Below are 57,671 nucleotides of genomic sequence, written 5' to 3'. Positions count from 1 at the left end.
CCAATATTGCACGTGTTTCAGCGCTTTCAGAGGAAGAACGTAAGAAGCTCTTCCCTTACCTATTTCGCTAAGACTCCCCAAGAGACAGAATTCTAACCAGTTAGAATGGGATCGCTTGGGCATTAAAGTTCGGTTTGATATGATTGCGACTTCAATCGATTCAATGGACATTAGAATGCAACTGTCAAAGCTAACCCAAGAGATTTTTGATCACCTATACCGTGACATCACCGAGTTCCGTAGCACTTTCGACCTACCAGTGGCGGATGTTGCAAGCCTAGACGCACAAGCAGATACACTACACACTTCTCTTGCGATCGAAGAGCTTACTGAACTAGCGGAAGCGGATTGCAAAACCGAGCAAGCAGACGCAATCATTGACAGCGTTTACGTTCTAATGGGTCGTCTAGTACACCTTGGTGACAGCAAAGTAGAAGATAACCTAGCTATCAGCTACCTGATCGATCTACTGCTTAACGTAGCGGTGAACCGTGGTATCGACTTTATCCCTTGCTGGGACGAAGTGCACTCAAGCAACATGAGCAAAGTGTGCCGTAACGAGCAAGAATATGCAGAAACAGAAGCGTTCTACGCTGAACAAGGCATCAAGCTGATGGCGGTTCAAAAAGGCGAAGACATCATTGCGAAATGCGCAGAAGATTTTGTATCTGAAGGCAAAACGGTACGTAGAGGTAAGGTTCTAAAATCGGTTTACTACCGTCCTGCAGACCTTAAGCCACTTACACAGTAAGTCGTTGATTAAGCACTACAGATAAAATTCAGCGCCCACAATACTCTATATTGTGGGCGCTTTTTATTCTGAGCGTTTTTGCTCAATCAACATTTGGCTCGGGTAAAATCGGTGGCGTACTATCCATGTAGGTTAAGAAATTTTGCCAAATTTCATGAGTTCTTTGTTGAGTTAATTGAGTTTTGCAGGAAATAGCCATAACACCGCGAATTGTCCCTTCACGCCACTTTGTATATACCGAATCACAATGCGACGTCATGTATGCTTGCCAATCTTTTTGTGCAACTTGAATCGCTTTAATCAGCTCAGGATCATAAGAATTATGTTCGAGACTCGTTTCCAAATATTTATTTAGTTGCTTTTGAGCAGTCTCTGATTCAATGGCTGCACACTGATTAATCTCGAGGGTGCTGACCGCGTTATTACAATCAATCGCTTCTTCTTGAGCAAATGCCATAGACGACAAGCTCGCTAGAGCCACAATCACGTATTTTTTCATTCCTTTCTCCAAATAGAATCGCTCTAATGAACGCCTTAATCAAAAATCAAATACGGCCTTTCTTCTACTACGACTTTTCGAACATGAGTTTGGAAAACCTCCGCCAAGCCCTCTTCCGTTAGTACTTCATCTGCATGACCTAAAGAATGCAATACGCCATTATTGAGCAGCAGTACTTTGTCAGCATGCCTTAACGTTCGATTTAAATCGTGGTTTGCGACCAACACCCCGATGCCTTGCGCAGCGACTGCATTAATGAGCTGATATAGCAGTTCCTCTTGGGCAATATCCAACGGCGCTGCGGGTTCATCCAAAATCAATAGCTGAGAGTAAGGGTTAATCGTGCGCCACACTTGCAAGCACACCCCGGCTAAACGAACACGTTGCCATTCACCCCCGGATAATGTCTGAATACTTCGATGAAGCTTGTCTTGCAATTGTACTAGCTCAATAACAATATTAACGGCATCTCGTACTTTCGCGTCGCTGATATTGGCACCAGTTGGCAATGAAAGTGCTAAATATTGAAAGACATCAACATTGAATGCAGGCCTTGACTGTTGACACAAATACCCACGGATATGCGCTTGTTCTGAAAGTGGCATTGTGAGTAGGTCGTTATTGTCGACAAGCACTTGACCACTCACGCCTTCACGCTGAGTTAAGGTGCCAGATATCGCTCCAAGTAATGTGCTTTTCCCGGAGCCGTTTGGGCCCACGACATGGACAACCTCACTCGGCTTACATGCAAAGGAGAGCGGTAGCAGTCGACTTCCCACTGCGATGTGCTTAACGTGCATCATGACTTTTCACCAGCATCCAAATGAAGATAGGTGCGCCGATAGAAGTGGTCATCACTCCAAGCGGCAACTCAGCAGAATCGAGCAACAAACGCGCGCCGATATCCGCAAGCACCAATAAGGCTGCGCCAGATATTGCCGACAGAGGCAACAAGTAACGGTTTTCTGTACCAAACGCTAATCGAAGCAGGTGTGGCACGACTAAGCCAACAAAGCTAATGATCCCACCTAACGCAACGGAACCACCAACAAGTACGGAGATTGCCAAAATGAGCTTCCAGCGCATCTGATGAACATCAATACCCAGTTGAGTGGCATGGATTTCCCCTAGCATCAACTTATCAAGCGGTTTGCCCTTGCAGCAGAGCCAAATTAGCACAGGTAGCATGACCAAAGTAACGGTGTGCTGATACCAACTTGCCCCACCAATGCTGCCCATTAGCCAATACATTAACTGACGCAGGCTCAAGTCATCGCTAAAGTAGAATGCCCACGTCACAATGGCGCTCGACAAAATACCCAAGGCGACGCCGACAAGCAGCAGCCTTGCGGTAGTAAGATGCATTGCCCTTGCGATACCAACCAATATGACGGTAAACAACATCGAACCAGCAATGGCAGCTAACATAAAGATCATAGGTGAAGGTAAAACCGGCAAGGCAAACATGACGAGCACCATTGCCAAACTCGCGCCACCGGAGATCCCGAGAACGCCGGGTTCGGCTAATGCGTTCCCAAGCAGAACTTGTAAGGTAGCACCAGAAACTGCCAGAGCAGCACCAATAATAGCGGCAGAAACCAAACGTGGCAGACGTAAATCCAACAAGAGTTTTTGTTCAAATGCAGAAAGAGACTGAAAAGGAGAAAGGAATACCTCTCCGACCATCAAGTGGATAGCAGAGAGCAGCACGAGAATCACTGACATAATCAAAAGATTGCGTTGCCAGCGTCGTTCCTTGTTCAGGATAAGTTGTTGAAAATCCATAGTAGCCGATAAATACAAACGAGGCTTAACCTTACAGTTAAGCCTCGGTAAATTGCAAATGTGTTCTTACGCTTTAGTCGCCGAAATTAAGGCGATATGGCATTAATCGTAGACTAACTCACCATCTTCGTAGCGCGTTTTCACTTCACACACCATTAATGCAGCGCGTTGACCAATCGCGACGTGACGATTTGGGAAAACAACGGCTTCGTTATCGTTCTTCGCCATCAATGGTTTGTCACCATCGTGACCAAACACTTCGCCGTGAACGAATGAGGTAAAGTTCTCGACGTTGTCATCAAACATGAAATCAAAATCTTCGTGCAAGCGCACAATCGTGCGACTAACACGATACTTGATACATGGTTTAGACAAGTGCTCCGCTTTCGCCTCTGCAATTAGGTTACGCAGTGACAAATCGAACGCAGTCAGTTTGTCTAAGTCGTTTTCACCAATGCGAGCCACTCGACCAAGCTCCATCGTCAAAGCTTGAGCGCCGTAGTTCTCTGCACTGAACCAACTGAATGTGCTGGTTGGTGAGTTAGACAGTAGCACGGCTTCAATATGTGCACTGTCGAGAAAATCAATCAAAGCTTTGCTACGAACAGGATGACGCGTTTTCGGACTCACCGCAAAGGTGTAGTGCTTTGAAGCACGGATCGCACAGTGCAAATCTAAGTGCCAGCGTGTTTCCGCTGACGTATCTTGATAGAAATCTCTGACTAACAATTTGAGAGTGTCAGCAATCGCAAGCTCTTTGGTTGGCTCGTGCTCTTTCTCATCAAACAGTCGATTAAGGTTTTCTTCTAAAAATCGCGTGTGAGCCAGAGTCGATTCTGGGTGAGCGATAATGAATAGGCATCGAGCCTCGACCTTTTGGAAGCCGGATTCGATGTCTTTGATAATTGAATCCACCAGCTCCATCGGTGCGGTTTCATCCCCGTGGACACCACAAGAGATGATGACGTTCTTTGTTTCCTGAGTGTATTCATCAGGAATCACTTCTAGCACACCACGCTGATAGAGTTTAAGTTTTACACCATTAGACAGCACCTGCTCCGCTGGCGCGACATCAATATGAACATCTAACGTGTCAGTTAAAAACGATTGGCGAAAGAGAGACTTCGTCATGCGTTACTCCTTAATAGCACGGCGGGTATGTTAATAAATTGTACAAAGGATTTTTGTTGTTGCGATCCCACTTATGAGTAGAAGCCACCAAATTTATTTAAAATCCCATACCTTTTCGCGCCATGCACTCAAATCAAGCATTGAGGCGTTTATTTTTTAAACAATTACAAGGTTTTAGGGCTGTGAACTTTACCACAGCCCTAAAGAAGATCATTATGATTTGATCAACTTTTAGCGTTTATTCACCACGTTGTGCGAGTAAACGTTCAAATTCGTCTACTTTGTCACGAACTAGCTCCACACTCTGCTGCCAGAATTCGGGTTGCGTCAGATCCATTGAAAGATGCTTGTCTACAACCTCTTCTGCCATCATGTTGCCAGTATCGCGCAATAGATCTACATAATCATCGTAGAAGCGCTCCCCTTTAGCATCACGTTGAGCGTAGATGCCTTTACTGAACAAGAAACCGAACAGGTATGGATAGTTGTAGAAGCTCACCCCAGAAATTGAGAAGTGCAGTTTGCTCGCCCAGAAATAAGGGTCAGCTTCGCTCATCACATCGCCATACCAATCTTTCCATGTTTCTGATATCAGTTCACAGAAGTCATCAGCGGTCAGTTCACCCTCCTGGCGACGCTCGTAGAAAGCTTTTTCGAACTCGTAACGAACTGGAATATTGATCATCAGAGCCAACGCTGAAGAGAGCTCTTCCCACAGCATTTCGAGCTTATCATCCACACTTTCTGCTTTTGAAATCAGATGATCACGAACGATGTTTTCAGCGAAAATAGAGGCGGTTTCTGCCAACGTCATTGGATAGTACGTTTGGCAAAGCGGTAAATCACGAATCACCCAGTTGTGGAAGGCATGACCAAGCTCGTGAGCTAGCGTCATCAGGTCTGAGCGGCTACCACTCCACGTCATAAACACAAGCGGCGTACGCGTCGCCGGCAGCTTAGTACAGTATGCGCCAAGGCGTTTATTGGCATTTGGTGCAGCATCAATCCAGCCGTTTTGTACCATCATGTGGACAAACTCAGACATATCTGGATTCACGGTTTCGAACGCTTCACAAATGACATCGATTGCTTCATCGAAAGGGTAAACTTTCGCTTCACCACTCAAAGCAGGCATCGCAGCAAGATGATTCCACGGTTTCATCTCATCCAAACCATGGACCTTCGCCATTAGCAAACCGGCCTTTTGACCAATCTCACGGCTGTCTTTAGCGACTTTCATCATGGCATCCAATGTTTCCGCTTTAATTCGGCTGCCATGTAAGCTTGGATCAAGGAAATGGACATCACGTTTGGTAGAACGCTTTTTATTCTCTGTTAAACGCCAACCTGAAAGCGCGTTAAGGATAGAAGCGAAAGATTCTTGATGTGTTGCCATCGCCTTTTGAACGCCACGCCACGCAGCTTCTTGGCGATCAAATTCAGAACCATAAAGAATGCTTGCTGCTTGCGAGAAGCCAAGCTCTTCACTTTCACCATCAGCGTAGTCAAGCTTCACTTTCAAAGAGCCCGTGAGGTTGTTGTATAACTTACCCCACGCAGATTTTCCATCCACGCTCATTGCCGCCAGTAGCTTTTCTTCTTCGGTGCTTAAACGTGTGTCAGCCAGTTTGCGAGAGTTCAGGATTGAAAACGCCTGACCACTGATGTCTGGATTTTCATGCTCCAAAACACGAGTAATGAACTCTTCATCAGCGTGAGTCAATTTAAGCTCAAAAGCACTGTAAGCTTGAGAAAGCTCAGAGAAAATACGCGTCATACGACCCAGCAGTGCTTTCGCCTCTGCATTTGTCGCATCCACAGACGCGTAACAGTTAGCGAAGTTCGCAATAGTGCCAGCCAAACGGCTTGCCGCCTCACTGGTTAAGATTGCGTTTTGCATCACTTCAACAGAGTTACAATCCGCAGACTGTTTATTGAGTAGGTCAATGCATTGCTCTACAAGGGCAATGTCATCTTGAATTCGTGGGTCAGCGAGATCGTTATAAACGATGGATAAATCCCAGCTAGGAGCGGTCATTTATGGTTCCTTTTGATGTAATCGAGCCAGCCCTTTTCTCTCTTAAACTCGGTAGAGATCTAAGCGTTGGCCACTTCCGTGACTAATTTTCAAATAGTGGTACGCCTATCGAACGAACTGAGGCGTAAATCTGATCATCGATGGTAATTGTTATATGTGTTACTGACGCATTTCCTATCGCTAATGTCGAATACCATCGCGGATTGCGCCAATCTACACCCAATACATGGGCAAGAATCATTCTAATTACGCCACCATGCGTGACAATTAGCAAGTTGTCATTGATATCGTTGATGATTTGAGACCAAGCACAAGTTACACGATGAGAGAAATCATCCAAGCTCTCAGCATTCGGTAAGGTGTGTTGTGCCGGTGCTTTCCAAAATGCATCGAGCTTATTCCAGTGCTCAGAAAGCATGTCAAATGGGATGCCGTCAAAATCACCAAAATCCAATTCTTGAAGTTGTGGCTCCACACTTAAAGGCAAAAGTCGCTGCTCCGCAAGTATCTCAGCAAGGTCGTGACAACGTGACAACGGAGAGCTGATGATCCCCTCTACTTCTCGACCCGTTTGTTGCCAGGCTTGAGCAATTTTGCGTTGCTCAGCTTCATCGACTTTCAAATCGGCTTGTCCGTGTAAACCTGGGGCTGCGCTCACTTTTCCGTGTCGCAGTAGATAGATATTCAGCGTTTTCATCTCTTCCCTTCCTGTGGTTTGAGCTCAAGCGGCAAGCCCGCAGCGACAAACGTGACTTGCTCACATATGGTCGCCAGTTTTTGATTCATCCGTCCCGCATTATCAACAAAGTAACGACTGACGGCGCCGAGCGGCACAATACCCATCCCGACTTCGTTAGAGACAAAAATCAGCGTCGCGTCAGATTGTGCTGCCGCATTCACCAACAACTCAATTTGCTCCCCTAACCGCTCATTACAGCATTCATCGCCGAGTTCAAAGATCCAGTTGTTGAGCCAAAGCGTAAGGCAATCAACTAACACGACATCTTGAGATGAAAACTCACAAATGAGCTCAGGCAAGTTAAGCGAACATTCATGTTCAATCCACCCAGCCCCTCGTTGCTGTTTATGGTGAGCAATGCGTTGCTTCATTTCTTCATCAAAAGGCAATGCCGTCGCCACATAGTGAAGCGTTCCGTTTTTATTTTGTGTCCATTGTTGCGCCCTGCTCTCTGCTAAGCTCGATTTTCCTGAGCGCGCACCACCTAGAATAAGTTGCTTCATAATGAATGACTAAATGCGATAAGAGTGAGATAAACAAGCAACTCTGCAAGCTGCTGCGCGGCACCAAGGCAATCGCCAGTAAATCCGCCGATACGTTTGGTCAGCCAACGTTTAAAGCCCACACGAAACAGAGCCAATACCAATACAATCACAACAGCCTGAGTCACACCCAGTAACAGCGCCACAACCCCACCAGTGAACAGTAATATCGCGACTTCGAAGCTCGATTGCTTATTCGCCAACGGTTTACTTTTCGATGTATCTGCATCACTAACATAGGGCATATCGTAAATGAGAGTGGCTGCCAGTGCTCGGCTCACGGTGTACGCCACAACGATCATCAGCCAAAACTGAGGCTCATGGGCTAACTCGCCCCAAAACACAAATTTCGCCAGCAGCGCCATCACTAGCGTTACCGCTCCATACGTCCCGATGCGGCTGTCTTTCATGATGGTTAAGCGGCGCTCTAACGTCATGCCACCGCCAATACCATCCGCCATATCCGTTAAACCGTCCTCATGGAACGCGCCGGTAAGGAGCAGGCTAAATGCCATAGTTAACACGATGGCAACTGAGTTTGGGAACAACAAACTTGCCAGTGAAAATACAGCTGCGCACAGTAGCCCAAGCACTACACCGACCAAAGCAAAGTATCGCCCTGCTTGGTTCATGCGCGTTTCACTGTAAGGTAAATCTGCGGGCACAGGGATACGGCTAAAAAAACTTACTGCGAGCAAGAAAAGCTCACTCTGATAGCGCAAAGAACGAGTCTCTGAATGTAGTGTATTATCAGAAGCAGACACTAAACCGTCACTCCCGCACTCTCAAAACTTGCCATGTTGTTGTAAAACTGAGCCGCCGCTTTTACCAGTGGCAAAGCAAGCGCTGCTCCGGTTCCTTCACCTAGACGCAAGCCAAGATCCAAAAGAGGCTCCGCTTGTAGGCATTCCAGCACAAACTTATGCCCATTCTCTTCTGAGTTATGAGCAAACAGCATGTAATCTCGCGTCTCTTCATCCAATAAGGTCGCGACATAAGCGGCTACAGAGACGATAAATCCGTCGACTAAAACAGGCGTTTTGTGGCGTTTCGCTTCTAAGAATGCGCCAACCATTTGCACGATTTCAAACCCACCGACTTGAGCCAGTGCTCCTTTGGCATCAAGGTCACGACAGCGATTCACACCTTGCGCGACTAGCTTGATTTTGCGGTTTAGTTGCTCTTGAGTGATGCCCGTACCATAACCAACGCAATGGTCGACTTCCAATGGACTCAACGCAGTTAACAATGCCGATGCAGAACTGGTATTGCCAATCCCCATCTCACCAAACATCAACAAGTTCGAGCCATCAAGAATCGCCTGTTGCGCGACTTGGGCACCATATTCCAAACCCAATGCAACTTGCTCTAACGATATCGCAGTCTGTTTAGCAAAGTTTGCCGTGCCATTTCCCAGACGTTTCTCAATCAAGTTGGGATGATTTTTAAAGTCAGGAACTAAGGTATCGATGGGTGACAACATGCCACAATCAATGACCTTAAAGTCAATTTGGTTGAGATCGCAGAAACAGTTAATAGCAGCGCCACCAGCGAGAAAATTCGCCACCATTTGTTGAGTCACGGCGCTTGGTGCAATGCTCACCCCTTCTTTCGCGATACCATGATCACCAGCGAATACCAACATGGTTGGTTTGCGAATTTCTATTGTTTCAACCAATTGAAGCTTGTCTTGGCTTTGAATTAACGCCAATTCTAGCGCCACTTTTTCGAGCAAACCAAGAGCGCCTAATGGTTTGGTTTTGTTATCAATGCGAGCTTGAATTTCTGAGGCAAAAGAGCGATCCATGATGATGATTCCTTATTCTTTATTTTGGACGAGCGACAGAAAAAGTTTTTTCTAACGTGGCGTATTCATTACCGCCTAACCGAGCTAATGGTTCTACAGCTAAGGCATCAACTTTTAAACGGCCATCCCCCATGGATATGGCCCGCTCATCGACATAAATGTGTTCAATCTCTGCAAAGATTAAACTTTGTGGCGTCTCACCCATCTCAATGACTTCATGTAACTTACAGCCAAATGCAATTGGCGCACCCTCTAAGCGTGGTAATTCGAAACCTTGGAAATCAACCGTCTCAAGTTGAGTCGTCTCCAGTTCAGATTCCCCATGTTCTAATGTGGCAGAAGATAGAGTGACTTTATCCGCGAGAGCGCTTGGTGCAATATGGATAACCAACTTACCAGTTTCTAATGCATTTCGCGTGGTGTCCTTGATATCCCCATTGGGCTTTTTTCCCACAGAAATCATCAATAAAGGTGGACGGCTAGAGACCGCAGTAAAGTAGGAAAATGGCGCTAAGTTGAAGTTTTGCTCACCTGAGTCTGTGAGCACCCAAGCGATTGGGCGAGGAATGACAGTTTGAGTCATCAAATGGTACACCTGCGTTGGTGTAAGTGTTCTGAGATCTATGTTCATACGACGTCCTTGGTCTTAGAAAACCGCGAGAGAAATGAGGCTCCCAACAAATTGAGAGAACAAGTGTACCCCTCTCCCAAGCAATTTCACTGATTTTCTCTTTTTGAGCGTGTCTTTTATCATTTTGACATTTATATTGACAGCAATGTCAGTTCAATCATCTTATTTAATTAGAAAATAAAGCTAACACTCGATATTTTGAGGAAGTTTTAATCGAACATAAAAAATCGTTCTACACAGACCTCGCACAGAAAACACCAATAAGAAATTGAATAAATTAAGGTTTTAAAGTCGCCATATATCTTGCTAACAGAGACTACTAGATAGATAAATCCGGATAATGTAACCCCTTCGATAAAGTTGGCATGTCTGATGCTTCTAATGAATTGTCCCCTACAACTAAAGCGAGAGACCATGTTTGCCAATCAAAGTCGTCGCCCCACGAAGAGAGGCAAACCAACACAAAAGCGCCTACCCCGGCGTTTCATACCCTTATCATTCTCCTAGTCCAAAAGACCCGTTTGTCCCGCGGGTCTTTTTATTTGTGTCGGAAAACACTAGAGCAAATACATCATTTATCAAACATTGATAGCATGCCTAATGCTTAGATAAGCTACAATAGCCTAAGCAACTGTTCTCTAAGAGGAAGAATACGATGAGTAACGATTCAAATGCATGTGTCATTATCGCAGGTGCGACTGGGTTGGTAGGAAAAGAAGTCATCCATCAACTGATCTCGCAGCCTAGTATCGAAACTCTGTACTGTCTTTCTCGACGAACCCTCACTGACATTGCCGATCCAAGTAATAAAATTATCCCACTGCTAGACGCAGAACTATCTATTCATGATTGGGACGAACAACAGCCTACCCCTCGCGTGGGTTTTATTTGTCTCGGTACTACGTTAAAGCAAGCAGGAAGCAAAGACGGTTTAAGGAAGATAGATGTCGAGTTGGTATGTAAAGTTGCCCAACAAATGAAGCTGATTGGCGTGAAGCGCCTTGCTGTCGTATCGAGTTTAGGTGCGAAAGTGTCTTCATCGTCCCATTACCTTGCCTGCAAAGGCCATATGGAAAAAAACATTGAAAAGATGGGCTTTGAAGAAGTGGTATTCGCAAGGCCGGGGCCTTTGGTCGGGCAACGAGAAAATCCTCGTACGGATGAGAAAATTGTTCAAACTCTTTCTAAAGTTATTCGTCCGCTTATGCTGGGAAAACTGGCTAATTTTGTACCCTTTCAGGCTCAAGATGTCGCCAAAGCGATGATTTATCAAGTTTTCAGCTACCAAGAAGACCCAGTCATCTATTTGCATAGAAGGGAAATGCTCGACCTCATTAAGCACTACGACTGAGCAAAATCGCATAAATCTCGTGCTAGCCTGCTATTTCACGAGATATGAGTCTCATTTTTATATTCATTTTCGATCTATCTAATGCCTGTTTTTCATTTTTAAAGTTATATCCTGAGCGTTATCTTACGCCCACAGTTTATAGCCAAATGTATAAAAACAGTCAGTATTTTGGGCTAATTGATAAGGTCAAATTATGAATTTCGCAGTGGTTGCCTCTCTGGCGGTGTTTATCGCCATATTATTCTTTCTTTTTAATCAGCAACAAAAACAGAACACCTTGTCTCGTCTTGTGTTGATTGGTTTAGTGACTGGTTCACTTTTCGGTCTTGCTCTACAACTGATTCATGGTGAAGGCAGTGATGTGATTGCTCAAACGCTTGAGTGGGTTGGCATCGTCGGCAGTGGTTACGTTGGCCTGTTGAAGATGGTCATCATGCCATTGGTACTGGTCTCCATGATTTCTGCTGTAGTAAAACTTGAGAAAGGCGGGTCACTAGGCAAAATTTCTGGCATCACAATTTCAGTTTTATTGGTCACGACAGCCATTGCTGCCATCATTGGTATCCTCGTAACAACGACATTTGGCCTTTCTGCTGAAGGTCTTACTGAAGGTGCGCGTGAAACGGCTCGTATTGCTGTATTAGAGAGTCGTGCAGGCTCAGTGAGTGATCTAACGATTCCTCAAATGTTGGTCAGCTTTATCCCAACCAATCCGTTTGCTGATTTAACTGGAGCTCGTTCGACCTCAATTATTGCTGTGGTTATTTTTGGTGTTTTGGTTGGTATCGCTGCACGTAAAGTGATGGCGGAAAAAGAAGAGCTAGAATCACCAATCCGCACTTTTGTCGAAGCGGCTCAATCTATCGTTATGCGTCTGGTTAAGATGATCATGGCATTGACGCCTTACGGCATTGCAGCCCTAATGGCGAAAGTTGTGGCGACCTCAAGCGCTGGCGACATTCTTAACCTGCTGGGTTTCATTGTTGCCTCCTACGTAGCGATTGCCCTGATGTTCCTTGTGCACGGTCTACTTGTGTCTTTCGTTGGTGTTAGCCCTGCTGAGTACTTTAAGAAGATTTGGCCAGTACTGACGTTTGCCTTCACATCACGCAGCTCAGCGGCAACCATCCCGCTTAATGTAGAAGCACAAATCACAAAGTTAAACGTACCACCAGCGATTGCGAACTTGTCAGCGTCTTTCGGTGCCACTATAGGCCAGAACGGCTGTGCAGGTATCTACCCAGCAATGCTTGCGGTAATGGTAGCGCCAACAATGGGTATCGATCCTCTAGACATCAACTTTATTCTGTCACTAATTGCTATCATCACGATTAGCTCATTTGGTATTGCCGGTGTGGGCGGCGGCGCAACCTTTGCAGCCCTGATTGTACTACCTGCGATGGGCTTGCCTGTGACAATTGCAGCACTGCTTATCTCTATCGAACCATTGATCGATATGGCGCGTACCGCATTGAATGTCTCTGGCGCTATGACAGCCGGCACCATTACCAGCCGCGTGTTAAAGTCGACCAATAGCGAAACTACGTTGGAAGAACAGAAAGCGTAATTACTTCCCAATAGTCAACTGCCTTACAAAGCCGATGTTTTACCATCGGCTTTTTTGTTTTTTTGAGCTCAGTTAAATGGGCCATCATTCAATTCGCACTCTTAACTTTCAAACACTTAGCAATCTTGTCGTGACTTGCACGACGAATCAGTGTGTTCAAATCAATTGTTATGATATAACATTCCAACAATTACAAATTGTATTCGAATAACACTGGAGGTTATGACATGACTTCAACTTTAACCGAACCCAACTTAATTGAAATCTTAGCCAATGGACAACAAATGCCGTGTTTCAGCTCAAGAAGAGAACCTACGGTATTAGCGGACATTTATCAGGAAGATATCAACATCGCTATCTGGCAACGACAATTCGATCAACCGCTTGTCGATGCCACGAATCAGTTCATCACCTCACACCCTAACTTCAATAAATCGCTGAATGTTTCTCCTGAAAGTGCTTATGAAACGTTGCAATACGCAACTGACGGAAATGCCCCAGAGTTACTACTTAGAAATATCGCGGAGTTGGTCGACATGTTTTGCTATTTATTCGAGTTAGAAGACGCAGGACTGCGCCTAGCGACACTCAATAGCGCGATGTGTCCTCGCTTTCACGTTGACCAAGTGCCTTGCCGATTGGTAACGACGTACCATGGAACCGCCACACAATGGTTAGCCAACAATGCTATAGACCGCTCAAAGCTTGGACGTGGTAGCAATGGGCTACCGGATGCGGAATCGGGGCTTTACAACGCAGAGAATGACATCCAACACCTTTCTGTCGGTGACGTCGCCCTACTAAAAGGTGAACGTTGGATTGGCAATGAAAATAAAGGCTTGGTACATCGCTCGCCTAACATCCAATCGAGTGAAACTCGTTTACTACTTACTCTCGATTTTGGCTAATAAAAATCAGCAATTGCCCAAACATTAATCAAACACAAAACATCAAGCCGAAGATTACCGTTCGGCTTTTTCATTTTCACAACGTCACCTTGCATCTTTCGTTGCGAGTCAAAGCGTTGAATGGTCTAATACCTCTATAGGTTCCGTAGACGGTAAGCAGAATGCACCAAGATAATCAGCCCACTTTTTTCTTTTTTGATTACGAGACTTGGGGAACAAGTCCAGCCAAAGATCGTCCAAGCCAATTCGCTGGCGTTCGTACTGATGAAAACTTCAATATCATTGGTGAACCTTTGGTCATGTACTGTCGTCCGCCCGCTGATTACCTTCCTTCACCAGACGCCGCTTTAATCACTGGTATTACGCCACAAAAAGCGATGCAAGAAGGCCTACCTGAACCTGAATTTATCGCTAAGATCCACGCAGAGCTTTCTAAGCCAAATACCACTAGTCTTGGCTACAACAGTATTCGCTTCGATGACGAAGTCACACGTTACACCTGTTACCGCAACTTTATCGATCCTTATGCGTGGAGCTGGCAAAACGGTAACTCACGCTGGGATTTACTCGATGTAATGCGTGCGTGTCATGCTCTTCGCCCAGAGGGCGTAGAATGGCCAGAAAATGATGAAGGCTTTACAAGTTTCAAACTTGAGCATTTATCCGTAGCAAATGGTATTGAACACAGCAATGCCCACGATGCGATGGCAGACGTGGTTGCAACGATTGAGATGGCGAAGAAAGTGAAGGCCGCTCAACCAAAACTGTTTGATTACTTTTTCTCGATGCGTAACAAACGCAAACTGAACGAGTTAGTCGATATTGTTAACATGACGCCGTTGATGCACGTGTCGGGCATGTTGGGACGCGAATGCCAATACACCAGTTGGATTGTGCCTGTGGCTTGGCACCCAACCAACAATAACGCTGTCATTACGATTGACTTGGCGAAGGATCCTCAGCCGATCTTAGAACTTTCAGCAGAAGAGTTGAAAGAACGTTTGTACACCAAGCGTGACGAATTGGGTGACCTGCTGCCTGTACCCGTTAAGCTCGTGCACCTGAACAAGTGCCCTATCCTCGCGCCTGCTAAGACCCTGACTGCGGAAAATGCGGAAGTTATTGGTATCGATCGTCAGAAATGTTTAAGCAATTTAGCTTTGTTACGCCAACACCCAGAAATCCGCGAAAAACTAATTAGTCTATTCTCTATTGAGCGTGAATTCGAAAAGAGCGACGACGTGGATACACAGCTTTATGACGGCTTCTTCTCACCAGCTGACCGCGCGGCGATGGACATCATTCGTGAAACGGATCCGAATAATCTGGCTGCGCTGGATATTGAGTTTGATGACAAACGTATCAAGCCGTTGTTATTCCGTTACCGTGCTCGTCACTATGCTGGCACCTTGGATGAACAAGAACAAAGACGCTGGGCACAACATTGTCGCGAAGTGTTCGAAAGCCAGATTGAAGAGTACATGCTGAACTTAGAAAACTTAGTTCACGAACATGAAAGTGACGAAAAGAAGATAGCAATACTAAAATCTGTCTATCGTTATGTAGAGAGCTTAGCCTCCTAATTTCTTACCTTGTTCAAGCGCACCTCCGGGTGTGCTTGTTGTTTTATATACTGTCAAAATGATAAAAGATCGATTACTACAGCTGGTCCATTTGCTCATTTCCCTCGCACTCATAATGGGAGCACTTGGCATCGGCAACACTATTCAAAACCTCACTGGCGTTTCTGTTCCTGGAAGTGTCATCGGTATGCTTGTGCTGTTTTTCTCAATGACTCTTGGCTTGGTAAAAGTCGAATGGGTTAAGCCTGGCGCAACACTTTTCATTCGCTACATGATCCTACTGTTCGTCCCAATCAGCGTTGGTTTGATGCAGCACTTTGATATGTTGTTGGCGAACGCGCTGCCTATTATTGCAAGTGCAGTCGGAGGGTCGCTGATTGTATTGATCAGCTTGGCTTGGTTCTTGGATTACTTACTCAAGGAGAAACATTGATATGTGGTTACTTGTCACTATTGTGGTTTTCCTTGCCGCGCGTCAAATCGCAATTAAGGTTAACAACCCAATCGCGAACCCGCTTTTAATCAGCATTGCTGTATTGATCCCTCTACTCACCTTTTTGAAAGTGCCGTTTGAAACCTACTACGCCGACAACGAGTACATTAGCTTCTTGCTTCAACCCGCAGTTGTTGCGCTAGCGTATCCGCTCTATGAGCAATTGCCACAAATAAAAGCCAATTGGCGCATTATCGCACTGGCTTGCTCTTTGGGCAGCGTGATGTCGATGCTAACGGCAACACTTATTGCTGTTGCGTTCAAAGCCGACATCAGCCTCGTTGCGAGCTTAGTGGGCAAATCAGTGACAACGCCTATTGCGATGGAAATCTCTAGCCACTTAGGTGGTGAAGCCGCAGTTGCCGCCATTCTAGTGCTTATTGTTGGTTTATTCGGGGCGATTTTGGCTTACCCAATCTTTAACCTTATCGGCATTAAACACCCTATCGCTCGTGGCCTGACAATGGGCACGGTTTCGCATGCACTCGGCACAGCAACCTGTGCTGAGAAACAACCGGGCGACGCCGCTTTCTCATCTCTTGCTTTGGTGCTTTGTGGCATCATCACTTCTATTCTTGCGCCAAGCTTCTTTGCTCTAGCCGTTTGGTTATACCAATAAAAAGTGACTGGCTTGCCCCCCTTAGTCTTAATCTAAAGTGAGCAAGCCAAAACCTCTTCCAGAAAATTCGCAATATGAATATCCATTGATATAGTTATTAGTGGGACAGAGATAACGTTAAATCGTCGTGAAATCGAATACATGTGTGAGCTCACTCTAATTATGTAACGTAAATCATCATTACACACATTAACGTGATCAAAAGCACAGAATATTTCCATCTTTCACATAGAATAACTGTCCATGCAATAACAAGGATTCAACATGAAAAGTCGCATTGAACAGGCGCTAGCAAGCGCTCCTGAAGCACTTTCAACACATCTTGCTCCTATCGTTTTAGCTGACGATTTTGATGCCACTATTTCTGAACAACAGTTTGGTGAACTGCTGAACGCGACCAACCTTTCAGACAAAGAGCTTCGTGTTGCTCTACTTCCTTTTGCCGCAGCGTTTTCTTACGCTCCAATCTCTGAATTCTATGTCGGTGCGATTGTTCGTGGCCTTTCCGGTCGTCTTTACTTTGGCGCGAATATGGAGTTTTTCGGTGTTCAGCTAGGTCAAACCGTTCATGCTGAGCAGTGCGCCATCAGCCATGCTTGGATGAAAGGCGAGCATGGTGTGAAAGACATCACTATCAACTACAGCCCTTGCGGCCACTGCCGTCAGTTCATGAACGAGCTAAGCACAGCAAAAGAATTAAAGATCCAGTTACCAGAACGTGAAGAAAAGTCACTTCATCACTACCTTCCGGAAGCGTTTGGTCCGGCGGATCTAGGTATTGAGTCTGGTCTTATGGCTGAGGTGAAGCACGAGTTTGTTTGTGATGAAGACGATGCTTTAATTCAAAAAGCCGTCAATGCGATGAACATTAGCCACGCGCCATACACAAACAACTTGAGTGGTATTGCGCTTGAGATGAACAGTGGCCTTGTATTCCAAGGCGCGTACGCAGAAAACGCCGCATTCAACCCTAGCCTTCCACCACTGCAGGTTGCATTAATTCAAATCCTGATGGCTGGTGAGAAGTTTGAAGACATCAAAGCTGCTGCGTTAGTTGAAAACTCACAAGGTAAGATCAGCCACCTAGCTGATACTCAATCGACGCTAGAAGCACTAAATCCTGATATTCCAGTGAGCTTTGTTAACGTTTAATTTATAAGCTTTGCTTAACAAAAAAGAGCCCAATGGGCTCTTTTTTGTTCCAACAACGTTTTATTACAATAGTTCCGTTAGTCGATTTGCCGCTCTTTCCAACGCCAAATTTACAACCTTCGTAATTTCCGGGTATTGGTTCTCTGGATCATCCCAATCAACGTCTTCTGGCAACAAAACTTCTTCTAGGATTTGATGCTCCATTACGATCTTATTGTTACTCAGATCAACAAGCGTAACTTCTGCATTCACATAGCCACGAGGCGACGAAAGAGGGATAAATCCGTAGTAGTCACGCAGTGTGCCCGCCGCCATGGTTTGGATAACAAGTAGGTGTGTAGCTTGATACTGCTCCTTGACGACAGAAACATCGTAATCGAAGTAACCTTTTTTGCGTTTATCTTTCGGCAGTTTATGTTCGTCGGTCGCTTCATAATACTCTGGGAGAATCACACTGTGGCTTCCGCGGCTCTCAATCAACTGCGCAACCTTGGACTTACCTACTTCAAACTTATCATGCGTTAGTGATTGAATATGAGATTCAACGCTATCAGTCACCATTTCGTTGATAGCCATGTCCAATAGGCCTTCACCGCCTGCACGATGCGCATACATTTCTGGTGGCTGAACAAACGCAACAGCGATATTTTTGTCTCCCCCGGTTTGCCAAAAGTCTGACGGAATGTCCATCGCTTTTCGAGAGACACACCCAGACAAAAGCATTACTGCAATAGCACAACCGATAATTCTTATATATTTCATTATTTTACTGCTCCTTTTTATAGAAGCGATGAAATCTATCAATATGAAATATATTCTCAACACAAAGAATCACTAATTTTGATTCATTACATAGTAATTATTACAACCTAAGATGCTCAGCGATGACGCAAACGTTTGCATCATTTTTAAAATTCAGTATGATCCCCTGCAAATTCGGTTTCATCACTTTATTTTGTAAGGGAACACTATGTTCGGTACTGCTACAAGCACTCATGCTACCCGTGTATTACTTTTAGGCTCTGGTGAGCTTGGTAAAGAAGTGGCAATTGAATGCCAACGTCTTGGTTTAGAAGTGATCGCGTGCGACCGTTATGCCAATGCGCCTGCGATGCAAGTGGCCCATCGTAGCTACGTCATCGACATGCTTGATGGTCAGGCACTGGAAGAGATCATTAATAAAGAACAACCTGCTTACGTGGTTCCTGAAATTGAAGCTATCGCGACAGATAAATTAGTCGAATTAGAGGAAAAAGGCTTGAACGTTGTTCCCACAGCAAAAGCGACTAAATTGACGATGAACCGTGAAGGCATTCGCCGCCTTGCTGCTGAAGAATTAGCTCTAAACACTTCCCCTTATCAGTTTGCTGATAGTTTTGAAGACTTTAAAGCCGCTGTTGAGCATGTTGGTATTCCATGTGTCGTTAAACCAGTCATGAGCTCCTCTGGCAAAGGCCAAAGCGTGATCAAAACAGAAGAAGATGTTCAGACAGCTTGGGAATACGCGCAAGAAGGCGGCCGCACAGGAGCTGGACGCGTGATTGTTGAAGGATTTATTGACTTCGATTACGAAATCACACTGCTAACGGTACGCGCCGTTGATGGCGTACATTTCTGCGCCCCGATTGGGCACCGCCAAGAAGACGGAGATTACCGTGAATCATGGCAGCCACAAGCCATGTCAGAAAACGCCATCAAAGCAGCTGAATACACGGCAGAGAAAGTTGTGAATGCACTAGGTGGCTACGGCATCTTTGGTGTGGAACTGTTTGTTAAAGGCGATAAGGTCATTTTCAACGAAGTATCCCCTCGTCCACACGATACCGGTATGGTAACCATGATATCTCAAGAAATGTCTGAGTTTACGCTTCATGTACATGCATTTACAGGTATGCCGATCAACAATATTGTTCAGTATGGACCATCAGCATCAGCGGTAATTTTAGGGCAAGGTACATCAACTGATATCCGATTTGATAATCTTTCCAAAGCAATGGCTCAGCCACAAACTCAAGTTCGGTTGTTTGGTAAGCCTGAAATTGATGGTCGCCGTCGCTTGGGCGTTGTTTTAACGCGCCGTAAGACGATTGAAGATTCGATTGAAGATGCGGTGAACAGCGCTTCTAAAGTGCAAATCATTTACTAGTTCCGCAGCTTCACTCAAGAGAAACAAAAGCGCAGCTCAATTGGCTGCGCTTTTTCTTTGTGTAGGCACGAAACCGTTAGAAACCGTTACTTGCTCTCGATTAAATACACTTCCTCAGAGAAGCGGCTGAGCCCTTTCTTAGCGATTTTCGGATGATTCTCGTCAGCTTGATCGACATTCAAACAAGTCACCTTGTAGCCCTCAAACAACTGTTCAATCTCCTCGACTGGCACACTAAACGGAGGGCCTGACATCTCATCTTGTGGGTAATTGAGCGTCACAAGTAAAATGCGTCCGCCAGGGTTCAATAGTTGCTTAACGCGATTTGCGTATTCTTCTCGCATCTCTTTCGGCAATGCAACGAGTGCTGCGCGGTCATAAATGATATCGGCTTTAGAAACCGGCGCCGTAAAGAAATCACCGGTATAAATTGACAACTCATCGAACTGATACAACTCGTGCATACCATTGACTGGCGTTACGGTCGGTGTGTAGAAGTGCTCTGCAAAAAAAGCACGTACAGCAATCAAACTTAGCTCAACGCCTTGTACTTCATCGTGTTTCGTTGCAAGCCAAATTAGGTCTTCTGACTTTCCACATAAAGGTACCAAGACCGTATCTTCACGCTTCGGGTTCGTATACTGCCAAAATGCTGGTAACAGTGGGTTCACATCATCAAGGTGGAAACCAATTTGGTTACTCGCCCATTTGTTGTGCCAAAATTCTTGATCTCTCATTTTACTTCTACTTGTCGGCTGATTGTGGATTCGAGCTTTGTGCTTTGCTTTTGTGGGCTAAGACTAATGATTTTTTCAAATTTGTCTATGCTGTTCATCTTTGGTTAATACTGCAATGGTAGGATAGCAATCGTTCAAGAATGAACCCTTCCTTTTTCTGAGTGTCAGAATAAAGGAAAGCAAAATGGTGTTCTAGAACACGATTCCACTATAAGGTTAAAAACCTACCTTGGAATCTATCGTAGAGCCCCCATTAACTTAGGTAGTACCTGATTTGCGAATCTTAGTGACCTTTTCGTTACCCATTTTCTAAGTGCAAGCAAGTTAAGGAGAGTGAATGAGCTTATTTCTACGTACTACAGCATTGATGCTTTTAGTACTAAGCCGTGCGCCGGCGTTCGCCGCACTTCCAAATGTCCCGAGTAACGAGCAAGACCGTTCTGCTAGCCAAAACGAAGTTTGCTCAAAATTGTTTAAGCATAGCCTTAGTGGTTTGTATGGCATTCAGTCAATCGACTCCAAACCAACTCAGCCTTATTCAGATTTCGACGTACTTTACAGCAAAGCTCACCAAGCACAATTCGAGTTAGAAACCATCTGTAAAAGTACTGCCCTTCTTACTGACGCCCAACCTTACTTCGCAGGCGTTAAATCTCAACATCGTGCCGAAGAAAAAATTGCTCACGAATTGGATGGTCAAGTAGAGCGAATTACAGACTTAGCACGAGCAACTATCGTAGCGGATGACGTAGCAAGCCTTGTATCCGTATATGAAGCACTAGAACGTGAAACAACTATCGTTAAAGTGAAAAACCGCTTTAAGAAACCAACCGCATCTGGTTACCGTGACTTGAACTTACTGGTACGTCTTCCTAAAACGAATTTGATTGCTGAAGTTCAACTGCACCTTAAAGCCATTGCTGACGTGAAAAGTGGTCCAGAGCATGACTTGTATGAACAGATCCAAAAGATCGAACGACAAGCGTTAGTGGAAGGCCGAAGCCTCAACGACATCGAGACGGCATCGATTCGTAACATGCGTACTCAATCGAAAAACTTGTATCAAGAAGCTTGGCAACCATACCTAACAACACACTTAGAAGCTGCGTAAGCGAGCAGTTTCTACCCTCACTAATACTAAAAAGCCACCGCAATTGCGGTGGCTTTTTATTTGTTCTTTAGCAAGTACCGGAACACACAAACAAAAAGACCACGACAAAGCGTGGTCTCATTCCATTTTACATGGCTTACTGGTCTGCCTTTAGGTTCTCTACGCGAGCTTTCAACTTCTGACCCGGGCGGAACGTAACGACACGTCGAGCAGTAATAGGGATATCTTCACCCGTTTTCGGGTTACGACCAGGTCGTTCGTTTTTGTCACGAAGGTCAAAGTTACCAAAACCTGACAGTTTTACCTGTTCGCCACTTTCTAGTGCCTTGCGAATTTCTTCAAAGAACACTTCCACCGTTTCCTTGGCGTCCCGTTTACTAAATCCCAATTTATCAAACAGGTTTTCTGCAAGTTCGGCTTTTGTGAGCGCCATAAAACTTTCCTCAAAGCTATGTTAAACAATGCTACCTTAGTGTAGCGCCAGAGCAGTTTTACCCTACCATTTCAACAACATATCGGGGTTACATTTGGAAGTGTATGACAAGCTTATGATTTTCGCCAACTTTTTTCTTTGCTAATATACCGAATGTTTCATCATCGAAGTACTTTACCCACCACCAACACCATATTTTACTTTAATTACTTCTAAATTATGGAAACCATCCAGTTCAATAATCTAAATATCGACACAAAAACAAGATTATTCACTATTTAATAAAAATGTCAGATACTGGTCATTTTACAAACAACTGACACAAAACCTCTTAATTTTTCAGTGGGTTGAGCCACTCTACAAATAGATCTGACCAGTTGTATTCATTAGAGTTTTTATTCTGTTTCTGCTGTTCCGGCAGAAAATCAAACCTTGAACAAAGACAAAGTTCTGTGTCCATTACCATGACGATGAATGGAAAGATTGATACTGTTTGCGCATTCTACCCCATCGTCAGAGTACCAACATGCTTCACCAAGTCGTCAGTATTCTATTCCCTGTTTTTGCGTTAGTTTTTGTTGGGTATTTAGTTGGGCGCTACATAAAGCCAGATTTCCGCCCGATCAATCGCATCAATATGGATGTGTTTACACCAGCACTTGTATTTTCATCGCTAGTCAGCATGCCGATTGATATGGGCCAAGTTCCTCTTTTACTTGCTGCTATTATTGCCGTTGTCATACCGGGTGTTGTGATGATACCTATCGCAAAGCTAAGCAGGCTATCCTTCAAAACATGGGCACCACCACATATGTTTAGAAATAGCGGAAACCTTGCCATCCCGTTGTTCACTTATACCTTTGGGGAATTAGCTCTCACTTCTGCGGTACTCTTGTTCGTTGTCTCCGCCTGTTTGCACATCAGCTTAGGCGTAATGCTGCTTAGTAGCGGCAATCCGCTCAAGCAAATCATCAAGATGCCAATTTTTTTATCCGCTACGCTCGCATTAGTGATTAACCTGTCCGGGGTTAGCGTTTGGAACCCGCTTTACGAAGCTACCGCGTTACTTGGTCAAGCTGCTGTACCGGTTATGCTACTCTCATTGGGCGCACAAATGCTCAATCTAAGGCTCAGTGGCCTGAAGGTTGGTCTGATGTGTACGTTACAATCACTTGTGACAGGAGCAGTAGCGTTTGCAATTATTTATTGGTTGATTCCACTGCCTACGATGCAACTGCAAATGATGGTGTTGTTCACCATGCTGCCACCAGCCGTAATGAACTATTTGTTTGCCGAGAGGCTGAACACTGAGCCAATGACCGTCGCTTCAATGGTTCTGTTTGGGAACTTTTTCAGCATAATCACGTTACCGTTATTGCTTATGTATACTCTTTCGCTCTCTTAGCGATGCCTTATCATTCACTTTACGATTGCAGCCATCAAGTTGAATGTTAGACTGGCAGAAAAATATTAATTCCCCCGCGAACCTAAACGATATGAAGTCCATTATCCAGATCAGTGATTGTCACTTGAGTGATAAATCCAGTTTTGAGAACTTGCGTAAAGCATTACTTCTTGCCCAAAGCGACGCTTCCTGCGATACCCTTTTGTTTACTGGTGATCTTTGTTGCAATCCTAAACCCGGTGACTATCACGCCTTCGTTAATTTGGTAGAGGCTCACGTCGAGGGGAAAAATATCTTCGCGATTGCTGGCAACCACGATGATACAAAATTGATGAAGCAAGAGCTGCGCGGCAGTAGTATCAAAGTCACAAATAAAGCGAGAATCCACAGTCGTGAAGTCTTGTTCTTAGATTCCAGCACCAAACCGCTTGATAGGCGCCATCCTCTAGGCTCTGGCAGGATCGATAAGCGCGGAATCGCGCGTTTAACCAAGCAACTTCGCGACACAACCAATCCAATTATTGTTGTCCATCATCCTATTATTCCCGTCGGTTCAGAATGGATGAAAGCCATTTGCTTAGAGAACGACGCGAGCTTACTTAGATTGTTGGCCGAACATCAGGTTCGAGACGTTATCTGCGGACATGGCCATGATGCATTAACGGCCACACAGCGAGGCATCACCCAACACATGGCACCGGCGACAGCCTACGGCTTTGATCACAGCATTAAAGAATATAATCGAAGTGAGCAAATTGGCGTGAATAAGCTCTGCTTCGAGGGTGATGGTATCACCGCGACACCCATTTGGTTACCGCGTAACGAATCAAGATAACCAATTAAGCGATAGGTCGAGGGTATAGACTGTTCCGATACTCAACAAACAGGAACTAGGCCTAAACCAGCCCAGTTCCAATTTCAGCGCTCGATAAGCAACAACAACCTTCTAAGTTTCAATGACCATTGGTTCCACAGGTCATTGGTTCTACAAGTTATTGTTGCTATCGCTGGATTTAGGCTAATTCGTGCTTAAACACTGTTTGATTGGTTAGAAGGTCTTTCATTTTCTGGCCAATACTTGCTATTTGTTCAGCACTGTAACGTGCGGTCTGATAAGTTACGATTAAGCGTAAGGTTCGTTCACCATCGACAACATTCTCCATCATCTCGAAGTGCAAGCCAAATAGCGACTCAGTTTTATTAGGTAGAATTTGGCGGTACGCAATTGAATCACCATGAGGCTGTTCCAAAGCGCCGTATAGTGCATTGTCTGCATGAATTTGAGCGTAAACGTCGAACATAAGTCCATTTTTAGGATCTAAACCAAGTTCACGCTGTACTCTATCGATAGGAACCGTTGCATGTGGCATCGAGTCATTAATGGTTTGAGTAACCTCTTGAACCAATTCAACAAAGGACTGTTCAGGTTTAAACATCACACGGTGCGCTACCATGGTCGTAAAGTACCCTACCGAATCGAAATACTTCGCCTCGTCTCGTCCAGATGCAGATGTACCAATTACAAGATCTTTTAAATTGCCGGCTTCGTGGAGGGCTTGAGCAATTGCCGAGTATACGACACTAAAAATCGACGAGTTTTGCTCTCTTGAGATCGAAGAAACAACGTCATGCGCATGCGTACCTAAATCAATTTCCAACCAGTTAGCTTCAATTGGATTGATATCCGCAGGCAGCTGACCAACATCTGACGTGGCTAAATCCAACCCGCGAGTCGCACCTTGTAATCGTTCAACCCAGTAAGCAAGGTCCACTGCATTGACGCCACGCTCCCTTTGAATAGTGGCATAATCATGAATAGAATTCGCCGGTTTATCCCACGTAGGCTCTAAACCTTGAACACGTGCTAAATAAGCTTTAGAAAGTTCTGGCATCAGATTATTCAATGACCATTCATCAATCACCATATGATGAATAAGGAAAGAAAGAACTTGTTGACCAGTCTGCTCATCTTTAAAGAAGCGAACTCGTAGAGGTAACTCTTTACCTAAATCAAAAACGTAAGCCGCTTCGGATTCCAAGCTTGCGTCACCCGCCTCTGAGCTGTTCCAGAACCATACATAGCTTGAAAGATCCTGTTCTGGAATCACACGTTGAACAGCTCCACCGTCCATATCAACGAATAGCGTTCTTAGCCCAGTATGACGAATCAACAGATCTAGAAATGCGAGTTTAAATGCCTCCTCATCAACCTCCGCATCAAAACGCATGGCAAATGGCAAATTGAAGATCGCACATTTCCCGGTGGCAATGTGTGCATCCCAAAGGAACGCTTGCGCAAATGACAGTGGCGCGCCCTCATCCGATATTGAGCGTTGTGAGATACCCTCTTCTTCAAGAATGAAATTTGAGGCAGACTGATTTAACGAAGCACATTCGGCAAGCGCTTCAGCACTTGGGAATTTGAAAAAATCATTAAAGCTGATCTCGATACCATGATTGTTCATCAAGTTACCGATAATTCGCGTGGCCAACAGAGAATGTCCACCGACTTCAAAAAAGTCGTCATCTAATTCAACACTAGAGTCATCAAGGCTCGTTCTAAACTCAGTCAAAATTATATCTTTAATATTATCATTAGAACCACTATGACAATTAAACTCAGATAAATCGACTTCTTGAAAAACTAAGCTGCTTACCAAAGAATCCTTATTCAACAAGTCATAGTTACTCTTGAGAAGATTAATGACATTAAAGTCACTTAATTGATTTTCAATTATAGGATGGCTGACGATAAATACGAACTTTTCTTGCTCTGTTTCTACGATAACTAATCTAAATGGAGATTGATGTTCAGGTTGCCACGGTGTCGTTTTCAGGGTTTCAATTAGCCCTGAGAGTTGTTTTTTGGGAATTTGTATAATACTGCTTATCTGCTCGCCTTCTGCATCGAGCCATTTTTCCAGCTCAAATTCTTCAGAAAATCCATAGCGCAAATTGAGTTCATAATCTTCGATAGCGAGCTTTTTAAACGCCTCTTCAATAAGCCATTTTTTGCTATTACTATCAATAACATAGCAATTTAACAACCATGAGATGCTTTCTGGTTCTTGAAGCTGCTGCATCCATATTGTTTCTTCAGCGTCGGTGATTGGTAATCGCTTTTTTGTTTCTTCTGTGACGTTATACATATAATTCTGACTCTTTTTTAACCGCTCAATAGGCAGACAAATATTTTTTCAAGTTTATGCATTTAACTGTATACGAATTCGATACAACAATGATAGGATTAATTATCATTTAGATTTGCATTTCACGTCAAGCTAATAATAAATCTGGGTTAAAAGCACAAATTCTTTCACTCAGGTCTCTAGCCTATTGATGGGAAATCTCAGTATATATCTCAGTTTTAAATGCCGAAAAAGGCTTTTTGAGAGTGAAGTTGTGACCTTATTATTCAGCAATAAAAAAGACGTCGGCATATTTTTAACCAACAATCAATATCGACGTGGAATATTATTTTTTCGTATCTCATACCATTATTTCCATTCAAAAATATTGAAGGGCACCTGTCTCTTATTTATTTCGGACTGCATGCAGTATGAACGCTAAAATTATCTTTGTTTTCTTTTTATTGTGTATCGTTTCCATTTTTATTGGCGCCAATCCAATCGATTGGTCACTACTGCTGAAGATGGACGAAAATGCTTGGTTGCCGATTACTGCTAGCAGACTTCCGAGGTTGGTTGCATTGATTCTAACAGGGGCCGGCTTGGCGATGTGCGGCGTCATCTTGCAACATATCGTCAGAAATCGTTTTGTAGAGCCTGGGACTACCGGCGGCCTAGATGCTGCCAAGCTTGGTATTTTGGTATCGATCGTCATGTTGCCAAATTCAGATAAGCTTGAGCGCATGATTTTTGCTGTCGTCTTTTGCTTTGCAGCAGGGCTCATTTACATCGCGATCGTACGAAAAATTAAATTCAGTAATTCAGCATTGGTCCCAGTCATTGGACTGATGTTTGGCAGCGTATTGAGCGCAGTCGCTGAATTTTACGCTTATCAAAATAACGTTCTTCAAAGCATGTCTGGCTGGTTAATGGGAGACTTTTCTAAGGTCGTACAGGAACACTACGAGATCATTTACCTGATCTTACCCACCACTCTGTTGACCTACTTCTACGCAAATAAATTTACCGTCATGGGCATGGGAGAAGATGCAGCATCTAACTTGGGCATTAACTTCGCAACAACGGCAGCGTTAGGTCTGATGCTGGTTTCCGTGACCGTTGCTGTGACCGTCGTGACCGTCGGGGCAATTCATTTTGTCGGTTTAGTGATCCCAAACCTTGTCGCACTAAAATATGGCGACCACCTGAAAAACACACTGCCAATCGTGGCATTGGGTGGCGCATCACTGCTTATTTTTTGTGATGTGATAAGCAGACTTGTGGTCTTTCCTTTTGAGGTTCCGATCGGCCTTACCGCGAGTGCGATTGGTGGCACCCTATTTCTTGTATTGCTCCTTAAAGGAGCACGTGCATGAAAGCTCTAAACACAAACACAAACACAATTGTCACGGTGATGCTGTTGAGCATCCTATCTATGACTTTTGTTTTCGTTAACTCCGGATTGGATTTTGATTACATTATACCGAAAAGGCTCATTAAGCTCGGAGCGATCTTTGTGGGCGGTAGCTGTATCGCAATTTCCGCAGTGATTTTTCAAGCCTTGGTCGGCAACCGAATTTTAACGCCATCAATCATGGGGTATGAGTCTGTTTACCTTGTATGGCAGTCCCTACTTTTGTTGATTGCAGGTACTGCAGGAAGCGCAGCGCTTGGTGTCATCGGTAATTTCGCTATCTCAACACTGCTGATCCTTTTGTACTCATTTGCGATTCAATTCTGGGTTCTCAAGAAGTTTCAGCGTGATATGCACCAAGTGCTTTTGATTGGCTTTGTACTCACGATGGTTCTAACAACCATTGCCCAGTTCGTCCAACTTAGAATCAGCCCTGGTGAGTTTTCGATACTTCAAGGGCTCAGCTATACGTCATTTGAAAGAGCAAAACCTTCTACCCTGCTCTTCGCGTGTACGGTGTTAAGCGTATTCGCATTCTTTGTAAAACGATGGTCTCGTGAATTAGACGTCATTGGACTTGGCCGAGACCAAGCAATGTCATTAGGCCTTAGCGATAAGCACTACATTCCAAAATATTTTGCTGTCATTGCAATACTCGTCGCTATTTCGACCAGTTTAATTGGCCCTACCGCATTTATGGGGATTTTCATCGCCAACATCGCTTATTCAACTTCCAGATCATCGAGTTATGGGCAGGTACTGTGGGCGGCTTGTGCTATTGCCATCATCATGTTTCTGACGGGGCAGCTCATGGTCGAGCATCTATTTAACTATAAAACCACCGTCTCTATCTTGGTCAACGTGCTTTGTGGTGGGTATTTTCTCGCCATCACAGTCAGAGCTAGAAGCCAGATTTAAAAGACTGTAACTCGCCTTTGAAAAGGCAATCTAACGACAACAAAAGGAAATGTCTCATGTTTAAAAGCACTCTAAGCTTGAGTGTCGCTCTTGCTTGCTGTTCTCTTGGTGTATTGACGGCTTGCGAGCCCACTGCCGCCATTGCTAAGACTCAAGCCGCCCAGCCACTCGATACTCCAATCGTGATCGAACACAACCTTGGTGAGACCGTAATTTCAAACCGTCCGCAACGAGTAGCGGCACTAGACATGAACGAGGTAGACTTTTTAGATCAGTTAAATGTTCCGATTGCGGGAATGGTCAAAGATTTTATCCCTCACTTCCTCGAAGCGTACAAAGAATCGCCGGAAATCGTCGACCTCGGAGCAATTGTTCAGCCAAACATGGAAAAGGTCTACGCTTTAAAGCCTGACCTTGTGTTAATGACACCACTTCACACCACCCAATATGAAGAGCTATCCCAACTCGCACCGACTTTGCATTTTGACATCGACTATCGCAATAGCCGCGGTCATCACGTTGATGTTATCAAAAAGCACCTTGTTGACTTGGGAGAGATCTTCGGCAAGCAAGAACTAGCACAGCAGAAGGTTGCAGAAATAGATGCAAAAGTTGCAGAGGTTCGAGCTGTCACCACGGAGCGTCCAGAGAAAGCCCTGGTGGTGATGCACAACAACGGAGCCTTCAGTTCATTTGGTGTCGAATCTCGATATGGTTTTGTCTTCGATGTATTGGGCGTAAAACCAGCAAGTGAGAAAGTCGAAACCAGCTTGCATGGTCAGCCGATTTCCAGCGAATTTATTAGCCAAGCCAACCCAGACATTCTTTACATCATCGACAGAACCGCAGTGATGCAAGGAAAGCCAATAATAGATGCAGAACATTTGGCAAACCCACTCCTTCGCCAAACAAAGGCATGGAAAAACGGTCACGTCGTTTTTGTTGATCCAGATGCTTGGTACATCACTTCTGCTAGTGTGACGTCCCTAAAAATTGTCATTGACGACATCATCAAAGGTTACGAAAGCTCGGCCTTATAGCAAATCGTTTTGTAACGAATATCTAAATAATTAACCGCTTTACAACAATAAGTTGGGCCGTGAGTAGCCCAACGATCAAAGCCATCTCTGGCGTCAGGACGGATGTGAGCCAGCACAAAGTAAGAACAAGGAAATAATAATGACTTATAACTATCATCAGATAGCAGCGAATTCTTCAAAAAAGGTACTTAACGGAACGCTAAGCCCAAGTCGCGTTGCACTCGTCATCGCGCTTCAACTTGGTGTGTCTGCACTACCAATTAATCTTGCACATGCCGATGAAATCGAATCAGACGAGTCCATGACGGTATTTGGCGAAGCCAATAAAGGCTATGCTGCTGGTAAGATCTCAACCGAAAGCAGCCTAGGTATGTTGGGCGACAAAGACTTTCTCGAGACACCGTTCAATGCGCTCGGATATACAGACAAACAAATTCAAGACGTACAAGCCCAAGATATTTCGGACGTGATCTCAGCGACGGATCCATCCGTTTTCACAAGCGGCGAAACAGGGTTAAATAAAGAAAGCTTTAAAGTACGAGGATTTAACCTCGATGTCGGCGATGTCATGTTTAATGGTCTTTACGGCATTGCACCTTATTACCGTGTTAGCCCAGAGATGTTTCAGCGTGTTGATGTACTAAAAGGCCCATCTGCACTTCTCAATGGTATGGCTCCAAACGGCTCCGTTGGAGGCTCTGTTAATCTTGTCACCAAGCGCGCAGCTGAAACACCAACCACTGCCTTTACGCTTAACTACTTATCTGACGCCCAATTCGGTGGACACATCGACATCGGCCGTCGTTTTGGAGCGAATGATCAATTTGGCGTGCGTTTCAACGGGGCATTTAAAGATGGTGACACAGCGGTGAACCATCAGAGCAGTAAAACGCAGCTCGCTGCGTTGAGCCTGGACTGGCGCAACAATATTGCCCTCGTAGAAGCCGATTTTTATTACAGCACTGAGCGAGTTGATGGCGCGAACCGAGGCCTAAGCATCGCTTCCTGCGTGAAAGTTCCACCACCACCTTCATCCGACACTCTTTTAGCGCCAGACTGGGCATACAACGACAGTAAAGATAGAGGCATAATGATTCGTGGCGAATTCGATGTAACTGACTCTGTCACGTTCTATACTGCTCTTGGAGGCAGTCGAACTGATTTCGATTCCAATGTTCCACAAAGAATCAAAATTATTGATAACTCAGGCACGCTTGAAGTCTCTCAAGGCGCAGTAAAGTTAAACAGTAAACGTACATCAGAAGATGTTGGGGTTCGTAGTGAATTTGATACAGGACCAGTTGAACACTACCTGGTACTGAATCGTACTTACTTTAGAGAGGATAAACACGACGCACCAGCCGGAAACAACGCGCCTGAGTCTTGGAAAACGAATATCTACGATCCAGTTTGGGGCCCAGCACCTTCAGGTTATGACAATTACTTCCAATTACCAGTTGATTCGACTCTCGAGAGCTATGGAATCGCAGACACACTCTCTTTTGCTGATGGCACCTACCAACTAACACTCGGCGTTCGTCGTCAAAGCATCGACTTTGAATCCGGTATCGTTATGAATGGTATGTCATTGCCAACCACAAAACTAAAAGAAAGCGCAGTTACCCCTTCCGTCGCCTTGTTGTACAAAGTATCGAGCTCTGCCTCACTATACGGTAACTACATCGAAGGCTTAACCAACGGTAGAACAGCACCAAGAGGCTCTAAGAACGTGGGAGAGGCATTTGCGCCGCAGAAAACCAAACAAATCGAAGCCGGGCTAAAACTTGATCTTGACGACTTTGCCCATACCTTCAGCCTGTTCGAGATCAAAAAGCCAAATGGATATCAAGATCCTGTCACTGATATCTATTCATTTGGCGGTGAGCAACGTAACCGTGGTGCTGAATGGGGCTTCTACGGTACCGTACTTGAAGACTACACGCTAACAGGTGGCGTTGCATACACCGATGCCGAAATTACCAAAGCAACCGACGTGACGACTGAAGGTAAACAAGCGACTAAGCAACCAAAATTCCAAGCGAAGCTCGCACTGGAGTGGAACTTACCTGCGATGCGTGAGCTCACACTTATTGGCCAAGCTAACTACATGTCTGAGCAATATATTGATGCACAGAACACGCAATCATTATCAGCACAGACGATTTTTGACCTTGGTGCTCGATACAATTCCACCATCGCAGAAACCAACGTCGTTTGGCGTCTTAACGTCAATAACGTGACCGATGAAGACTACTGGACAAGCACACATTACGCCACCCTTGCGCTAGGTGCTCCTCGCACGGTGATGTTATCAGCCACTGCGGATTTCTAGTCCTATCCTCTTACGCCCTTAGCCATCTGACTAAGGGCTTTTTTCTTTTCTGCTTGGCTTTTTAAGAGAGTTCACAATGAAACAAAGCGAACCATCACCTTTCCACCAAGAGGCAGCATTACCTTTAACCTCATATCAAAGCTGGTTGCTATCCACTCAAAGGCAGCGCAGCGAACAGAGGTCGATAGCTAATTTTATCTATCAGGAATTTGACTACACAAATACATCTTGGAAAACCTTTAAACCTTGCCTAGAGGTTTTAATTAACCATCACCCGATGCTTAAGGCCACTATCAGCGACGATTTCTTCCTCCAAAAATCTAACAAGCATCATGTAGATGCGTTCGCCGTTAATGACTTAACCTCCGTTTCTGAAGAAAAAGCTATTGAGAAACTGAAGCTCACTCGCACTGAACTGACAACAAGCCGCTCTTCAGCAACGGTTTGCTTGGTCGTGAGCCTTTTGCCGTCAAATACCATTAGGCTTCACGCTCGTTTCAACTCTGTTGTCGTCGATATGCCAAGTGTGATGCTGTTTTTTGAACAACTTGCTCAAATGTTACGGGGCACAAGTCCGAGCTTTGCTACTGAGGAGCAAGTATTCGTATCGCATCAACAGTTGGTAGATAGTGAGTTGGTCGAGACACCATCGAACAGCAGTAACGACTGGGAAGAACATTTACTCAATCTACCAAGTTCCGCTAATGTCCCAACTCTTTGTGAACCGGAGAAGCTGATTGAAACAGGCGTAACAAGGCGAACATTAACGTTGCCAACAGACAAATGGCATCGGATAGTCAAATACAGCCAAGCCTATGAGGTTACATCAGAACTGACATTAGCGAGCGTGTTCGCCGCAGTGCTCTCCCTGTGGGGGCAACAGAGAGAGATGATGTTAAGGTTTGATTGCCATAAAAACAATGCTCACCTTGATGTTATGGGCCAATTTACTCAGCCGCTATTGGTTAGCCTATCGGGAATCAATCAGCGTTTTGTTTCACTTGTAAAAGAGAACCAAAGTCACTTCGAACAAGCACAATCGTTTCCAACCATGGCGATTTTCCCGCTTGTCCAACAATTAGCAAAGCTTTCAGAATCCCACCGTTATCCAGCCAACATCGCTTTTTCTAGTCAGCTATCAACCGTCAATCAAAAACCAGTATGGGGCTGTTACCAATCAGCAAATACATGGCTCTCCCTGCATGCCACTATGTCAAAAAACGGGCTCGAACTGTATTGGGACAGTCAGAATGCCCTTTTCCCAGCAGACATGATACAAGATATGCTGTGCACCTTCTCCGAACTGCTCGAGCATCTCAGCCAAGCGGAGAGTCACTGGAATCAACCTTTACCCGTATCGCTGCCTAAAAATCAAATCTCGGTGCGTCGTGCTATCAACAACCAAGATAACCAACCTCTGCCAGAAGGTTTACTCCATCATGGTTTCTGGGAAAATGCCGAGCGCTTCCCTAATGCTACGGCAGTTATCCACGGCAAAATTTCACTCAATTACCAAACGTTAGCGGACTATGCAGAGCGTTGTGCTAAGACATTGACACTGGCAGGCGTTGAACCGGGAGATCGTGTCGCGATAAGCATGGATAAAGGTATTGGCCAGATTGTCGCAGTCTTGGGAATTTTGTATGCAGGCGCTATTTATGTGCCGGTTTCTCTCGATCAGCCTAAGGAAAGGCGTGAAGGCATTTATCTAGGCGCAGGCATCAACGTAGTCATTACCGACGAAGCGGCTGTGACAGATGCCACATCAACCGACGGTTTCACTTACCTCACATGGCAAGACGCGATAGAAAGCAGCCCACTGTACAAGTCTCCAGAAGTAGACCCAGAGCAGCCAGCTTATATCATTTACACTTCGGGCTCGACAGGCACACCAAAAGGGGTGGTAATTTCTCACCAAGGAGCTCTCAACACCTGTATCGCACTGAATCAACGTTACCAAGTCGACCATAACGATCGTGTGCTTGCTCTCTCAGCGCTTCACTTCGATCTCTCTGTTTATGACATCTTCGGCTTATTGTCCGCTGGCGGTGCGGTTGTTTTAGTGAATGAATCGGACAGAAGAGACCCAAGTGCTTGGTGTAAAGCAGTTGAAGATCACAACGTCACGATGTGGAATAGTGTTCCAGCCCTTTTCGATATGCTATTAACCTACTCTACGTGTTTTAACTCCAAGGCCCCTTCCCGTCTTAGGTTAACCATGCTGTCAGGCGACTGGATAGGGCTCGATCTCCCTGCTCGTTATCGCCAGTATCGATCTGATGGGAAATTCATCGCAATGGGTGGGGCGACAGAGGCGTCGATATGGTCTAACGTATTCGATGTTGAGCAAGTCCCTAATGACTGGCGTTCTATCCCCTACGGATACCCTTTACCAAGGCAGCAATATCGAGTGGTTGACGAGCTGGGAAGAGACTGTCCAGATTGGGTACCCGGAGAGCTCTGGATTGGCGGTGACGGCGTAGCACTCGGGTATTTTAATGATGAGCCGAGAACCCAAGCACAATTTTTAACACTGGATGGCCAACCTTGGTATCGAACAGGAGATATGGGGTGCTACTGGCCTAATGGCACGCTCGAATTTTTGGGACGCCAAGACAAACAAGTCAAAGTCGGTGGCTACCGCATTGAGCTAGGTGAAATCGAAGCCGCACTTAATACGATTCCTCAAGTGCAGCGAGCGGTTGCATTGGCAGCAGGCAAAAAAGATAAGACACTCGTCGCTTTTGTTGTCACGGATTCAGCACAAACGGCAACCAAACCTCTGAATACTGAGGACATACAACGCCAGTTGAAGGATCAATTGCCAAAATACATGTTGCCTCAACGTATCCTATTGCTTGATGCATTGCCTCTTACCGCCAATGGTAAAGTTGATCATAAAGCACTCGCTCAGATGACAAGTCGTAAAAGAAGCCAATGTTCGAACTCAGAAAAGCCATTGGTTTCTGCCAGCGAACTTAAAATAGCAGAGCTTTGGGGTGATGTACTCGGGCAACAAGCATTCCATAAGCTCAGTGACTTTTTCCAATCTGGAGGTGATGCTTATCGCGCAGTTGAATTGATTCAACGCTGTCACAAAGCGGGATACCCGATCAAGTTGTCGGTATTGTATCGTTACCCTACGCTCGAAGCGTTCGCTCTCATAATGGAGAGGTGTAAAATCACAACACCTCAAGGAGCGTGATCATGAGTCCTCTAGTGACTATCGCAACTTCTGAGGCACATTGCGATACACATTATGTAGTGTGCCCTTTCGCAGGAGGTGGCAGCCGAACCTTCACGAGCTGGCGTAAGCTCAACCTCTCGAATGAATCCATTTCAGTGATGGTGTATGCAGGTAGAGAAGCGCGAATTGACGAGCCCGGCATTGAGACCATCGAATCACTGGCCGAGGAACTGGTTCAAGCCCTAGTAGCGAGTAGCCTACCAATCGAAAAGACCGTCATCATTGGCCACAGTATGGGTGCGCAAGTGGCGTATGAAGCGTCGAAGCTACTTATTAAATTAGGCCAATCGCCGCAGGGTTTGGTGATATCTGGATGCCAAGCGCCTCATATTCGGGGGCGAAGATTGATAGGCGACTGTGACGATCAAGCTTTCATTGAGAATCTGGTTGATATGGGTGGATGTGATCGCAGCCTACTCGATAACCCACAATGGTGGTCGATCTTTCTTCCTGCTTTACGAGCGGATTTCGCTGCAACGGAGAGGTATCTGTTCCCGTCAGCACCGGATGATCAGGCTAAACTATCCGCCCCAACACTTTTAATATCGGGAGATCGTGATTCTGAAGCGTACTTTGCTGAAGTAGATGATTGGAAACTCTGGTGTAATGAAGTGCGCGATCATCTTGTTGTCGAAGGGGCTCATTTCTATATCACTGAGAATGCTCAAAAGATGATCGACTGTCTAAGGGCTTTCTCGAACGAACTGAAATGTTCTCAAATCTGAACAAGTTACGCTTAAATGCGGCGTGACTCATCAACGCCAAAATAACGACAAGTAAGGGCATGCAATCTGAATGGTTGCATGCCCTCCTCTATCAATTAATCAATGTGCCTCTGGAGTGCCGTAAGTTTGGAAAGCCGACTTCTTAGGTAAACGATACACTTCTTCGCCTAACACCTTATTGATGATTGAAGCGTTTCGATGGGCACCAATCCCCAGGTCGGGGCCACCGACGCCATGTTGGAAGACTTCTGGATTTTGGACAAAGACGTGTCCAACCCCCTGATCACAACGTTGAGCAGAAAAGTCCGATTCGACAATCAAATCGCCATGCTCATCCACGGCTAACACCGATCCTTTTAGTGCATCCAACCATGCTGGCCATTGATGCGTGTAACCTGTCGCACAAATGACAGCATTAGTATGAAGTGTGAATGCTTTTTCCTGTTGTGATTGATAGCACGACACTGCGAATACATCAGAGCCGTCGATAATCTCAATATCATTCACCTGACAGTTAGAATACAAATTCAGTCCCGGCTCGCGTCCTCCTATCGAACGCTCATAAAGTAAGTCAAAGACATCTGCGATGGTATACCCACTTATCCCTTTATAAAGTTGCCCTTGTCCTTCTACGATGTTTCGACGTTTCTCACGTGAAAGCGTGTGAAAATAGTCCATGTATGCCGGAGTAAAGCACTCTTGGCCCAGCTTAGATGCTTCCATCGGATGGAAACCAGCAGAGCGAGTTACCCAATTAACCCTCGCGCCGCCTTTGATCTGCTCATCAGTCAAATCTCGATATAAGTTGAGAACACACTCCGCTGCGCTTTGGCCCGAACCTACCACGGTGACGCTGTTACATTTAGCCAACTCCTCGCGCATGTGTGCAAATTTAGCAGAGTGCTGAATCAACGGGTGAGCAGCATGGCTTGCCCACTCCGGTAGCCAAGGCGCAGTACCAACACCGATCGCTAGATTTCGACTGTAACGTTCTTTAATTCCACCGTCAGTCGATTCGCTTTGAACCTTAAAGCACTCATTGTCTTGAGAGTATTCAACACCAACAACATTTTCACTGTAGGTACAGTTTTCTAGTTGTTCAGCCGACCATTGACAGTAATGGTTATATTCGCTGCGCGGAACAAGGAACGTTTCGTAATAGTAAAATTGGTACAAGCGATCATGTTGTTTGAGGTAGTTTAAATAGCTCAACGGATGAGTAGGATCGGCCATAGTGACCAGGTCCGCCAAAAAAGGAACCTGTAAAGTTGCACCCGGTAATAACATACCACTGTGCCAGTTAAATCCATCCCGGCGCTCAATAAACTCGGTGTCGAGTTTAGGTTGATGAGCAGTTAAAGCAGCAAGCCCTAGGTTAAATGGCCCTATTCCAATACCGACAATATCTTTTATTGTTATATTCACTTTTTCTCCTTGATATGAGATGAAAACGTTATGAATTGTGGGAGGCGCAAACCTCTGGAATGGCAAGGTCAACACCACCATCCCAGAAGAAAATATGCCACTAAATCAATGATGCATTAGGTCACGACCTCGAAACCCTGAGTTAAAGCGAGCGCTTTTACCTCCGCAGCATCTTTACAGCGAATGAGCTGCATCGGTGGCAACTCCACCCGTAGCACTTTATTTAATTCAGTACTGATTTGTTTTAGATGGTTAGGCCTCAAACCCAACTGGGAAAAAGGCAGACTCTCTTTGGTTTCATCAGTCACTGGTTTACCAAGCACCTGGCAATAGACATCAAAGATAATCTGTTCGGTTGAGTCTTCAGCAGCCAAATCGCTGAGCGGTCTATCGAAGAGCTCTATCACTCTGGACTCCAAAGGCTTTAGAGTTTGCTCAGGGGCAGTTTCAAACAGAGAAGTCTCAGCCATATGGCAGAAAGTCATATCGATATGATCCAATATCATTTTCACCTGTTCGTCCGCCACGGCTTCGCTGGCATAGTCAACGCTGAACATGATCGAGCCACCAGCCATGGCAACAAAACGTACATCCATTGCAACTTGAGGAGTTTGTGTCAGCCCACGCTGAAGTTGCATCGGTGCATTCTTACTGAGCGTTGGCCACGATAAACCGTTTGTTATCACAATCGGCAGAGTCGGCCCTGGTCCACATCGTTCAAATAAAGTACGAGCCAGATCAACCCCAGAAAAGGCGAGATGTTCGAGCCCTTCTAACGTGTCTGCTTGCAAGCTTTTGGCTCGCTGAAGATAATCGTTTTGTGTCGCTTGCCATTGAACAGCAATAAAACTGGATTCACTTGAGTATGTCGCGCTCACCATTGGCAACACCGGAACCGCAACACACAACTTTCCATCACTCACATGCGAAGATATCGCCTCAAGAGCTGCTGACATCATCATGGTATTCTTGTAAAGGCCCTGCTTGCCTCCCACCCGAACGAGCTTTTTCACCGTCTCTTTATCAATCTCAAGACTCTGCCTTTGATAACGAGAACAAGGGATCGATTCGAGTGATTTATGCCAAGGGAATTGCATCGGTTTATCGACAGACTTTAGTTTTTTCAGCCAATAGCTTTCGTCTCTATGGCGAGTAATTTTCGGGTCTTCTGTCGATGACTCGGGTTCAATATGCGGTAAGTAAGGCGCTTCACCTTCAAACAACTCAACCAACAGCGCAGCAATAGAGCGAGCATCGAGGATTAACGCATCAAAGCGCGCGAACACATGAGTGATACCATCCGGAAGCGCAAACATTGTGATATCCCATAGCGGTCGCTCTAAATCAAACATGGCGTGGCTGTAATCATGCCTGAAGCGCGCTAACTCACTCTCTACCCTGTCTTTTTCTGTGCAAGATAAATCATGCAAAGTCAGGTTCACTTGTGGGCATAGGCTAACTTTGAGCTCGAGTGATTTACTATCAATATATTTCCTCAAGCTTGGGTATCGGATGACCATTTCTGATAGCCTGCGACGGATAACAACTGGAGAAAGCGTACCTCGATATTCAAGGAGCTCCTGCATCGCAACTCCGCCTAATGGCATCTGCGTTGTTCGACCTAGTAAATATGCGCGCTGCATCGAGCTCAGCTCCGCAGTTAAGTCAGACTGGCATACGAGCTTTGAGTGCAAACTGCCCATCGAGGCGGTCAATAATTTAGGGTTAGAAATGACGCTTTTGGTGAGAGCCACAAAGTGATCAAACATCGCAGATGTCCATTCCTTTGGTAGGGCTTCTTGTCGTACATCCCAATTAATCATGACACCACCATCAATGCTCACCACTTGTGAATCCAGTGCAACCTGAGAGCCTTGAGAGATAGTCCAATTCATCTTGCCAAAATGTTTATGGACGCGGCGGGAGAAAAGATCACCACTCGGTAAATCAAGAGCAGAAGTAAAAACAACCGGCGCTAACTGGGCACTACCATGATGCAACGAAAGATCTCGCATCACATTCACACCGTCATAGAAGCTATGACCAAGTAACGGCCCCATTTTTTCGGCGACAGAGTGGCAAAAATCGATCAGCGTGTCGGTCTGCGTCATATCCACGCTGAGCACAACAAAGTTGACAAAATCGCCGACAACCCTTTCTGTACCCTGCGTTATTGGTGGCCGCCAAAATACTGGAACGTTAATCCTAAAAGCTTCATCGCCTGTCGCCGTGCCTAAGGTTGTTGCGAACAAACCTAGCATCAGATTAGCGGGCGTGATTTTGTATTGCTTTGCGAGAGAGAACAGAGTGGACCGCTGCTCAGAATCAAGCCAAGCGGAATAGTGCTCACTTGTAATTTGACTTGGGTTGCCTTCAGGGAATGGCAAGGAGGGTGCTGGCGCAATACTTTCTAAATGAGCTTTCCACCACGCTCGGTCGACTTTTCGCTGTAGCTTGAGTTCTGGCTCTTCTTTTGCGAGATCATGCCACACAAAAAAGGACGGCTTATCATCCGTATCAAATACACCGCCTTCATAAAACGTCGCTAAGTCCTCGATTAAAATACGACAACTGTCTGGATCGATAGCAATCATATCGGTATCAATATGAAAGCGAAACCCATCATCAGGTAATAAACTCACAGAGAACTTTGCGGCTTGTCCTTGTGTTAAATCAAGCTTTTGATGTGCCCATTGGCTTCTTTTTTCATTCAAGGAATTAGTTAATTTATCAGCCGATAATTGACTGAAGTCATCTACCTCTAAAATGTTTCTATTGGGCTCATCGATAATAGAACAGGTGCCTGAGCTATCAACCTTCAATCGCAACATTTCATGCCGTTTATATAATTTTATTAAAGCAGCGTGAAGTTTTTCAAGGTTAATATTCTTGCCATCGAATTCGGTATAAAGGTGGGACGCAACGCCACCAAGTTTAGCGTTCTCATTTCTTCCAAACCAACATGCAGCCTGCATTGGTGTTAAATCACTCATCTGCTTTCACTTTGTTGACAATCAATCGGTAAGGCGCCATTATTTTGCAAACAATAATCATTTACAACAAAAATGTTAATATTATTATATAGATAAGCCTTAATCCTTGCTAAAGCAGGAATCTGGTGCGTTGAATGTTTCTGCTGCGTGATCTATGCCACCAGTGGAATAAAAATAGATTGACATATAAATAATATTAAAAATTGATAAGGAGGTTTACTCTGGTTACACCAATATTTCGTAAATAGTTTGGTGCTCTTAATCTCTAACTCTTAATGCAATAGCCATGCTGTATAAAAATAACCGTACTCACTTCTATAAATAGAGATCGACTTGTTATTTTATACTGTTATTTTTGACATTAATAATAAGAGCATGACAGCTGATAAAATAAAACCAATATAAAGCAACCTTTACGCTAATAGTAATTTAATCATTAGCAAGCTAGCTGTTCATTTTTTAATAAAAATAACCAACCATATAAATACAATACTTTCTTCTTTAGAAACCATATAAATAATAATGATTAAGGTTTATTCGTACATCAGCCACTTGTACTTTAAATCATTAAAATAAGACTCAACAGGCGACACAATGAAACTATCCGATGAGGATCTAAGCAGACTTAACGAGTTCTGGCTTTACTGCAGCGAAAACCAATATTTTAACGTCGGGTATCCTGAATCTGCTGATTTTGATTATTCCGAACTGGAAAAGTTTATGAAGTTTTCCATCAATAACTGTGGAGATTGGAGAGAAGAAAGCAATTACAAGCTCAACTCCTTCGACTTTGAGAAAGATGTCATGCGTTACTTCTCCCAGTTGTTCAACATCCCCCATCAGGAAAGTTGGGGCTATATTTCTAACGGTGGTACAGAGGGCAACCTGTTTTCCTGTTATTTAGCACGTGAGCTCTTTCCAATGGCCTATCTCTATTACTCTGAAGAGACTCACTACTCGGTCGATAAAATCGCTAGATTACTCAACATACCCTCGCGCAAGATCCCTGCTCTATCAAATGGTGAAATAGATTATCAACTGCTCGTAACTCAAATTGAGCGAGACCAACAAGGCAATCCCATTATCTTTGCCAACATTGGCTCAACTATGCGAGGTGCCATTGATGACATTGGAAGAATACAGAATGATCTCGCTACTCTAGGGCTCGACAGGAAAGATTATTACATTCATGCCGATGCCGCATTAAGTGGGATGATCTTACCATTTGTGGATCAGCCACCACCCTACTCGTTTCAAGATGGCATCGACTCCATCACGGTATCCGGACACAAAATGATCGGGTCACCGATTCCATGTGGGATTGTGCTAGCCAAACAGCATATGGTTGACCAAATTTCCGTGGAAGTGGACTACATCTCGTCACGTGATCAAACCATCAGTGGTTCCAGAAATGGCCATAGCGCACTGTTCATGTGGGCTGCAATTAAGAGCCATTCATTGTCAGATTGGCAATCCAAAGTGAAGCTTTGTTTGGATATGGCGGACTATACCGTTCAACGCCTACAAAAAGCGGGCATTGAAGCATGGAGAAATAAGAATTCGAATACCGTCGTTTTCCCGTGTCCGTCTGAGCCGATTTGGCGAAAGCATTCTTTGGCCACCTCTGGGGATGTTGCACATATTATTACCATGCCACACCTCAACAGCACAGCGCAATTAGACGCATTAATCGATGATGTCATTTTCGACTTATCGCCCGAATATGGGCTTGGGTATGTCATCGGACAAAACTAAATCATCACGTTTAACAATGTCAGTTAAGAACATCAGTTCAATAGGCTTAATATGAAAACGACTATTTATGTAACCTTGATTTCTTCGTTGATATCTCATGGCTTAAATGAGGTAAGAAAATGATAAATAAGATCATTCAGCACTACATCACACCAACCTTACTACCCGCTTTGCGGCCTTCAGTGGCTAAGCTTTCTCTTGGCGTTCTCTGTGAGGTATCTGCCGCGGTGGCAAAACTAGGTGCTTTATTGTGCTTAATCCAACTCATCGATGATCTTTCAACTCAGTGGGTTTACGCCGCGATAGGGTTTTGGGTAATCAGTGCCATTATCTCTTCTTTAGGATCTTGGTTAGTGCACGATGCCGAATCCCTGTTTTCCAATCGTCTACGCCGTCAGGTAGCGCAACACTTGGTTCGCTTACCAAGTAAAACTATATCAAGATACGGCGATAATCAGTTGCGTCGCTTGGTATCAGAGGACATCAATACACTGCATCATATGGTGGCCCATTTGCCAGCAGAGTTAGTGGCATTCATTATCGTACCAGCCTCGTCCATAGCCATTATGTTGAGTCTCTGCGGGCCAATCGCGTTGTTTACTCTCGTACCCGGTTTGATTGCGTCACTGTATTACTTGGTGTTTTTGCCCCGATTTGCCGCCAAACATGGCGCTGAGCGAATGACCATAATGGGGGATATTGTAACCGCAGTGAATGACTATACGAGGGGGATCAGAGTTAACCGTATCTACGGTACTCAAACGGGCGCACTCACCAATTATTATGACGCTACCAGACGCTTTACTCAGGGCATTGTAAAGTGGGTAGGAAGTGTTGCCCTTCCCGCCGCCATTGCAATTGCTTTGTTGCAAGCTGTCGCCACTTTCGCGATTGCGTACACCATTGCCTACCAGTTAAGCCCTGCCGCTATGGCATCCGTGTTCTTTTTTGGATTGGCTGTCGTCACGCCAGTACTAAAGCTTGGACACGGACTGGACTACGTTACAGCAGGCAAACATGCCGCTAAAAACATCAGTGACTTCCTGCAACAAGCCCCTATTGCCAGCGGCAAGCTCAATTGCAAATCTCAGCCTCAAAAATTACAAGCTTCAAACCTAGTAGTCGTCAACGACAAAAAAACGGTCATCGATAATCTTACCCATGATTTTGTACCAGGCTCCTTTACCGCAATTATGGGACCAAGTGGAGCAGGAAAAAGTACCTTACTGCGTATTTTGGCAGGGCAAGAAACACCCGCGCATGGCAGTGTATCGTTAGGGCGTGAGGAACTATTCGAGCTTTCCGAAGTTGCGCGCTATTTGGCAATACGTTATGTCCCTCAGGACACCGGAGTGCTTAAAACTACCATTAGGGAAAACTTGCTGTTGAGCGCACCAGACGCCAATGATGATGAGTTACGTCTCGCACTCTCACTCGCTCGGCTAGAACTTGATCTTAATACTGACGCCAGCTTGCTATCTGGCGGCCAGCAGCAACGTATCGCATTAGCGGGCGTTTTTCTGAGTAATGCCAATGTAGTTCTGCTCGACGAGCCCACCAGCGCTCTCGATGACGATACCGCAATCGACATCATCAGAAGCCTAACCGCGCTCACTAAACAACACAATAAGACGCTGGTCATGGTGACCCATGATTCAAAGCTCGCACAATTGGCTGATTTCACCCTCACATTAAGTGGACAACGACAGGATGACGAAGTATGACACCTAAAAATGCCGTTTCTTCCAGCTCAACTATCCCATTAAACGCTAAATCTCGCTTGTATCGAGTCGCACTGGGTTGGACTTTTGTGGCTCTATTCGAGGCCGTCGCTTATACCTTTCTTGCGATATCCATAGTAGAACGAGCAGCACCACTTAACGTGATCATAGCCGCTGCACTTGCCGTGCTTGTCACCGTGCTGGTCACACGTTCTGGATTTCTTTCTGGAGCTAGATTAGCAGGCGACCTTTACACTGCTGTGGGACGCGCTCTCAGCAAGGCTAAACTTGCATGGTTTAACGAGCAACATCGCACGCAGCTCAACCAACTGGCTGAGCGAGGTATCCCTGGGTTTATGGCAATCCCTGCCCATAAGTTACAGACATTCTTACATGCTCCACTACTGCCGGTTTTCTTGGTTTTTGGCATTGGTGTCGTAGGAGGCATCCAAATTGCACTGTTGAGTGGTGCTCTGCTAGCCGTTGCTTTATCAGCTCAATTTATGGCACAACGCCACCTTAGTCGCTCAGATAAAGACAGAAACAGTGCAGATGTGCAAGCGACAAAGTCAACACTGGAACTTATCGACCATTTTGATTTACTCCGCTCGACAGCAGGACCAAAACGCGCAATAGAACGTATTGATCAAAGCTGGCGTGCGCAAGAAAGGGTGTACGCTGGGATAAATCAAAGCGCATCAGTTGCAACTTTCATCTCCACATTGGCCACCATTTTGCCACTCGCTGGCCTTGCCACTTATCTGGTTTGGATACAAATAGATCAACCCTTGCTCATCTTAGCGCTATTAATTTTGATTACCCGAGCGGCGGCACCGCTTGGTGAGCTAGCGCTGGCAGGCTTTGCTATTAATGATGTCAAAGCCTCAATGAATAACTACGGCCAACTAACCAATGTCCCTACCCTTCCAGAAGCGGCTGGTGACAATGTGGCCGTTCCAAGCAACCATAAATTCGAGCTCGATCATGTTAGCCATCAAGGCTTATTTGAAAATGTCAGTTTGGAAATCAATCAAGGCGAAACGGTGGTCATTAATGGCATCAGTGGCAGTGGCAAAAGCACATTACTCGGTCTTTTTCTGAGGTTTGATGACCCGAATAAAGGTTCTATATCCCTTGGTGGTGTCGACCTTAAGGACATCCCATACGAATCTTTCATCCAGCATATTGCTTACGTCGCGCAAGATCCGATTATTTATACCGGAACGCTGGCAGACAATATTCGCTTAGGTAATCCAAAAGCAAATGACGAAGAAGTTGAGCAGTTTGCTAGATACGCAGAACTCAATGAGCTTATTGACTCTTCAGAAGAAGGTATTCATCAATCAGTCGGTCAAAAAGGCTCTGGGCTATCTGGTGGTGAAAGACAGCGAGTGGCGATTGCACGAGCTCTGATCAAAAAAGCCCCTATTCTCGTGCTCGACGAAGCGACGTCGGCATTGGATGAAGCCACTGAGACTAGAATTGCTGAACATATCCATCATTTGAACGCAACAGCGATTATTGTGACACACCGAGACCTAAAAATTTGGCGTCCAACAGTCGAGCTCACTATCAATAACCAAAAGGTAAATGTGCAGAAACATACGGCTGAAACTGATCGTAAAAAAATGAAGTTGGAGCATGAATCTGATGCGCTAGCGATGAGCGTTTGATCTCAGTAATCCAACAAAATCAAAGCGCCCCTGTTTTATACAGGGGCGTTTTTTATACAGGGCCATAGAAATAAGTAGCTTTTAAGCGGTAACTTGCGTCGCTTCCCACCAGTCTTTGATGGTATGCAGAGCCACCATTTCAGCAAGTTCGACATTAAAACCTAGTGCCTTCCATCGGCTGTGCAGTGTCATTACTCGAATTGAATCCAGACCAAGGAAGATAAGATTTTCATCAACGTCTACCTCATCCAAATCAACGTCAAGTATATCCGCGACATCCTTCCTCATAGACTCTAAGCTCAAAGCGCTTGATGAATCTGATGGCTTCATCGGTTTGATAAATTCATTCACGGATTTCACGCACCCGCTTCTTCCAGCAACATATTTAAGAGTATGAAGATGATCTTCTTCGGAGAAGTCCGCGATCGCATCACCAATAACGAAAGGTTTGATATCTAGCATAAACGCATCCAACGCTGTCGATAGAATGCCAATATGGCCATAGACACCGACAATGATGAGCTGATCTCTTTGCTCTTCTTGCATCCACTGAAGTAATGGCGTTTTCTTAAATGCACTATAACGCCACTTGGTATATTGAATATCACCGGCTTGAGGTGATACTTCCAGAGCAATATCCGTATCTTGAGTTAGACCTGCACCCCAGAAATCGGTCAGAAGTGCCCTCTCATTCGGTTCCTGATTTGCAGGCTGAGCAGTGTAGACAACTGGGATATTCACCGCTCTGGCATTGTCTAGAACCTGGCGAACATTCTCCAAAAGCTCTGGTACTGGTGACTTCGTTTTATCAAAGAAGTTGAGGAAATAAGTCTGTAAATCATGAACTAAAACAACAGCCTTCTTAGGATCTATTTTCCAATCTACTGTGTTTTCTGGAAATGTCTCTGACTGAGGAATTTTATATGAGGCGATCTTGGGAATAGCCATTTAGTTATCCTTATCTGGAACGATTACTACAAAATATGGGGCAAGCGAGCCCAAAATGACAATATTGATAATCAATATCATTCTCAGTAATTCTAAGCCAACAATGAATATAAAATCAATTGCTTATATGAAATTCACTCCCCAAAACGCAGATCAATAATTGAATTGGTTCATCGCTCACAACTTCACTCAGATCAGCAGACACAAAAAAACCCTGCCAAACTGACAGGGTTTTCATTTCTTAAGAAGCTACGTTACGCGAGATTAGTCACGTAGAGACGCTCCAAACTTCTCAGATACGTGAGCAACGATAGCGTCAACCGCACCAGCGATGTCTGCATCTTCAAGCGTACGCTCTACAGATTGTAGTGTTAGCGCGATAGCTAGGCTCTTCTTACCTTCTTCAACACCTTTACCAACGTAAACGTCGAATAGTTTCGCGTCTTTCAGGAACTCGCCACCTTGCTCTAGACATGCTGCAACGATGTCGCCAGAAGCTACTGCTTCGTCAACAACTACCGCGATGTCACGACGGTTTGATGGGAACTTAGAAAGCTTTACTGCTTCAGGAATCACTTTAGTGTTGATTGCAGACCATTCCACTTCGAATACGATAGTACGGCCGTTTAGACCAAACTTACGCTCAAGCTCTGGGTGCACAGTACCAATCACACCAACTTGCTTGCCATCAACGATGATAGCTGCAGATTGACCTGGGTGAAGCGCTGGATTCGCTGCTTTGTCTTCAGCAGAAAGTGCTGCGAAAGAGTAAGCCGCTTCGTTAGCTGTTAGCTCAAGAACCGCTTCTAGGTCACCTTTAAGGTCAAAGAAATCAACTGTGTTGGTTTCGATGTCCCAGTGCTCTTCACTGCGAGTACCTGCGATAACACCTGCAAGCATAGGCTCTTGGCGCATACCGTTTTCAGCAGACTCACATGGGATGAAACGTAGGCCGTATTCGAATAGACGAACGCGTGGCTGTTGACGCTTCTGGTTGTGAACCACAGTGTTTAGTAGACCTTGGATAAGGCCTAGACGCATTGCTGACATATCCGCAGAGATTGGGAATGGCAGGATTAGCGGCTCAACACCTGGAACAACCAGCTTTTGCTGCTCTGGCTCAACGAAGCTGTAAGTGATTGCTTCTTGGTAACCACGGTCAACAAGTAGGTTGCGAACGCGTTTTAGCGGAATGTTCGCTTCTACGTGGTCGTGCATCTTTAGTGCTGCTGCTGGGTTTTGGTTAGGGATGTTATCGTAACCGTAGATACGACCTACTTCTTCGATTAGGTCTTGCTCGATTGCGATATCAAAACGCCATGTTGGTGCAGTTGCTGTCCAACCTGCATCTGTAGTCTCTACAGTTAGGCCAAGACGCTCTAGAATTTCAACAACATCGCTATCAGCAATGTGGTGACCTAGTAGGCTGTCTAGCTTAGTGCGACGTAGTGATACTGTGTTTGCTTTTGGTAGGTCAGCTTCTGACTCTACAGCAACAACAGGTGCTACTTCACCGCCACAGATCTCAACAAGAAGTTCTGTTGCACGCTCCATTGCGCTTGTTTGTAGTGCGAAATCGACACCACGCTCAAAACGCATTGAAGAATCCGTGTGTAGACCGTAGCTACGTGCGCGGCCACGGATGTGGTCTGGTGCGAAGAATGCACACTCAAGTAGTACGTCTTTAGTCTCAGTCGTTACACCAGACTCTTCACCACCAAAGATACCTGCGATAGCAAGTGCTTTGTTGTGGTCTGCGACAACTAGAGTATCAGCGTTTAGCTCAGCTTCGTTGCCGTCTAGAAGAGTTAGCTTCTCGCCCTGCTCTGCCATACGAACCACGATGCCGCCTTCAATCTTAGCTAGATCGAATGCGTGCATTGGCTGGCCTTGCTCTAGAAGAACAAAGTTAGTGATGTCTACAACAGGGTCGATAGAGCGGATACCACAACGGCGCAGCTTCTCTTGCATCCATAGTGGTGTTTCAGCTTGAACATTTACGTTCTTAACCACACGGCCAAGGTAACGTGGACATGCTGCAGTCGCTTTCACTTCGATAGAAACTGTGTCGTCGATAGCTGGTGCTACTGCGTTTACCGCAGGCTCAGTTACGTCAGCACGGTTTAGAACGCCAACTTCACGCGCCATACCACGGATACTGAAACAGTCCGCGCGGTTTGCCGTTAGGTCTACGTCTACTGTTACGTCGTCAAGGCCTAGGAATTCGCGGAAATCAGTACCGATTGCTGCGTCTTCTGCTAGCTCCATGATGCCATCTGACTCAACGTCGATACCTAGTTCAGAAAATGAACACAGCATGCCGTGTGATGGTTGACCACGTAGTTTTGCTTTTTTGATTTTGAAATCGCCTGGTAGTACAGCACCAACAGTCGCTACAGCAACTTTGATACCTAGACGGCAGTTGGATGCGCCACAAACGATGTCTAGAAGTTCTTCAGCGCCAACATCTACTTTAGTTACACGTAGTTTGTCAGCGTCTGGGTGTTGACCACACTCAACCACTTTACCTACTTTAACGCCAGTGAAAGAACCAGCTACAGGTAGTACGTCGTCTACTTCTAGACCCGCCATTGTGATTTGGTGTGTAAGTTCGTCAGTCGATACCGCAGGGTTTACCCACTCACGAAGCCAAGATTCGCTAAATTTCATAGTGATGTATCCCCTGGATTACTTGAACTGTTTTAGGAAACGAAGGTCGTTCTCGAAGAACGCACGAAGATCGTTTACGCCGTAACGAAGCATAGTTAGACGTTCAACGCCCATACCGAATGCGAAACCAGAGTACTTCTCAGGGTCGATGCCTACACTGCGCAGTACGTTAGGGTGAACCATGCCACAACCTAGAACTTCAAGCCATTTGCCGTTCTTGCCTTTCACGTCTACTTCTGCTGAAGGCTCAGTGAATGGGAAGTAAGAAGGACGGAAACGAACTTCAACTTCTTCTTCAAAGAAGTTACATAGGAAGTCGTGCAGGATGCCTTTTAGCTGTGCGAAGTTTACGTTCTCGTCTACTAGCATGCCTTCCACTTGGTGGAACATTGGCGTGTGCGTTTGGTCGTAGTCGTTACGGTATACACGGCCTGGTGCGATGAAACGGAATGGTGGTTTACCATTTTCCATCGTACGGATCTGAACGCCAGACGTGTGAGTACGTAGCATTAGATCTGGGTTAAAGAAGAACGTGTCGTGGTCAGTACGCGCTGGGTGATCTTCTGCGATGTTTAGTGCATCAAAGTTGTGGAATGCATCTTCAATCTCAGGACCAGACTCAGTGTTAAAGCCTAGCTCACCAAAGAACTGTTCAATACGCTCAACAGTACGAGTAACAGGGTGTAGACCACCGTTCTCGATACGACGACCTGGTAGAGTCACGTCGATTGTTTCAGCTGCTAGCTTCGCTTCTAGCTCTGCACGTTGTAGTGCATCTTTACGAGCTACGATAGCTTGCTGAACTACGCCTTTCGCTTTGTTGATCTCTTGACCAGCTTCACGGCGCTCTTCTGGTGGTAGTTTACCTAGGCTTTGAAGTTGAGCAGTTAGCTCACCTTTTTTACCTAGATACTGAACACGCACTTCATCAAGTACGACTAGCGATTCTGCAGCTTCAATTGCCGCGCTCGCGTTAGCAATGATCTCTTCTAGATGTTGCATCGTTTCCTCATCTACCTATTGGTAGTATCCATAAGGGAGTGATTGGTTTTTTGATAGCTGTACATAGTAGCCAAACGCGCCACCAAAGCCAAATTGAATTATGAAAAGAAGAGGTTATTGAATAAAAAGAACACAAAAACGTAAAAAAAGCAGCGTTGTCTAGGAATAACGCCCATTTTATCGAGGTTGTTTTTACATAAGAGGCCAAAGAAAGTCACTGGTATTGTTCTTATCAAGCGAGAAAACAAGCCCGTTTTCTTTGGCGATTGAATATGACAAGTAATCTAGTTTAAAGGCGTCAGTTTTTGTACGGTTTGAACTCGGTTTTTACCGTTTTGTTTTGCCAAGTAAACGCCCTCATCGGCAACCCAAATTAAATCCGTGTAGGTTTCCATATTGTCTCGACGCTCTGCAACACCAACACTGATGCTCCCTCGCCAAGGTTCGAATGAAGTAGGAACAAGCATATGGGAGACCTGCTTTCTCACCGCCTCTGCCACATGCAAACCACCCTCTAACCCGGTATCGTTGGCTTGTTTTTTTTGCTCTTCATACGCTGCTTTTGGAGACATGCCGGATTGAATCGCCGCCACTTGTTTAGACATATTCTGATCGATGCCAAGAACGTGGTACGCCAGCCAATGAATAAGGAAATCCAGCAACTGTTCGGCCGCACGCTTATTTTCTTCATTGATGAAGCTTTGCATGCTGATGATATCGCTCATGAACGCGCGATGGACTTGGATATGTTTCTGTAGATGCTCAGGATGGATCCCCACTTCGCGCATCAAGTTCTCTTCTTCTTTGAAGTGGAACTCTGTGTAACGAGAAAGATCAAACACTGCGACTTGAGTATCGGTCAGGGAGATGCTGTTTTGTGCCAAAAGTTCGCCGTACTTATTGATGAAGCCGACTAAATACTGGTGTTGCTCATCAACTTGTTCGATTCCAGTTTCGAAATATGTGTCCCAACGAAATGAATTCAGCGCTACTACTCCTGAGTAAAACCAGTCAGTATTGATAGTTGCTTATACACAACTATCAATGCCACAATTAATATAAGGAATAGTAACGACAATATTTTTTTAACGCTTTAGAAGCCAGTCAAAATAATGACGTAGATCTACTTACCTCCAACTTTTCGATTAGTTTATCTACAAATTTAAAAATAATACTGGATGGAGAACTCAATAAAGTCATCGTCCCGCGCAAAGTAAAGCAAATCTGTTGGGGTATCATTTTTAAACAGCCAAGCGTCTATTTGCCACTTGAAATGATTTGAAATGCGGCTGGAAGCCTCAAGTTTTGCGTTGTACACATCGGAGTTATCGAGATCTTGCGTGATACCCGTTAGAACTTCAGTACCATCCTCATCATTTAATGCTAAACGAATACCTGCAAACACATCGTTTTGCCCGATGTTTTGCGCGTTGTTACCGCGGCTGTCATACAAATACTCGCCGATGATGCCAACGTCCCATGCTGTCTCAAGAGCGCCCACTATCGTGTATTCAAAACCGGTGACGACTCCGACATGATTGTCGAAGCTATCGCGGTAGACACTCTCTAGCTTCCATAACCAGTCGCCCACAATGCCTTGAACATCCAGCCCAACATTGTTCATTAGGGCGTAATAAGGCTTTAACTCCCCTTGCTCAAACCGAAAATACGGGTCACGGTTTGTTCCATAAACATAGCTTAAGCCCACATCCCAATCGCCGAACATTTGTGCGTACCGAAACGCGACATCCACATGCTTTTCTTCTCGGCTAGATTCATACAACGCATCATCAGAGACAACAGGATCAATCCTCAAACGTCCATCTTTACCCGCAAATGTCCGCTCACGAAAATAAGGCAATATCATGGCATCCACCGTCCCCCAATCTTTGATAGATGTAAAGTGCACCATAGGTTGGCCAAGCTTATCTTCTCCATCAACCGCTTCTAGTGCATCAATTTGGTTTACAACATCAACCAAGTGCGCAGACTCTGTGACGCCCCAAAACACCTTACTGATGCCAACACGAAGTTCGTAATCATCCCAATAGGTTAAATACAAGGCTTCTCGAATATCACCATGAGTGCGCTCATCATCCATGCTGTCCCAGCGATAAAAAGGTGTGAACGTGAAACTCGCATCACCGCCTTGCAGATCCCAGTAAAGCTCAGGCTGCAACACGAGTGATGTTTGTCCTTTGCCCTGTCCTTGAGCACCATCAGAGAAAAATTGCCGATGCTCAATGTTAGCCTGCCCCGCTAGTTCAACGCCAAACAATGGCGAAGAGCACAGCATTGCAGCAATGCTAGCCAAGGTTCGGTTTGCTGCGATTACTCTTTTCATTCAACCACCCTACTTAACACGCTTTAGGGTGTTTTTGTTGAAATCGTTGTCTTTTAACCCGGTCTGGAACGTGAGTTCACTGGTTGTCAGTTCTGTGCTTTTACCTGTTTGGTGATTGGTCATCGCCATGGTGTGCGCACGCCAGTATTGATTTAGGTATTGCTTGTAGTCAGAGAACAGGAGTGATTTTAGCAACGCGCCTTTGCGGTCATAAAACTCTACTTTCAGAGGACGATAGTGCGCCTTGTCCAACCAAACCACCTGCTTGGTGTAACCAGAGTTTTTATCTGTCGGGATTTGCTCCAATACAAACGTCTCTTGGTCATTCATCGTTTCATCTTTTAGGTAATTGAAACTGTATTTTTCGATCTCGAATGAGCTCAGGTCTTCATAAGCAAACTCACTGCCCATAAACGGACCGGACTTATTACGTGAAGCAATACGTTTTACACGCTTAAGAGCCGGTAGGTAGAGCCACTGGTCATCAGCACCAACTGTATGAGAATGGTTGAGGAATGCAGTGCCTTTTACATCACGAGGCTCATCAAAAATGGTCAACCCTTTGTCACCATCGTCGGCAACCTCAAGTGATTTCAAACGCATCAAACGCGTACTGCTCTCCCCTTGTGCGTTGCGAAGGATCATTTGCATGGTTGCCACCGAATCCCCCCAACCTTCATCACGAGCTTTGCGCTCCTGTGCAATCTCTAATCCTTTTGCTTCATCTGCCCACGCAAAAGGCGACAGCAAAAGTGAAACCGTTAGTGCGGCGACTTTGAATGGTGTTGTAACTAGTTTCATCATGTATTCCTTGTCTTGATTCCTGAAGTTCGTGTCCGATTACAACGGTGTCGCTGCAACGTTATTCTTAGCTTGTGAGCGGGGTGATTTCGTTCCAGTGATTTGTGGGTAAGTGGCCTTATCGAACAGCATCAATAAAGTCGGTAAGAATAAAAAGTCCACGACTAAAGCGATAAAGATGACTATCGCGCTGAGCTGGCCCATATCAGCGTTCAAACGGAAGCTCGACATGGCCAACACCGAAAAACCAGCCACCAAGACAACAGTGGTAATCCATAGCGCGCGACCCACAGTATGGAAGGCATAGCGAACCGCCTGCTCTGCTGTTTGTCCCTCTTTTCGAGCTCGTTGATATTTAGAGAGGAAGTGAACGGCATCATCGACAACAATCCCGAGCGTCAATGTAACAACAACAGATAGTCCGAGGTTGATTTCACCTGAGATAAGCGCCCAGAGACCAAAGCCAATCACGGCCGGTGCGATGTTTGGCACCAAGCTGATCAAACCAAGTTTGAGAGAGCGAAGCGCAAAGATAAGCAATGCGGAAATGAGTACTAATGTAATAGGTAAAGTAGAGAGCATACTCGCCATGTTGGTCTCACCAATGTGGGCGAACATCAAAGAAGGGCTCGAAGCAACTACTTCATATTGAGGGGCATTGTCAGCGAACCACGCATAGATACGATTCTCTAGATCAACCAATTCAACACTACCTAAGTTATCAACGGTGAGTACCATTTTAATTGACGATTTATCAACATTGATTTGGTTATTTAGGTCGAGTCCATACGGCAAGGACATCTCATAAAGCAACAGATATTGTGCAGCCAGTTCGCGATTTTGTGGTAATGCGTAGTAGCTTTCGTCGTCGTCATGCATGTTCTTGTTGAGACGTTTATACACATCCGCTAGCGTCGCAACATGGTCAGTTTCAGGTTGAATTCGCAGCCAATCCGTAAACCCACCAATAGCATTGAGAAATACCGGGTCAGCAATCCCTTGTGACTCGTTAGTTTTAATCGCAATACTGATGTTGGTCATGCCACTGATGCGCGCTTCCATAAAGTCGGCAGCTTGGCGAAAATCACTGCGGTTGTCGAAGTACTTGACGGATTCATCATTGACGCGATTCAAAGGAATCAAACTCGCGCTGACTGCAATAACCAAAACAGATGCAGGCAATAACGCTTTGCGATGTGTAACAACAAAGTCGCCCAGTTTATCCATAAAGTCAGACTTGCCGTTCGAAGGCGTTTGCTTAACATTAATAGGAAACAACTTCAGTAAGGCAGGAAGAAGCGTGACAGAAAGGAAGCATGCGACCATTACGCCTAACGCTGACAAGTTGCCGAAATCTCTCAATACCGGAGAATCGGACATATTCATCATCAAGAAGCCGATCGCCGTAGTCACTGAAGTGATTAGGATCGGTATGAAGTTAAGAGAAACACTTCTTTCGATAGAGTGCGCTTTACTAAAGCCATTTTGCATCGATTGACGCATCGTGGTGATAACATGCACACAGTCCGCAACGGCGAGCGTCATAACCAGTGTTGGCACGTTGACCGTTGCGGTGCTCAAGAACATGCCAGCCCATCCCGAAAGCCCCATCGTTGCCATAACTGAGCCAATGATAACAATCAGCGTGGCGACAACACTCAAGAATGAACGCAACATTATGGTTAAGAACACCAAAATCACTAACAACATGGTTGGCACCAATGTCGAGCTATCCTCCTGCGCAGCCGTCATAAACGCGTAGTTCATAGCAATAATGCCCGCTTTATGGAACTCAACATTTGGGTAGTTCTGTTGGTAACGCTCCAACATTGCGTTGATATGAGACATCACCTCTTGCACTTCAGTAGTCTTGTCTACTTCTGGTAGTTGCACGGTAATATTAACAACCGTGACGTCACCTTTCTCTGAAATCAAAGCGCCTTTCAGCACGGGTTCAGTCAGCGAAATTTGCTTTACCTTTGCAATACGGTCTGGGGTTAGCTCATAGTCTTCATACAACAAGTCTTCGACGAGAAGATCATCTTCAAAGGCTTCAGTATGTTGGTAGTTAGCAATCGAGTCCACGCGGCTTGAATAAGGCACCTGCCACGAATCATTAGTGAGGTTTTGTATAAGTTGAAGAGTTGCTGGAGTGAAGACGTCGTTGTTGTCTGGTGCAACGACGATGGCAAGGTTGTCTGTTTTCGCAAAGGTGGTTTGAATTTCATCAAAAGCCAACAACTGCTTATTAGTGCCATCAAAAAAGATATTATAGTCACCACGAAAATAGAGATTTTTTCCTCCTATTGTCGCGAATATCACGAGCAATACTGTCGCCAGCACTACCCAAATACTGTACTTGGTTGGAACCTTCCCCCATTGACTGGAGGAGCCTTGTTGAGCTTGGTGGTGTTTCATCACACTCTCCTTTTGTGACGTTTCGTCATAAAATGGAGCTAAAAAGCAGCTTGCGCTGTTCTCTAACTCCAGATCCGTTTCTAACGCGCTTTACACCAGCCTGGCTGAAAGGCTTGGTGAAAAAACATCGTTATTGACGATCCGTCATGTTGTGTGATTAAAAAACCAACCCGTTAAGATGATTGGTTTGTACCTTGCTTAGCGATTGACTGAATCGAGATAAGCAAGTTCTTCACTGAATAATTCCTGCTCAACTCGACGCCAGGTTTTGCGGTAATCCCACTCCGTTGAGAGCGGCAACCATCCTAAACCGTCCAGTAGCATATTCGCATTATGAAGCACTGAAAAAGGGTCTTGTAAGCGCTGTATGCATCGGCTATTTGACGCATTTTGAGCAAGCGCGTTAGATCCAAAAGCGATCGACCAGTTTGCAAATACGATAGCATCAGAACCCACTGTAGGTGAGAACTTTAGGTCCCCGATCTCTACGGCATGATTCACTAATGCATCCGCACCGGATATCACTTCTTCTTCAAGCTTGTTTAATTCATTCAGGCGAGCTGGCGAAGCCTTCTCTATCACCCAAGGTGTTTTGGCAACAATGGCACACGTTGACAAAACAGGCTCCATACGAGCATAAATACGGTAGCCCACATGCATTGCTATGATTTTCTCACGCGTATTGCCATCAAAGTTGGCTGTACGTTCGAAAAACATCGCCTCACTTTTCAGTGAGTGGATACAAAGGGCAAGGATAACGTCTTCTTTGCTACAAAAATGGTTGTAGATAGTTCCTTTAGAGTAAGAACTTGCGGCGGTGAGCTTATCCATTGTTAGATTCGCAAACCCCTGCTCTCGAACCAATGACTTGGCAAGTTGGACTAATTCCACCTCACGATCAGCAATCGCTTGTTGTTTCTTGGTTAAACCAGAAGCGACACGACAACCCTCTTGCTTGTCATTTTTCTTGCAGCCAAAGTTAAACATATTTCCCTGTTCCGTATTACTGTGTAACCCAAATGAATTGTAACACGAATATGGTATGCAGAAACGAAATTACATTTTCTGACGAACCGTCATAATTGACACTTCGTCATAATAGCTCACCTACAAACCATTTCAACAACAAATCTATAAATCACTAAAAATAACTAGAGATTATATCGAGAGGCTCGGTTTATCCCCTGCTGATGCAATCGCATAGCGGATATCATCAATAAAACTTGTTCCAGTTTGAACGATCCCATCGGAAAAAGTGACGGGGTGATGCGGCCCTGCAATCAATAGAACATTGGTGAAGTCTGATACATCAAAGTTCTCGGCGACAACGTTCTTCGAATGAAAATCCAGCACGGTCTTGGCTACCTGCTCCTCTAATATAAGTAATTGTTTCTCGGTGATTTTCATGCGAGATAAAGCGACACGCACGCACTTTTCATGCGTTGTAGTTTGATCCTTAATGATCTCAGTGTACTTGTCGTTAAGCTTCGAGTTTTCAGCATAGCTGTAGTAAAGCGGACCATGCAGCGTGATGTTGTTTTCTTCATCAACATAAACCAGATCAAGGAGCTCTAGCGCGCCTAAATAGTCCGACATACTTTGTTTCGAGAGATCATACTTTTTCATTAGGATTGTATAGCCGTCTTTCCCACGCAGCATCCGTAATTCTCGATAAAAATCGTAAAGATG

Annotated in this window: 47 protein-coding genes (2 of these 47 running past the window's edge); 22 read left to right on the top strand and 25 right to left on the bottom strand. The window is 45.1% G+C overall.

The window, feature by feature from the left end:
* Together A8140_RS07345 and A8140_RS07340 are read left to right on the top strand one after the other, a co-directional pair.
* Positions 1 to 71, top strand: the final stretch of a protein-coding gene (locus A8140_RS07345; RefSeq protein WP_005528220.1) for a DUF1415 domain-containing protein. Its footprint begins 511 nt before the window's first position; 71 of the gene's 582 nt are visible here — the last part of the coding sequence; its start codon lies beyond the left edge, outside the window; the stop codon is at positions 69 to 71.
* A 104-nt stretch (positions 72 to 175) separates the two neighbouring features.
* Positions 176 to 751 (top strand): nucleoside triphosphate pyrophosphohydrolase family protein, encoded by a 576-nt coding sequence (locus A8140_RS07340; RefSeq protein ID WP_005528219.1) that lies wholly within the window; start codon positions 176 to 178, stop codon positions 749 to 751.
* A gap of 82 nt (positions 752 to 833) precedes the next feature.
* Here A8140_RS07340 and A8140_RS07335 read toward each other — a convergent pair whose 3' ends face one another.
* The 10 genes from A8140_RS07335 to A8140_RS07290 all read right to left on the bottom strand — a co-directional run bounded on the left by A8140_RS07335 (position 834) and on the right by A8140_RS07290 (position 9,923).
* Positions 834 to 1,250 carry a lysozyme inhibitor LprI family protein gene (locus A8140_RS07335; RefSeq protein WP_005528218.1) on the bottom strand — a complete coding sequence of 139 codons (417 nt, stop codon included), beginning with the start codon at positions 1,248 to 1,250 and terminating at the stop codon, positions 834 to 836.
* A 35-nt stretch (positions 1,251 to 1,285) separates the two neighbouring features.
* Positions 1,286 to 2,053 carry a vitamin B12 ABC transporter ATP-binding protein BtuD gene (gene btuD / locus A8140_RS07330; protein WP_005528217.1) on the bottom strand — a complete coding sequence of 256 codons (768 nt, stop codon included), beginning with the start codon at positions 2,051 to 2,053 and terminating at the stop codon, positions 1,286 to 1,288.
* Complete coding sequence (gene btuC / locus A8140_RS07325; protein ID WP_032999835.1) at positions 2,040 to 3,035, bottom strand: vitamin B12 ABC transporter permease BtuC; 996 nt, start codon at positions 3,033 to 3,035, stop codon at positions 2,040 to 2,042. Before btuC ends, btuD begins: the two co-directional genes overlap by 14 nt.
* Positions 3,036 to 3,137: 102 nt before the next feature.
* On the bottom strand, positions 3,138 to 4,166 hold the full coding sequence (locus tag A8140_RS07320; protein WP_005528214.1) for a succinylglutamate desuccinylase: 1,029 nt from the start codon (positions 4,164 to 4,166) through the stop codon (positions 3,138 to 3,140).
* Between the two features lie 238 nt (positions 4,167 to 4,404).
* Positions 4,405 to 6,204 (bottom strand): M3 family oligoendopeptidase, encoded by a 1,800-nt coding sequence (locus A8140_RS07315; protein WP_005528212.1) that lies wholly within the window; start codon positions 6,202 to 6,204, stop codon positions 4,405 to 4,407.
* Positions 6,205 to 6,286: 82 nt separating this feature from the next.
* Positions 6,287 to 6,901 carry an alpha-ribazole phosphatase gene (gene cobC, locus A8140_RS07310; protein ID WP_005528211.1) on the bottom strand — a complete coding sequence of 205 codons (615 nt, stop codon included), beginning with the start codon at positions 6,899 to 6,901 and terminating at the stop codon, positions 6,287 to 6,289.
* A complete protein-coding gene (cobU, locus tag A8140_RS07305; protein ID WP_005528209.1) occupies positions 6,898 to 7,446 on the bottom strand; it encodes a bifunctional adenosylcobinamide kinase/adenosylcobinamide-phosphate guanylyltransferase in 549 nt (182 codons plus the stop codon). The genes cobC and cobU overlap by 4 nt, the downstream gene beginning before the upstream one ends.
* Positions 7,443 to 8,249 carry an adenosylcobinamide-GDP ribazoletransferase gene (locus A8140_RS07300; protein WP_005528206.1) on the bottom strand — a complete coding sequence of 269 codons (807 nt, stop codon included), beginning with the start codon at positions 8,247 to 8,249 and terminating at the stop codon, positions 7,443 to 7,445. The genes cobU and A8140_RS07300 overlap by 4 nt, the downstream gene beginning before the upstream one ends.
* A complete protein-coding gene (gene cobT / locus A8140_RS07295; protein WP_005528204.1) occupies positions 8,249 to 9,292 on the bottom strand; it encodes a nicotinate-nucleotide--dimethylbenzimidazole phosphoribosyltransferase in 1,044 nt (347 codons plus the stop codon). Before cobT ends, A8140_RS07300 begins: the two co-directional genes overlap by 1 nt.
* A 19-nt stretch (positions 9,293 to 9,311) precedes the next feature.
* Positions 9,312 to 9,923 carry a flavin reductase family protein gene (locus A8140_RS07290; RefSeq protein ID WP_032999832.1) on the bottom strand — a complete coding sequence of 204 codons (612 nt, stop codon included), beginning with the start codon at positions 9,921 to 9,923 and terminating at the stop codon, positions 9,312 to 9,314.
* Between the two features lie 655 nt (positions 9,924 to 10,578).
* Between A8140_RS07290 and A8140_RS07285 the strand changes: the two genes are divergently transcribed.
* From A8140_RS07285 to cdd, 7 genes are all read left to right on the top strand, one after another.
* Complete coding sequence (locus A8140_RS07285) at positions 10,579 to 11,274, top strand: NAD(P)H-binding protein (RefSeq protein WP_005528201.1); 696 nt, start codon at positions 10,579 to 10,581, stop codon at positions 11,272 to 11,274.
* A 193-nt stretch (positions 11,275 to 11,467) separates the two neighbouring features.
* Complete coding sequence (locus A8140_RS07280) at positions 11,468 to 12,841, top strand: L-cystine transporter (RefSeq protein ID WP_005528200.1); 1,374 nt, start codon at positions 11,468 to 11,470, stop codon at positions 12,839 to 12,841.
* Between the two features lie 227 nt (positions 12,842 to 13,068).
* The gene (locus A8140_RS07275; RefSeq protein WP_005528198.1) at positions 13,069 to 13,749 is read left to right on the top strand and encodes a DUF1826 domain-containing protein; all 681 of its coding nucleotides are present in this window, start codon (positions 13,069 to 13,071) and stop codon (positions 13,747 to 13,749) included.
* A gap of 161 nt (positions 13,750 to 13,910) precedes the next feature.
* Complete coding sequence (gene sbcB, locus A8140_RS07270) at positions 13,911 to 15,332, top strand: exodeoxyribonuclease I (RefSeq protein WP_005528196.1); 1,422 nt, start codon at positions 13,911 to 13,913, stop codon at positions 15,330 to 15,332.
* Between the two features lie 58 nt (positions 15,333 to 15,390).
* Positions 15,391 to 15,765: a CidA/LrgA family protein gene (locus tag A8140_RS07265; protein ID WP_012127845.1), complete on the top strand. Its 375-nt coding sequence runs from the start codon at positions 15,391 to 15,393 to the stop codon at positions 15,763 to 15,765.
* Between the two features lies 1 nt (position 15,766).
* On the top strand, positions 15,767 to 16,444 hold the full coding sequence (locus A8140_RS07260; protein WP_005528192.1) for an LrgB family protein: 678 nt from the start codon (positions 15,767 to 15,769) through the stop codon (positions 16,442 to 16,444).
* A 264-nt stretch (positions 16,445 to 16,708) separates the two neighbouring features.
* On the top strand, positions 16,709 to 17,596 hold the full coding sequence (gene cdd / locus A8140_RS07255) for a cytidine deaminase (protein WP_005427951.1): 888 nt from the start codon (positions 16,709 to 16,711) through the stop codon (positions 17,594 to 17,596).
* A gap of 63 nt (positions 17,597 to 17,659) precedes the next feature.
* On the opposite strand, the gene A8140_RS07250 is transcribed toward cdd, so the two are convergent.
* On the bottom strand, positions 17,660 to 18,358 hold the full coding sequence (locus A8140_RS07250) for a putative periplasmic lipoprotein (protein WP_005533408.1): 699 nt from the start codon (positions 18,356 to 18,358) through the stop codon (positions 17,660 to 17,662).
* Positions 18,359 to 18,566: 208 nt separating this feature from the next.
* Here A8140_RS07250 and purT point away from each other — a divergent pair, with 208 nt between their 5' ends.
* Positions 18,567 to 19,742, top strand: a complete 1,176-nt coding sequence (purT, locus tag A8140_RS07245) for a formate-dependent phosphoribosylglycinamide formyltransferase (protein WP_005533409.1) — start codon at positions 18,567 to 18,569, stop codon at positions 19,740 to 19,742.
* A gap of 86 nt (positions 19,743 to 19,828) precedes the next feature.
* Here the strand turns inward: purT and A8140_RS07240 are convergent, their stop codons facing one another.
* Positions 19,829 to 20,479, bottom strand: a complete 651-nt coding sequence (locus tag A8140_RS07240; RefSeq protein WP_005533410.1) for a thiopurine S-methyltransferase — start codon at positions 20,477 to 20,479, stop codon at positions 19,829 to 19,831.
* A 337-nt stretch (positions 20,480 to 20,816) separates the two neighbouring features.
* On the opposite strand from A8140_RS07240, the gene A8140_RS07235 reads away from it, so the two are divergent.
* Entirely contained in the window at positions 20,817 to 21,590 is a 774-nt protein-coding gene (locus tag A8140_RS07235) for a RelA/SpoT domain-containing protein (protein ID WP_005533411.1), read from the top strand.
* Positions 21,591 to 21,726: 136 nt separating this feature from the next.
* On the opposite strand, the gene ihfA is transcribed toward A8140_RS07235, so the two are convergent.
* Positions 21,727 to 22,023 (bottom strand): integration host factor subunit alpha, encoded by a 297-nt coding sequence (gene ihfA, locus A8140_RS07230; RefSeq protein WP_005427969.1) that lies wholly within the window; start codon positions 22,021 to 22,023, stop codon positions 21,727 to 21,729.
* Between the two features lie 526 nt (positions 22,024 to 22,549).
* On the opposite strand from ihfA, the gene A8140_RS07225 reads away from it, so the two are divergent.
* Positions 22,550 to 23,428, top strand: coding sequence for an AEC family transporter (locus A8140_RS07225; protein ID WP_005533412.1), 879 nt, complete (start codon positions 22,550 to 22,552; stop codon positions 23,426 to 23,428).
* 91 nt (positions 23,429 to 23,519) lie between these two features.
* The gene (locus A8140_RS07220) at positions 23,520 to 24,263 is read left to right on the top strand and encodes a metallophosphoesterase family protein (RefSeq protein WP_033000320.1); all 744 of its coding nucleotides are present in this window, start codon (positions 23,520 to 23,522) and stop codon (positions 24,261 to 24,263) included.
* A 178-nt stretch (positions 24,264 to 24,441) separates the two neighbouring features.
* Here the strand turns inward: A8140_RS07220 and A8140_RS07215 are convergent, their stop codons facing one another.
* Complete coding sequence (locus A8140_RS07215) at positions 24,442 to 26,577, bottom strand: condensation domain-containing protein (protein ID WP_005533414.1); 2,136 nt, start codon at positions 26,575 to 26,577, stop codon at positions 24,442 to 24,444.
* A 410-nt stretch (positions 26,578 to 26,987) separates the two neighbouring features.
* Between A8140_RS07215 and A8140_RS07210 the strand changes: the two genes are divergently transcribed.
* The 6 genes from A8140_RS07210 to A8140_RS07185 all read left to right on the top strand — a co-directional run bounded on the left by A8140_RS07210 (position 26,988) and on the right by A8140_RS07185 (position 36,232).
* Positions 26,988 to 27,932 (top strand): ABC transporter permease, encoded by a 945-nt coding sequence (locus A8140_RS07210; RefSeq protein WP_005533415.1) that lies wholly within the window; start codon positions 26,988 to 26,990, stop codon positions 27,930 to 27,932.
* A complete protein-coding gene (locus A8140_RS07205) occupies positions 27,929 to 28,888 on the top strand; it encodes an iron chelate uptake ABC transporter family permease subunit (protein ID WP_005533416.1) in 960 nt (319 codons plus the stop codon). Before A8140_RS07210 ends, A8140_RS07205 begins: the two co-directional genes overlap by 4 nt.
* 56 nt (positions 28,889 to 28,944) lie before the next feature.
* Entirely contained in the window at positions 28,945 to 29,928 is a 984-nt protein-coding gene (locus tag A8140_RS07200) for a siderophore ABC transporter substrate-binding protein (protein ID WP_005533418.1), read from the top strand.
* A 139-nt stretch (positions 29,929 to 30,067) separates the two neighbouring features.
* Entirely contained in the window at positions 30,068 to 32,260 is a 2,193-nt protein-coding gene (locus tag A8140_RS07195) for a TonB-dependent receptor (RefSeq protein WP_005533420.1), read from the top strand.
* A 76-nt stretch (positions 32,261 to 32,336) separates the two neighbouring features.
* Positions 32,337 to 35,465, top strand: a complete 3,129-nt coding sequence (locus tag A8140_RS07190) for a non-ribosomal peptide synthetase (protein ID WP_005533422.1) — start codon at positions 32,337 to 32,339, stop codon at positions 35,463 to 35,465.
* Between the two features lie 2 nt (positions 35,466 to 35,467).
* Positions 35,468 to 36,232 carry a thioesterase II family protein gene (locus A8140_RS07185; RefSeq protein WP_005533424.1) on the top strand — a complete coding sequence of 255 codons (765 nt, stop codon included), beginning with the start codon at positions 35,468 to 35,470 and terminating at the stop codon, positions 36,230 to 36,232.
* 99 nt (positions 36,233 to 36,331) lie between these two features.
* On the opposite strand, the gene angU is transcribed toward A8140_RS07185, so the two are convergent.
* Positions 36,332 to 37,657, bottom strand: a complete 1,326-nt coding sequence (gene angU, locus A8140_RS07180; RefSeq protein ID WP_005533426.1) for an anguibactin biosynthesis histamine N-monooxygenase AngU — start codon at positions 37,655 to 37,657, stop codon at positions 36,332 to 36,334.
* A 116-nt stretch (positions 37,658 to 37,773) separates the two neighbouring features.
* On the bottom strand, positions 37,774 to 40,650 hold the full coding sequence (locus tag A8140_RS07175; RefSeq protein ID WP_005533427.1) for a condensation domain-containing protein: 2,877 nt from the start codon (positions 40,648 to 40,650) through the stop codon (positions 37,774 to 37,776).
* A gap of 594 nt (positions 40,651 to 41,244) precedes the next feature.
* Between A8140_RS07175 and A8140_RS07170 the strand changes: the two genes are divergently transcribed.
* From A8140_RS07170 to A8140_RS07160, 3 genes are all read left to right on the top strand, one after another.
* On the top strand, positions 41,245 to 42,405 hold the full coding sequence (locus tag A8140_RS07170) for a histidine decarboxylase (RefSeq protein ID WP_005533429.1): 1,161 nt from the start codon (positions 41,245 to 41,247) through the stop codon (positions 42,403 to 42,405).
* Positions 42,406 to 42,524: 119 nt separating this feature from the next.
* Positions 42,525 to 44,129: an ATP-binding cassette domain-containing protein gene (locus tag A8140_RS07165; RefSeq protein WP_005533431.1), complete on the top strand. Its 1,605-nt coding sequence runs from the start codon at positions 42,525 to 42,527 to the stop codon at positions 44,127 to 44,129.
* The gene (locus A8140_RS07160) at positions 44,126 to 45,799 is read left to right on the top strand and encodes an ABC transporter ATP-binding protein (RefSeq protein ID WP_005533433.1); all 1,674 of its coding nucleotides are present in this window, start codon (positions 44,126 to 44,128) and stop codon (positions 45,797 to 45,799) included. Before A8140_RS07165 ends, A8140_RS07160 begins: the two co-directional genes overlap by 4 nt.
* Before the next feature lie 81 nt (positions 45,800 to 45,880).
* On the opposite strand, the gene A8140_RS07155 is transcribed toward A8140_RS07160, so the two are convergent.
* The 9 genes from A8140_RS07155 to A8140_RS07115 all read right to left on the bottom strand — a co-directional run.
* Positions 45,881 to 46,747, bottom strand: a complete 867-nt coding sequence (locus A8140_RS07155) for an isochorismatase family protein (protein WP_005533435.1) — start codon at positions 46,745 to 46,747, stop codon at positions 45,881 to 45,883.
* A gap of 264 nt (positions 46,748 to 47,011) precedes the next feature.
* Positions 47,012 to 49,417, bottom strand: a complete 2,406-nt coding sequence (pheT, locus tag A8140_RS07150) for a phenylalanine--tRNA ligase subunit beta (protein WP_005533437.1) — start codon at positions 49,415 to 49,417, stop codon at positions 47,012 to 47,014.
* Between the two features lie 18 nt (positions 49,418 to 49,435).
* Positions 49,436 to 50,419 carry a phenylalanine--tRNA ligase subunit alpha gene (gene pheS, locus A8140_RS07145; protein ID WP_005427963.1) on the bottom strand — a complete coding sequence of 328 codons (984 nt, stop codon included), beginning with the start codon at positions 50,417 to 50,419 and terminating at the stop codon, positions 49,436 to 49,438.
* Positions 50,420 to 50,703: 284 nt separating this feature from the next.
* Complete coding sequence (locus tag A8140_RS07140) at positions 50,704 to 51,405, bottom strand: GGDEF domain-containing protein (protein ID WP_033000318.1); 702 nt, start codon at positions 51,403 to 51,405, stop codon at positions 50,704 to 50,706.
* A 176-nt stretch (positions 51,406 to 51,581) separates the two neighbouring features.
* Positions 51,582 to 52,763 carry a hypothetical protein gene (locus A8140_RS07135; RefSeq protein WP_038863286.1) on the bottom strand — a complete coding sequence of 394 codons (1,182 nt, stop codon included), beginning with the start codon at positions 52,761 to 52,763 and terminating at the stop codon, positions 51,582 to 51,584.
* Between the two features lie 9 nt (positions 52,764 to 52,772).
* On the bottom strand, positions 52,773 to 53,564 hold the full coding sequence (locus A8140_RS07130; RefSeq protein WP_005536642.1) for an outer membrane lipoprotein-sorting protein: 792 nt from the start codon (positions 53,562 to 53,564) through the stop codon (positions 52,773 to 52,775).
* 39 nt (positions 53,565 to 53,603) lie between these two features.
* Positions 53,604 to 55,982 (bottom strand): efflux RND transporter permease subunit, encoded by a 2,379-nt coding sequence (locus A8140_RS07125; protein WP_005536645.1) that lies wholly within the window; start codon positions 55,980 to 55,982, stop codon positions 53,604 to 53,606.
* A 198-nt stretch (positions 55,983 to 56,180) separates the two neighbouring features.
* A complete protein-coding gene (locus A8140_RS07120) occupies positions 56,181 to 56,969 on the bottom strand; it encodes a TetR/AcrR family transcriptional regulator (RefSeq protein ID WP_005536647.1) in 789 nt (262 codons plus the stop codon).
* A gap of 171 nt (positions 56,970 to 57,140) precedes the next feature.
* A protein-coding gene (locus A8140_RS07115; RefSeq protein ID WP_005536649.1) for a helix-turn-helix domain-containing protein crosses the window boundary here: on the bottom strand, positions 57,141 to 57,671 show its 3' portion. It continues 279 nt past the right edge of the window; 531 of the gene's 810 nt are visible here — the last part of the coding sequence; its start codon lies beyond the right edge, outside the window; its stop codon occupies positions 57,141 to 57,143.

The sequence above is a fragment of the Vibrio campbellii CAIM 519 = NBRC 15631 = ATCC 25920 genome (assembly GCF_002163755.1).
GTDB classification, from domain to species: Bacteria; Pseudomonadota; Gammaproteobacteria; order Enterobacterales; family Vibrionaceae; genus Vibrio; species Vibrio campbellii.
Note: the sequence above shows the minus strand (reverse complement) of the source record. Positions and strands in the feature narration are given on the sequence as shown.

What these genes read in the sequence shown, in the direction of transcription:
- A8140_RS07340 (WP_005528219.1), top strand. Translation starts at nt 176, where the DNA reads ATGCAACTGTCAAAGCTAACCCAAGAGATTTTTGATCACCTATACCGT.
- A8140_RS07335 (WP_005528218.1), bottom strand. Translation starts at nt 1,250, where the DNA reads ATGAAAAAATACGTGATTGTGGCTCTAGCGAGCTTGTCGTCTATGGCA.
- btuD (WP_005528217.1), bottom strand. Translation starts at nt 2,053, where the DNA reads ATGATGCACGTTAAGCACATCGCAGTGGGAAGTCGACTGCTACCGCTC.
- btuC (WP_032999835.1), bottom strand. Translation starts at nt 3,035, where the DNA reads ATGGATTTTCAACAACTTATCCTGAACAAGGAACGACGCTGGCAACGC.
- A8140_RS07320 (WP_005528214.1), bottom strand. Translation starts at nt 4,166, where the DNA reads ATGACGAAGTCTCTCTTTCGCCAATCGTTTTTAACTGACACGTTAGAT.
- A8140_RS07315 (WP_005528212.1), bottom strand. Translation starts at nt 6,204, where the DNA reads ATGACCGCTCCTAGCTGGGATTTATCCATCGTTTATAACGATCTCGCT.
- cobC (WP_005528211.1), bottom strand. Translation starts at nt 6,901, where the DNA reads ATGAAAACGCTGAATATCTATCTACTGCGACACGGAAAAGTGAGCGCA.
- cobU (WP_005528209.1), bottom strand. Translation starts at nt 7,446, where the DNA reads ATGAAGCAACTTATTCTAGGTGGTGCGCGCTCAGGAAAATCGAGCTTA.
- cobT (WP_005528204.1), bottom strand. Translation starts at nt 9,292, where the DNA reads ATGGATCGCTCTTTTGCCTCAGAAATTCAAGCTCGCATTGATAACAAA.
- A8140_RS07290 (WP_032999832.1), bottom strand. Translation starts at nt 9,923, where the DNA reads ATGAACATAGATCTCAGAACACTTACACCAACGCAGGTGTACCATTTG.
- A8140_RS07285 (WP_005528201.1), top strand. Translation starts at nt 10,579, where the DNA reads ATGAGTAACGATTCAAATGCATGTGTCATTATCGCAGGTGCGACTGGG.
- A8140_RS07280 (WP_005528200.1), top strand. Translation starts at nt 11,468, where the DNA reads ATGAATTTCGCAGTGGTTGCCTCTCTGGCGGTGTTTATCGCCATATTA.
- A8140_RS07275 (WP_005528198.1), top strand. Translation starts at nt 13,069, where the DNA reads ATGACTTCAACTTTAACCGAACCCAACTTAATTGAAATCTTAGCCAAT.
- sbcB (WP_005528196.1), top strand. Translation starts at nt 13,911, where the DNA reads ATGCACCAAGATAATCAGCCCACTTTTTTCTTTTTTGATTACGAGACT.
- A8140_RS07265 (WP_012127845.1), top strand. Translation starts at nt 15,391, where the DNA reads ATGATAAAAGATCGATTACTACAGCTGGTCCATTTGCTCATTTCCCTC.
- A8140_RS07260 (WP_005528192.1), top strand. Translation starts at nt 15,767, where the DNA reads ATGTGGTTACTTGTCACTATTGTGGTTTTCCTTGCCGCGCGTCAAATC.
- cdd (WP_005427951.1), top strand. Translation starts at nt 16,709, where the DNA reads ATGAAAAGTCGCATTGAACAGGCGCTAGCAAGCGCTCCTGAAGCACTT.
- A8140_RS07250 (WP_005533408.1), bottom strand. Translation starts at nt 18,358, where the DNA reads ATGAAATATATAAGAATTATCGGTTGTGCTATTGCAGTAATGCTTTTG.
- purT (WP_005533409.1), top strand. Translation starts at nt 18,567, where the DNA reads ATGTTCGGTACTGCTACAAGCACTCATGCTACCCGTGTATTACTTTTA.
- A8140_RS07240 (WP_005533410.1), bottom strand. Translation starts at nt 20,479, where the DNA reads ATGAGAGATCAAGAATTTTGGCACAACAAATGGGCGAGTAACCAAATT.
- A8140_RS07235 (WP_005533411.1), top strand. Translation starts at nt 20,817, where the DNA reads ATGAGCTTATTTCTACGTACTACAGCATTGATGCTTTTAGTACTAAGC.
- ihfA (WP_005427969.1), bottom strand. Translation starts at nt 22,023, where the DNA reads ATGGCGCTCACAAAAGCCGAACTTGCAGAAAACCTGTTTGATAAATTG.
- A8140_RS07225 (WP_005533412.1), top strand. Translation starts at nt 22,550, where the DNA reads ATGCTTCACCAAGTCGTCAGTATTCTATTCCCTGTTTTTGCGTTAGTT.
- A8140_RS07220 (WP_033000320.1), top strand. Translation starts at nt 23,520, where the DNA reads ATGAAGTCCATTATCCAGATCAGTGATTGTCACTTGAGTGATAAATCC.
- A8140_RS07215 (WP_005533414.1), bottom strand. Translation starts at nt 26,577, where the DNA reads ATGTATAACGTCACAGAAGAAACAAAAAAGCGATTACCAATCACCGAC.
- A8140_RS07210 (WP_005533415.1), top strand. Translation starts at nt 26,988, where the DNA reads ATGAACGCTAAAATTATCTTTGTTTTCTTTTTATTGTGTATCGTTTCC.
- A8140_RS07205 (WP_005533416.1), top strand. Translation starts at nt 27,929, where the DNA reads ATGAAAGCTCTAAACACAAACACAAACACAATTGTCACGGTGATGCTG.
- A8140_RS07200 (WP_005533418.1), top strand. Translation starts at nt 28,945, where the DNA reads ATGTTTAAAAGCACTCTAAGCTTGAGTGTCGCTCTTGCTTGCTGTTCT.
- A8140_RS07195 (WP_005533420.1), top strand. Translation starts at nt 30,068, where the DNA reads ATGACTTATAACTATCATCAGATAGCAGCGAATTCTTCAAAAAAGGTA.
- A8140_RS07190 (WP_005533422.1), top strand. Translation starts at nt 32,337, where the DNA reads ATGAAACAAAGCGAACCATCACCTTTCCACCAAGAGGCAGCATTACCT.
- A8140_RS07185 (WP_005533424.1), top strand. Translation starts at nt 35,468, where the DNA reads ATGAGTCCTCTAGTGACTATCGCAACTTCTGAGGCACATTGCGATACA.
- A8140_RS07175 (WP_005533427.1), bottom strand. Translation starts at nt 40,650, where the DNA reads ATGAGTGATTTAACACCAATGCAGGCTGCATGTTGGTTTGGAAGAAAT.
- A8140_RS07170 (WP_005533429.1), top strand. Translation starts at nt 41,245, where the DNA reads ATGAAACTATCCGATGAGGATCTAAGCAGACTTAACGAGTTCTGGCTT.
- A8140_RS07165 (WP_005533431.1), top strand. Translation starts at nt 42,525, where the DNA reads ATGATAAATAAGATCATTCAGCACTACATCACACCAACCTTACTACCC.
- A8140_RS07160 (WP_005533433.1), top strand. Translation starts at nt 44,126, where the DNA reads ATGACACCTAAAAATGCCGTTTCTTCCAGCTCAACTATCCCATTAAAC.
- A8140_RS07155 (WP_005533435.1), bottom strand. Translation starts at nt 46,747, where the DNA reads ATGGCTATTCCCAAGATCGCCTCATATAAAATTCCTCAGTCAGAGACA.
- pheT (WP_005533437.1), bottom strand. Translation starts at nt 49,417, where the DNA reads ATGAAATTTAGCGAATCTTGGCTTCGTGAGTGGGTAAACCCTGCGGTA.
- pheS (WP_005427963.1), bottom strand. Translation starts at nt 50,419, where the DNA reads ATGCAACATCTAGAAGAGATCATTGCTAACGCGAGCGCGGCAATTGAA.
- A8140_RS07135 (WP_038863286.1), bottom strand. Translation starts at nt 52,763, where the DNA reads ATGAAAAGAGTAATCGCAGCAAACCGAACCTTGGCTAGCATTGCTGCA.
- A8140_RS07130 (WP_005536642.1), bottom strand. Translation starts at nt 53,564, where the DNA reads ATGAAACTAGTTACAACACCATTCAAAGTCGCCGCACTAACGGTTTCA.
- A8140_RS07125 (WP_005536645.1), bottom strand. Translation starts at nt 55,982, where the DNA reads ATGAAACACCACCAAGCTCAACAAGGCTCCTCCAGTCAATGGGGGAAG.
- A8140_RS07120 (WP_005536647.1), bottom strand. Translation starts at nt 56,969, where the DNA reads ATGTTTAACTTTGGCTGCAAGAAAAATGACAAGCAAGAGGGTTGTCGT.